General features: G+C 28.7%; 60 protein-coding genes (2 of these 60 cut by a window edge). 15 read left to right on the top strand and 45 right to left on the bottom strand.

The annotated features are described in order from the left end of the window. The 6 genes from mnmA (BT997_RS03680) to lepA all read left to right on the top strand — a co-directional run. Positions 1–1,044, top strand: the 3' portion of a protein-coding gene (gene mnmA, locus BT997_RS03680; protein WP_072680088.1) for a tRNA 2-thiouridine(34) synthase MnmA. It extends 57 nt beyond the left edge of the window; 1,044 of the gene's 1,101 nt are visible here — the last part of the coding sequence; its start codon lies off the left edge, out of view; the stop codon is at positions 1,042–1,044. A 117-nt stretch (positions 1,045–1,161) separates the two neighbouring features. Next, positions 1,162–1,395 carry a 2-amino-4-hydroxy-6-hydroxymethyldihydropteridine diphosphokinase gene (gene folK / locus BT997_RS03675; protein WP_305765106.1) on the top strand — a complete coding sequence of 78 codons (234 nt, stop codon included), beginning with the start codon at positions 1,162–1,164 and terminating at the stop codon, positions 1,393–1,395. 115 nt (positions 1,396–1,510) lie between these two features. Then, positions 1,511–2,545 carry a tRNA 2-thiouridine(34) synthase MnmA gene (gene mnmA, locus BT997_RS03670; protein WP_072680086.1) on the top strand — a complete coding sequence of 345 codons (1,035 nt, stop codon included), beginning with the start codon at positions 1,511–1,513 and terminating at the stop codon, positions 2,543–2,545. A 187-nt stretch (positions 2,546–2,732) separates the two neighbouring features. Beyond that, positions 2,733–3,662: a ribose-phosphate pyrophosphokinase gene (locus BT997_RS03665; protein ID WP_072680085.1), complete on the top strand. Its 930-nt coding sequence runs from the start codon at positions 2,733–2,735 to the stop codon at positions 3,660–3,662. A gap of 73 nt (positions 3,663–3,735) precedes the next feature. After that, on the top strand, positions 3,736–4,761 hold the full coding sequence (locus tag BT997_RS03660; RefSeq protein WP_072680084.1) for an OmpA family protein: 1,026 nt from the start codon (positions 3,736–3,738) through the stop codon (positions 4,759–4,761). 150 nt (positions 4,762–4,911) lie between these two features. Beyond that, the gene (gene lepA, locus BT997_RS03655) at positions 4,912–6,699 is read left to right on the top strand and encodes a translation elongation factor 4 (RefSeq protein WP_072680083.1); all 1,788 of its coding nucleotides are present in this window, start codon (positions 4,912–4,914) and stop codon (positions 6,697–6,699) included. Between the two features lie 119 nt (positions 6,700–6,818). On the opposite strand, the gene BT997_RS03650 is transcribed toward lepA, so the two are convergent. Next, positions 6,819–7,526, bottom strand: a complete 708-nt coding sequence (locus tag BT997_RS03650) for a hypothetical protein (protein WP_072680082.1) — start codon at positions 7,524–7,526, stop codon at positions 6,819–6,821. A gap of 248 nt (positions 7,527–7,774) precedes the next feature. Here BT997_RS03650 and BT997_RS03645 point away from each other — a divergent pair, with 248 nt between their 5' ends. From BT997_RS03645 to hisA, 3 genes are read left to right on the top strand one after another with little or no spacing between them, the layout of a single operon-like run. Next, positions 7,775–8,344, top strand: a complete 570-nt coding sequence (locus BT997_RS03645; protein ID WP_072680081.1) for a phosphoribosyltransferase family protein — start codon at positions 7,775–7,777, stop codon at positions 8,342–8,344. Between the two features lie 38 nt (positions 8,345–8,382). Beyond that, positions 8,383–8,997, top strand: a complete 615-nt coding sequence (gene hisH / locus BT997_RS03640; protein WP_072680080.1) for an imidazole glycerol phosphate synthase subunit HisH — start codon at positions 8,383–8,385, stop codon at positions 8,995–8,997. A gap of 17 nt (positions 8,998–9,014) precedes the next feature. Next, complete coding sequence (gene hisA, locus BT997_RS03635) at positions 9,015–9,731, top strand: 1-(5-phosphoribosyl)-5-[(5-phosphoribosylamino)methylideneamino]imidazole-4-carboxamide isomerase (protein WP_072680079.1); 717 nt, start codon at positions 9,015–9,017, stop codon at positions 9,729–9,731. Between the two features lie 22 nt (positions 9,732–9,753). Here the strand turns inward: hisA and BT997_RS03630 are convergent, their stop codons facing one another. From BT997_RS03630 to BT997_RS03545, 18 genes are all read right to left on the bottom strand, one after another. Continuing rightward, entirely contained in the window at positions 9,754–9,975 is a 222-nt protein-coding gene (locus tag BT997_RS03630; RefSeq protein WP_072680078.1) for a hypothetical protein, read from the bottom strand. Position 9,976: 1 nt separating this feature from the next. After that, positions 9,977–12,937, bottom strand: a complete 2,961-nt coding sequence (locus BT997_RS03625; RefSeq protein WP_072680077.1) for a DNA mismatch repair protein — start codon at positions 12,935–12,937, stop codon at positions 9,977–9,979. A gap of 1 nt (position 12,938) precedes the next feature. Further along, a complete protein-coding gene (locus tag BT997_RS03620; RefSeq protein WP_072680076.1) occupies positions 12,939–13,358 on the bottom strand; it encodes a heme-binding domain-containing protein in 420 nt (139 codons plus the stop codon). A 5-nt stretch (positions 13,359–13,363) separates the two neighbouring features. Then, entirely contained in the window at positions 13,364–13,693 is a 330-nt protein-coding gene (locus tag BT997_RS03615) for a co-chaperone YbbN (protein WP_072680075.1), read from the bottom strand. Continuing rightward, positions 13,668–15,701 (bottom strand): DUF1538 family protein, encoded by a 2,034-nt coding sequence (locus BT997_RS03610; RefSeq protein ID WP_072680074.1) that lies wholly within the window; start codon positions 15,699–15,701, stop codon positions 13,668–13,670. The genes BT997_RS03615 and BT997_RS03610 overlap by 26 nt, the downstream gene beginning before the upstream one ends. 163 nt (positions 15,702–15,864) lie before the next feature. Then, complete coding sequence (locus tag BT997_RS03605) at positions 15,865–17,418, bottom strand: 2-isopropylmalate synthase (RefSeq protein WP_072680073.1); 1,554 nt, start codon at positions 17,416–17,418, stop codon at positions 15,865–15,867. Positions 17,419–17,660: 242 nt separating this feature from the next. Continuing rightward, entirely contained in the window at positions 17,661–18,281 is a 621-nt protein-coding gene (locus tag BT997_RS03600) for a phosphatidylserine decarboxylase (protein ID WP_072680072.1), read from the bottom strand. Positions 18,282–18,283: 2 nt separating this feature from the next. Beyond that, positions 18,284–20,374 (bottom strand): ATP-dependent zinc metalloprotease FtsH, encoded by a 2,091-nt coding sequence (gene ftsH, locus BT997_RS03595; RefSeq protein ID WP_072680071.1) that lies wholly within the window; start codon positions 20,372–20,374, stop codon positions 18,284–18,286. A 16-nt stretch (positions 20,375–20,390) separates the two neighbouring features. Then, positions 20,391–21,197, bottom strand: a complete 807-nt coding sequence (locus BT997_RS03590) for a 50S ribosomal protein L11 methyltransferase (protein ID WP_072680070.1) — start codon at positions 21,195–21,197, stop codon at positions 20,391–20,393. A gap of 43 nt (positions 21,198–21,240) precedes the next feature. Beyond that, positions 21,241–22,173 (bottom strand): tRNA-dihydrouridine synthase, encoded by a 933-nt coding sequence (locus BT997_RS03585; protein ID WP_072680069.1) that lies wholly within the window; start codon positions 22,171–22,173, stop codon positions 21,241–21,243. Continuing rightward, positions 22,173–23,186, bottom strand: coding sequence for a hypothetical protein (locus BT997_RS03580; RefSeq protein ID WP_072680068.1), 1,014 nt, complete (start codon positions 23,184–23,186; stop codon positions 22,173–22,175). Before BT997_RS03580 ends, BT997_RS03585 begins: the two co-directional genes overlap by 1 nt. Before the next feature lie 12 nt (positions 23,187–23,198). Further along, the gene (dksA, locus tag BT997_RS03575) at positions 23,199–23,552 is read right to left on the bottom strand and encodes an RNA polymerase-binding protein DksA (RefSeq protein ID WP_072680067.1); all 354 of its coding nucleotides are present in this window, start codon (positions 23,550–23,552) and stop codon (positions 23,199–23,201) included. A 50-nt stretch (positions 23,553–23,602) separates the two neighbouring features. Further along, a complete protein-coding gene (locus BT997_RS03570) occupies positions 23,603–24,058 on the bottom strand; it encodes a 23S rRNA (pseudouridine(1915)-N(3))-methyltransferase RlmH (RefSeq protein WP_072680066.1) in 456 nt (151 codons plus the stop codon). Then, positions 24,048–24,656: a thiamine phosphate synthase gene (locus BT997_RS03565; protein ID WP_072680065.1), complete on the bottom strand. Its 609-nt coding sequence runs from the start codon at positions 24,654–24,656 to the stop codon at positions 24,048–24,050. Before BT997_RS03565 ends, BT997_RS03570 begins: the two co-directional genes overlap by 11 nt. After that, the gene (accD, locus tag BT997_RS03560) at positions 24,656–25,525 is read right to left on the bottom strand and encodes an acetyl-CoA carboxylase, carboxyltransferase subunit beta (RefSeq protein ID WP_072680064.1); all 870 of its coding nucleotides are present in this window, start codon (positions 25,523–25,525) and stop codon (positions 24,656–24,658) included. The genes BT997_RS03565 and accD overlap by 1 nt, the downstream gene beginning before the upstream one ends. A gap of 23 nt (positions 25,526–25,548) precedes the next feature. Beyond that, positions 25,549–26,757 carry a methionine adenosyltransferase gene (metK, locus tag BT997_RS03555; protein WP_258239414.1) on the bottom strand — a complete coding sequence of 403 codons (1,209 nt, stop codon included), beginning with the start codon at positions 26,755–26,757 and terminating at the stop codon, positions 25,549–25,551. Between the two features lie 95 nt (positions 26,758–26,852). Beyond that, a complete protein-coding gene (gene glmS / locus BT997_RS03550) occupies positions 26,853–28,655 on the bottom strand; it encodes a glutamine--fructose-6-phosphate transaminase (isomerizing) (RefSeq protein WP_072680062.1) in 1,803 nt (600 codons plus the stop codon). A 111-nt stretch (positions 28,656–28,766) separates the two neighbouring features. Next, entirely contained in the window at positions 28,767–29,537 is a 771-nt protein-coding gene (locus BT997_RS03545; protein WP_072680061.1) for an inositol monophosphatase family protein, read from the bottom strand. Between the two features lie 74 nt (positions 29,538–29,611). Between BT997_RS03545 and BT997_RS03540 the strand changes: the two genes are divergently transcribed. After that, positions 29,612–30,193 (top strand): YkgJ family cysteine cluster protein, encoded by a 582-nt coding sequence (locus BT997_RS03540; RefSeq protein ID WP_072680060.1) that lies wholly within the window; start codon positions 29,612–29,614, stop codon positions 30,191–30,193. Positions 30,194–30,277: 84 nt separating this feature from the next. Next, positions 30,278–30,853, top strand: coding sequence for a hypothetical protein (locus BT997_RS03535; RefSeq protein WP_072680059.1), 576 nt, complete (start codon positions 30,278–30,280; stop codon positions 30,851–30,853). A gap of 410 nt (positions 30,854–31,263) precedes the next feature. On the opposite strand, the gene groL is transcribed toward BT997_RS03535, so the two are convergent. The 6 genes from groL to BT997_RS03505 form a co-directional block, all read right to left on the bottom strand. After that, positions 31,264–32,904, bottom strand: a complete 1,641-nt coding sequence (gene groL, locus BT997_RS03530; protein WP_072680058.1) for a chaperonin GroEL — start codon at positions 32,902–32,904, stop codon at positions 31,264–31,266. A gap of 1 nt (position 32,905) precedes the next feature. Beyond that, positions 32,906–33,163 carry a co-chaperone GroES gene (gene groES / locus BT997_RS03525; protein ID WP_072680057.1) on the bottom strand — a complete coding sequence of 86 codons (258 nt, stop codon included), beginning with the start codon at positions 33,161–33,163 and terminating at the stop codon, positions 32,906–32,908. A gap of 130 nt (positions 33,164–33,293) precedes the next feature. Continuing rightward, on the bottom strand, positions 33,294–34,157 hold the full coding sequence (locus BT997_RS03520; protein WP_072680056.1) for a polyprenyl synthetase family protein: 864 nt from the start codon (positions 34,155–34,157) through the stop codon (positions 33,294–33,296). A gap of 3 nt (positions 34,158–34,160) precedes the next feature. Next, positions 34,161–34,481, bottom strand: coding sequence for a YbaB/EbfC family nucleoid-associated protein (locus BT997_RS03515; RefSeq protein WP_072680055.1), 321 nt, complete (start codon positions 34,479–34,481; stop codon positions 34,161–34,163). Continuing rightward, entirely contained in the window at positions 34,474–34,857 is a 384-nt protein-coding gene (gene panD / locus BT997_RS03510) for an aspartate 1-decarboxylase (RefSeq protein ID WP_072680054.1), read from the bottom strand. Before panD ends, BT997_RS03515 begins: the two co-directional genes overlap by 8 nt. Positions 34,858–34,869: 12 nt before the next feature. Next, entirely contained in the window at positions 34,870–35,232 is a 363-nt protein-coding gene (locus BT997_RS03505) for a ferredoxin (RefSeq protein ID WP_072680053.1), read from the bottom strand. Positions 35,233–35,386: 154 nt separating this feature from the next. Between BT997_RS03505 and BT997_RS03500 the strand changes: the two genes are divergently transcribed. Further along, positions 35,387–35,917 carry a peptidylprolyl isomerase gene (locus BT997_RS03500; protein ID WP_072680052.1) on the top strand — a complete coding sequence of 177 codons (531 nt, stop codon included), beginning with the start codon at positions 35,387–35,389 and terminating at the stop codon, positions 35,915–35,917. A gap of 24 nt (positions 35,918–35,941) precedes the next feature. On the opposite strand, the gene BT997_RS03495 is transcribed toward BT997_RS03500, so the two are convergent. The 15 genes from BT997_RS03495 to BT997_RS03425 form a co-directional block, all read right to left on the bottom strand. Continuing rightward, positions 35,942–37,318: a response regulator gene (locus BT997_RS03495; protein WP_072680051.1), complete on the bottom strand. Its 1,377-nt coding sequence runs from the start codon at positions 37,316–37,318 to the stop codon at positions 35,942–35,944. Then, positions 37,318–37,710: a response regulator gene (locus BT997_RS03490; RefSeq protein WP_072680050.1), complete on the bottom strand. Its 393-nt coding sequence runs from the start codon at positions 37,708–37,710 to the stop codon at positions 37,318–37,320. The genes BT997_RS03495 and BT997_RS03490 overlap by 1 nt, the downstream gene beginning before the upstream one ends. 14 nt (positions 37,711–37,724) lie before the next feature. Continuing rightward, positions 37,725–38,222 (bottom strand): chemotaxis protein CheW, encoded by a 498-nt coding sequence (locus BT997_RS03485; protein ID WP_072680049.1) that lies wholly within the window; start codon positions 38,220–38,222, stop codon positions 37,725–37,727. A 10-nt stretch (positions 38,223–38,232) separates the two neighbouring features. Further along, entirely contained in the window at positions 38,233–38,628 is a 396-nt protein-coding gene (locus BT997_RS03480) for a PAS domain-containing protein (protein WP_072680048.1), read from the bottom strand. An 11-nt stretch (positions 38,629–38,639) separates the two neighbouring features. Then, on the bottom strand, positions 38,640–39,221 hold the full coding sequence (locus BT997_RS15765; RefSeq protein WP_375537750.1) for a methyl-accepting chemotaxis protein: 582 nt from the start codon (positions 39,219–39,221) through the stop codon (positions 38,640–38,642). A gap of 706 nt (positions 39,222–39,927) precedes the next feature. After that, a complete protein-coding gene (gene xseA, locus BT997_RS03470; RefSeq protein ID WP_072680047.1) occupies positions 39,928–41,115 on the bottom strand; it encodes an exodeoxyribonuclease VII large subunit in 1,188 nt (395 codons plus the stop codon). 25 nt (positions 41,116–41,140) lie between these two features. After that, positions 41,141–41,851 (bottom strand): bifunctional demethylmenaquinone methyltransferase/2-methoxy-6-polyprenyl-1,4-benzoquinol methylase UbiE, encoded by a 711-nt coding sequence (gene ubiE / locus BT997_RS03465; RefSeq protein WP_072680046.1) that lies wholly within the window; start codon positions 41,849–41,851, stop codon positions 41,141–41,143. 155 nt (positions 41,852–42,006) lie between these two features. Continuing rightward, positions 42,007–42,246: a hypothetical protein gene (locus BT997_RS03460; protein WP_143145150.1), complete on the bottom strand. Its 240-nt coding sequence runs from the start codon at positions 42,244–42,246 to the stop codon at positions 42,007–42,009. Between the two features lie 5 nt (positions 42,247–42,251). After that, entirely contained in the window at positions 42,252–43,043 is a 792-nt protein-coding gene (locus BT997_RS03455; protein ID WP_072680044.1) for an AAA family ATPase, read from the bottom strand. Positions 43,044–43,062: 19 nt separating this feature from the next. Beyond that, positions 43,063–43,692, bottom strand: a complete 630-nt coding sequence (locus BT997_RS03450; protein WP_258239416.1) for a 3-methyladenine DNA glycosylase — start codon at positions 43,690–43,692, stop codon at positions 43,063–43,065. Position 43,693: 1 nt separating this feature from the next. After that, positions 43,694–44,506: a TIGR00282 family metallophosphoesterase gene (locus BT997_RS03445; RefSeq protein WP_072680042.1), complete on the bottom strand. Its 813-nt coding sequence runs from the start codon at positions 44,504–44,506 to the stop codon at positions 43,694–43,696. Positions 44,507–44,827: 321 nt separating this feature from the next. Then, positions 44,828–45,952 (bottom strand): NAD(P)/FAD-dependent oxidoreductase, encoded by a 1,125-nt coding sequence (locus BT997_RS03440; RefSeq protein WP_375537749.1) that lies wholly within the window; start codon positions 45,950–45,952, stop codon positions 44,828–44,830. 8 nt (positions 45,953–45,960) lie between these two features. Then, complete coding sequence (locus tag BT997_RS03435) at positions 45,961–47,202, bottom strand: ArsS family sensor histidine kinase (protein ID WP_072680040.1); 1,242 nt, start codon at positions 47,200–47,202, stop codon at positions 45,961–45,963. Continuing rightward, positions 47,195–47,878 carry a response regulator transcription factor gene (locus BT997_RS03430; protein WP_072680039.1) on the bottom strand — a complete coding sequence of 228 codons (684 nt, stop codon included), beginning with the start codon at positions 47,876–47,878 and terminating at the stop codon, positions 47,195–47,197. The genes BT997_RS03435 and BT997_RS03430 overlap by 8 nt, the downstream gene beginning before the upstream one ends. Beyond that, positions 47,875–48,342 (bottom strand): Spy/CpxP family protein refolding chaperone, encoded by a 468-nt coding sequence (locus BT997_RS03425; RefSeq protein ID WP_072680038.1) that lies wholly within the window; start codon positions 48,340–48,342, stop codon positions 47,875–47,877. Before BT997_RS03425 ends, BT997_RS03430 begins: the two co-directional genes overlap by 4 nt. Positions 48,343–48,529: 187 nt before the next feature. Between BT997_RS03425 and BT997_RS03420 the strand changes: the two genes are divergently transcribed. Then, positions 48,530–49,837 (top strand): FAD-dependent oxidoreductase, encoded by a 1,308-nt coding sequence (locus tag BT997_RS03420; RefSeq protein ID WP_072680037.1) that lies wholly within the window; start codon positions 48,530–48,532, stop codon positions 49,835–49,837. Between the two features lie 36 nt (positions 49,838–49,873). On the opposite strand, the gene BT997_RS03415 is transcribed toward BT997_RS03420, so the two are convergent. Next, positions 49,874–51,925 (bottom strand): thioredoxin domain-containing protein, encoded by a 2,052-nt coding sequence (locus BT997_RS03415; protein ID WP_083568425.1) that lies wholly within the window; start codon positions 51,923–51,925, stop codon positions 49,874–49,876. 4 nt (positions 51,926–51,929) lie between these two features. Continuing rightward, positions 51,930–52,457, bottom strand: coding sequence for a TlpA disulfide reductase family protein (locus BT997_RS03410; RefSeq protein WP_083568423.1), 528 nt, complete (start codon positions 52,455–52,457; stop codon positions 51,930–51,932). A gap of 135 nt (positions 52,458–52,592) precedes the next feature. Between BT997_RS03410 and BT997_RS03405 the strand changes: the two genes are divergently transcribed. Both BT997_RS03405 and BT997_RS03400 read left to right on the top strand, forming a co-directional pair. Continuing rightward, positions 52,593–53,018, top strand: coding sequence for a DUF1566 domain-containing protein (locus tag BT997_RS03405; protein WP_072680035.1), 426 nt, complete (start codon positions 52,593–52,595; stop codon positions 53,016–53,018). An 84-nt stretch (positions 53,019–53,102) separates the two neighbouring features. After that, a complete protein-coding gene (locus BT997_RS03400; RefSeq protein ID WP_072680034.1) occupies positions 53,103–53,963 on the top strand; it encodes a prephenate dehydratase in 861 nt (286 codons plus the stop codon). 18 nt (positions 53,964–53,981) lie between these two features. Here the strand turns inward: BT997_RS03400 and nudC are convergent, their stop codons facing one another. The 3 genes from nudC to mfd all read right to left on the bottom strand — a co-directional run. Beyond that, on the bottom strand, positions 53,982–54,875 hold the full coding sequence (gene nudC, locus BT997_RS03395) for an NAD(+) diphosphatase (protein WP_072680033.1): 894 nt from the start codon (positions 54,873–54,875) through the stop codon (positions 53,982–53,984). Positions 54,876–55,138: 263 nt separating this feature from the next. Next, positions 55,139–55,624, bottom strand: coding sequence for a DUF6622 family protein (locus BT997_RS03390; protein WP_072680032.1), 486 nt, complete (start codon positions 55,622–55,624; stop codon positions 55,139–55,141). A gap of 1 nt (position 55,625) precedes the next feature. Further along, positions 55,626–57,671 carry the 3' portion of a transcription-repair coupling factor gene (gene mfd / locus BT997_RS03385; protein ID WP_072680031.1) on the bottom strand. 942 nt of this gene lie beyond the right edge of the window, so only the last 2,046 of its 2,988 coding nucleotides appear in the window; the start codon falls outside the window, past its right edge; it ends in the stop codon at positions 55,626–55,628.

The raw sequence follows: 57,671 nt of genomic DNA, 5'->3' as shown, positions 1-57,671 counted from the left end.
GCATTACTGTTAAAACAACAAGGATATGAAGTAGTAGGCTTATTCATGCGTAACTGGGAATATGGAATCAAAGGAAGCCAATGTCCTAATCGTATAGAGTTTGAAGATGCAAAAAAAGTAGGCGAACTCTTAGGAATTGAAGTAAAAGGTAAAGACTTTGTTGAAGAATACAGAACAAAAGTATTTGATGTATTTTTAGAAGGTTTAAAAAAAGGGCTTACACCAAATCCAGATATTCTATGTAATAGAGAAATTAAATTCAATGTATTTTTAAATGAAGCAAAAAAAATGGGTGCAGATATGATTGCAACTGGGCATTATGCAAAAATATCTAAATACAATGACCACTATGTACTAGATACTCCAAAAGATAGTTCAAAAGACCAAAGTTACTTCTTACATGCACTATTAAGTGAGCAACTTTCACATGCTATGTTTCCCCTTGGTGATTTGACAAAAATAGAAGTTAGAGAAATTGCAAGAGAACACAATCTTCCTGTTAGTGATAAAAAAGATAGTACTGGTATATGTTTTATTGGAAATCAAAGATTTGATGATTTTATTACACAACATCTAAAAGCAATTCCTGGAGATATGTTAGATGAAAATGGAAAAGTAATAGGAAAACATAAAGGTCTAATTTGTTACACATTAGGTCAGAGAAAAGGTATTGGTCTTGGAGGTATCAAAGAGACTGAATCAGCTGGACACATTCATAAACCATGGTATGCAGCTAAAAAAGATATTGAAAACAACACATTAACAGTAGTACAAGATACTAATCACCCCCTACTTATGAACCAAAATGTAGAAGCTAGTCATATGCACTGGGTACTTGAAGTTGCTCCTAAAGTTGGTGATAAATTGATGGCACAAGTACGTTATCGTCAACAAAAGCAAGCTTGTACTGTGACAGAAACTAAAGATAATAAAGTAATAGTCAAATTTGACAAACCTCAAAGAGCAGTAACTTTAGGACAAAGTCTTGTTTTATATGATGGTGAGTATTGTCTAGGTGGCGGATTTATAAGCAATTACTATTAATTAGCGCCTATGAATTAAAAAATATTGAGGATTGGAAAACCATCCTCAATGCTACTAAATAAAAAATTTTAATTTGATTTACTTATAATTTTAACTCTATTTTTATAACAAAAACCTATTTTAAATGATATAATGCCGCTTTCTAATAATCTTACAACAAACGGATTATTAAATCCTGTAAGATTAGAGATTAGATATGGAAGAAAGCGATCCTTTCAAGATGCGCCTAAAAACCTAGATATAGATATAGTCTTTTTTAATAATAAGAAAATAAATACAAAAGACCTTATTATTCCTCATAAAAATTGGGCAAATAGAGAATCAGTGATTATTCCTTTAAAATATATGTAGAACAACTCGTTGTTTTCTTTAGGATTTTACTACTTTTAATTGGATTTACTCCAATACTAAAAAGTAGTTCTTAAATTTTGGTTTCTTTGAAAAAGGAACTTTTTAAAGGTTAAAAATGAAAAAAAAAGTAATGGTAGGTATGAGTGGAGGAATTGACTCATCAGTTACTGCTTATATGCTACAAAAAGATGGCTTTCAAGTTGAAGGTGTTTACTTAAAACTTCACGATAGAACAGACGGTTATCATGAAACAAATCTTGCTTATATAGAAAAAGTTGCAAAATTTTTAAATATCAAATATCATATTTTAGATAAAACTGATACATTTGGAGAAGAAGTTTACGACTATTTTGTAAATTCATATATTGATGGAACTACTCCAAATCCATGTGTAAAATGTAATAGACAAATAAAGTTTGGAGCTATGCTTGATTTTGCAAAAGAACATGGAGCTGATTTTTTAGCTACTGGACATTATGCAAAAACTGATGGCAAGTTTTTCTATGAAGCAGATGATAAATCAAAAGATCAAAGCTATTTCTTATCACAAGTAAAAAAAGAAGCTTTACCATTTATGATGTTCCCATTAAGTACTTATAAAAAAGAGGATATTGTTAAATTCGCTGCCTCATTAGATGAAGTCTATGTAAAAATCACTGAAAAAAATGAGTCTCAAGAAATATGTTTTGTTGATACTGTATACACAGATGTAATAAAAAAACATGCAAAAATTGACCTTCCTGGAAAAGTTTTAAATGAAGAAGGAAATGTTGTAGGTGAACATAAAGGTTATATGCATTATACAATTGGAAAAAGAAGAGGATTTATTGTTCATGGAGCACATGAACCTCATTTTGTTACTAAAATAAACCCTGAAAATAATACAATCGTTGTAGGTAAAAAAGCTGCATTAGAAATCAATGAAGTTGAAGTTAACAATTTAAATATGTATATAGAAGATAAAGAATTTACATGTACTGTTAAATTAAGATATAGATCTATTTCAACTTCTTGTAAAGTGAGGATTGAAGGAGATAAAGCTTACATTAATTTAGATGAAGCTGCATTTGGAGTAGCAGATGGACAACTTGCAGTATTTTATGATAATGATAAAGTACTAGGTAGTGGTTGGATTCAAGAAACTGAATAGATAGTTTATAAACTGGGGATTCTCCTAGTTTATAAGATTTGATTATAACTTTCAATAAAATATCTTTTTTATATATTTTTTTAAATAACTTTATATAATTTAATTAACTCTAAAATTATCTTAATATCTATTAAGTACTTTTTAGATAAAATCGCTTTAACACAAACAATCACACAAGGAAAACCTAATGTCAAAATTTAAGCTTTTTAGTGGTACCGCAAACCCTGAATTTGCTAAAAATGTTGGAGACTATCTAAACATTGAAGTAGGCACAGCTACAATCAATAAATTTAGTGATGGAGAAATCTCTGTTCAAGTTAAAGAGAGCGTAAGAGGACAAGATGTATTTATTGTTCAACCTACATGTGCTCCAACAAATGACCACCTAATGGAACTACTTATTATGGTAGATGCATTAAAAAGATCAAGTGCAAAATCTATCTCTGCTGTTATTCCATATTATGGATATGCTAGACAAGATAGAAAAGCTGCTCCAAGAGTTCCAATTACTGCAAAGTTAGTTGCTGATATGTTAGAAGCTGCAGGTATTGATAGAATGATTACTATTGATTTACATGCTGCACAAATTCAAGGATTTTTCAATATCCCTGTTGATAACTTATATGGTTCAGTTATGTTTGTAGATTATTTAAAATCTAAAAATCTAAAAAACCCAATCATTGCAAGTCCAGATATTGGCGGAGTTGCACGGGCAAGAAGCTATGCAGATAAACTAGGATATGACTTAGTAATTGTTGATAAAAGAAGAGAAAAAGCAAATGTTGCAGAAGTTATGAATATCATTGGTGACGTTGAAGGTAAAGATGTAATCTTAGTTGATGATATGGTTGATACTGCTGGAACTTTAGTTAAAGCTGCTGAAGTATTAAAGAAAAAAGGTGCGACATCAGTAATGGCCTGCTGTACTCATGGTGTACTATCAGGACCAGCATTTGATAGACTAAATGAGGGAACATTGGATGAATTAATTATCTCAGATACAATTCCAATGCATGGAGAAAGTGATAAAATCACTGTATTAACAGGTTCAAGAATTATTGGTGAAACTATTAGAAGAATTACTAATAATGAATCAGTAAATTCGATTTTTATATAGTAATTTAAGATAAATAAAGATTTAATTTATTTTTAGATAAAATATTGCAAAATAACAAACACAAGGGAAAATTATGAAAAAGATACTATTATCAACTGCACTATGTGCTTCAATGATGTTCGCTGCAAATAGTGAATATAAATATGAAATCACGCCTATGATTGGTGGAGTTTATACGGAAGGTAACTTAGATTTAGAAAGAAACTATGCAGATGCTGGTTTAAGTTTAGGTTTTAACTTAGATGATTCTATGTTTGATCAAGTAGAACTAGGTTTCTTAAGAAGTTTAGAAGATGTTGATTACACAAGAAATGGTACAAATGAAGATACAGGAATTACTAGAGTATTCGCAAACTTAGTAAAAGAGTATGGTTTATCTGATTCTACGTCATTATATGGATTAATCGGGGCTGGTGTTGAAATTTTTGATAACGAAGAGTTTGATAATGAAGATGGTTTATTCGCTAACTACGGTGTTGGTATCAAATATAAAATTTCTGAAGCAGTAGCTTTAAAAGCTGACGTTAGACACTTAGTTGAATTTGATCATGGTGATAACAACTTATTATATACAGTTGGTTTAGCTATTCCATTTGGAAAAAAAGCTGCTCCTGCTCCAATGATGAAAAAAGAACCAATTCCAGTTATTACTCCAGTTGATGTAGTAATGCCAAAAGATTCTGATGGTGATGGTGTTGTTGATGCAAATGACAAATGTCCAAATACTCCAAAAGGTGATATCGTTGATGAAACTGGTTGTTCATTAAAAGTTAACTTAAATATTAATTTTGATACTGACTCTGCAGTAATTAACAACTCTTACTCTTCAAAAATCAAAAAATTTGCAGACTTCATGAAAGCTTTCCCATCAGTTAAAGGTAAAATTGAAGCTCATACAGATTCAGATGGTTCAGATGCATATAACCAAAAATTATCTGAAAGAAGAGCAGCGTCTACTGTTAAAGCATTAGAAGCTTACGGTGTTGAAAAAGCAAGATTAAACTCTGTTGGATATGGAGAATTAAATCCTAAAGCATCAAATGAGACTGCTGAAGGTAAAGCAATGAACAGAAGAGTTGAAGGTTCTATCTCTAGATAGTCTTTATTCTTTTATAGATTTTAGGCAAAAAGCCTAAAATCTATCTTTTTTAAATTTCCTACTTAAAACTTCTCTTAACTTTTTACTTAACACGAAACTTACTTTTTTTTAGATATAATCGCGATAAAATATATTAAATAGGATTATACGTTGCAAGAAAATATTAGAAACTTTTCAATTATTGCTCATATTGACCATGGAAAATCAACACTAGCAGATAGAATTATTCAAGAGTGTGGTTCAGTTGCAGATAGAGATATGTCAGCACAAGTTATGGATACAATGGATATTGAAAAAGAGCGTGGTATTACTATTAAAGCTCAAAGTGTAAGACTTGACTATGTAAAAGATGGCCAGAATTATGTTCTAAATCTTATTGACACTCCAGGTCATGTTGATTTTTCTTATGAAGTGAGTCGTTCTTTAGCCTCATCAGAAGGTGCTTTACTTATTGTAGATTCAACACAAGGTGTTGAAGCACAAACTATTGCAAATGTTTATATAGCAATGGACAATGACTTAGAACTACTTCCTGTTGTAAATAAAATTGATTTGCCTTCTGCTGACCCAGATAGAGTTTTAGAAGAAGTAGAAGAAGCGATTGGACTTGACTGTACAGAAAACAATCTAATTTCTGCGAAAACAGGTCTTGGAGTTAGAGACTTAATTGATTCAATTGTTGATAGAGTTCCAGCACCACAAGGTGATGAAAATGCTCCTACAAAAGCACTAATCTATGATTCTTGGTTTGATAACTACCTTGGAGCTCTTGCACTTGTAAGAGTTTATGAAGGGAGTATCAAAAAAGGTCAAATGATGAAGATGATGAATACAAAAGTTGAACATCCAGTTCTTAACTTAATGTATCCTCATCCATTAAAAAGACAAAATACAAATGAAATCAAAACTGGTGAAATAGGTATTGTTGTATTAGGGCTTAAAACTTTAGATGGTATTGCAGTTGGGGATACAATAACTGATGCAAAAAACCCAACACCTGTTGCTATTGATGGATTTGAGCCTGCTAAACCTTTCGTATTCGCTGGGATTTACCCAATTGAAACTGATAAGTTTGAGGATTTAAGAGAAGCACTTACAAAGTTACAACTAAATGATTCATCTATCTCTTTTGAACCAGAATCTTCTGCGGCACTTGGTTCTGGATTTAGAACAGGATTTTTAGGTATGCTTCATATGGAAGTTATAAAAGAAAGACTTGAAAGAGAATTCAACTTAGATTTAATAGCAACTGCACCAACAGTTATATATGAAGTTCTAAAAAAAGATGGAGAAAGAATCACAATCCAAAATCCATCAGAACTACCAGAGCCAAACTATATAGAGACAATTTTTGAACCATATGTAAAAGCTACAGTTTTAGTTCCTGATGAGTTTTTAGGAAATGTAATCAAGCTTTTAAATGACAAAAGAGCTATCCAAAATAAAATGGACTATATAGGGAAAAGAGTACTTTTAGATTATGATATTCCAATGAATGAAATCGTAATGGACTTCTATGATAAACTAAAATCAACAACAAAAGGTTATGCATCTTTCGATTATGAACCAGTTGGATTTAGACCAGGTGTTTTACAAAAACTTGATATCAAAGTTGCTGGTGATGTTGTTGATGCCTTATCAATTATCGTTCCAGAAAATAAAGCACTTAGTAAAGGTAGAGAATTTATCAAAGCCTTAAAAGAATTAATACCAAGACAACTTTTTGAAGTTGCTATTCAAGCAAGTATTGGTTCAACAATTATTGCGAGAGAAACAGTAAAATCAACAGGTAAAAACGTAACCGCAAAATGTTATGGTGGAGATATTACAAGAAAAAGAAAACTACTAGAAAAACAAAAAGCTGGTAAAAAAAGAATGAAAGCAATTGGAAAGGTGAACGTACCACAAGAAGCATTCATGGCTGTGTTGAAGATTTAATCTTTAGCACATCTTCTGCGTTGAAACTTCAATTTTAAATGCTCATTTACTTCTAGTAAACTCTACTTTAAAATTAAAGCTCCACCTTGAACCTATACTAAATATTAAATCTCAACAAACTAATTATGGTTCTTCTCAACTTTTTTAACAATATTTTTTAATATTTGATTTACATCATCAGTAGTATACTGAGGATTATCAATAAAATATTTACATATGTCTAACACTTTTTTATGTTGTTTAGCATTAGATGATAAAGACCATTTAGCTGTTTCTTCTATAATTAAAATATTTGTAGGCTTTTTACCTTTTATCCCGCCAAAAGATAACGAATCAATTATCTTATATATATGTCGTTCATCACCTGAAGCCATAAAAGCTCCCCAATGAATATCTAAAGTTTTAGCTGATATAACATCCATATCAATAAGATTTATAAACTTAAGTTTTTTTATTCCAAACAATAATTTTTTTTCTTTTTCTGTTTTAACTAACTTTTTAATATGTTCATATTTATCTTTTATATCAGAATAATATAAAGCCATAATGAATATTTTTCTCTCATTTTCTTTTAAATTTACTAAAAAATCTATCCATTTATCAACTTTATTTTTATTTCCTCTAAATATTACAGAAAAGAAACCTCCCATTGGCGCTAAAGATTTTTTTCTTTCTAAAAAGCCTATTGAAGATAATTCTTTAACTACAATTTCAAATTTATTTGGTTCTGGTTGAAGATAATAATAAGTTAACCATTTATCTATATCTGTTTTTTCATTTGCACTAACAAATAATGAAAATATTATAACAATTAAGATTTTTTTCATAAGACAATTCCTTTAAAATATTCAAACTATCAAAATGTAAGTATTTTCAAAGTAGCGTTAAGAAAAATCTATATAAATTCGTAAAAAAATTACAACTGTCTGAGACAAAGGTACGTAGTCGAGTTTTGTAATTTTAGAATTTCTATATATTTTTTAGCTATTTTGGAACCTGCGAACGCTTTTCTTTTGGTACTTTTCTTTACTAAAAAGAAAAGTATAAAGTTCATTACTATATAATAATTCCAATTATGAAATGCTTATCATGTGAACAACTATCATTCAAAATCATTTGCAATAAATGCCGACAAAACTTACTAACACCCTCGTTCCACAAAAGAGAACTAAAAAAAGATTTTTATAACTACTCCTTCTATTCATTCTCAGAAATTGAATACCTAATAACCTCAAAATACTACTTTCATGGAGACAAAGTTTTCAATATACTAGCCAAACTATCATTCAAAAAATTTGCAAAAAACTTTGAATTTGAAGAATTAGTTTATTCAATAGGAATAGATGAACACACAAGACATAAGTTTTCACAAACTGCAATTCTTTCACGTCATCTAAAATCAAAAAATATAAAACCAATCTATAACCAACTCAAAGCCACAAATATAGTAAAATATGCAGGACATGATTTAGAGTATAGACAAAAGAATAAAAGAAAATTCAAAACATCTTTATCAAACAAAAAGATTATCTTAGTAGATGATTTAATTACAACTGGTACTACTATTTTAGAAGCAAAGAAAGCTTTAGAAAAAAAAAACAATGAAGTGCTTTTTTCTTTAACCCTAGCTGATGCTAAATTTTAGTATAATGCCTACTTCTTAAATAACACAAAGGATATTAATTGATTGGAATTATCGATTATAATATGGGAAATCTTGCTTCAGTTTATAATGCTTGTCATCTATTAGATACAAAAGCTTCATTTGTAAAAAACCCTGAAGAACTAAAAAACTTTGATAGAATCATTTTACCAGGAGTTGGTGCATTTGGTGATGCAATGGAACACCTAAATGAAACAGGTATGAAAGAAGCAATCTATAGCTTTGCAAAGACTGGAAAGCCTATGATAGGTATCTGTCTTGGTATGCAACTTTTATTTGAAAGCTCTGAAGAGTTTGGAGAGCATAAAGGTCTTGGACTTGTAGATGGGAAAGTTGTAAAATTTGATAAATCAAAAATGCATGAAGATACAAAAATCCCACATATGGGATGGAATACAATTAAAACACAAGATGATCATACTTTATTTGAAGGATTAAAAGATCCGTACCTTTATTTTGTACACTCTTATCATGCAATAACTGATGAGAAAAATATTATTGGAAAAACTGAATATGGATATGATTTTGTAAGTGCAGTACATAAAGAGAACATTTATGGTTTTCAACCACACCCAGAAAAATCTCATGAAAATGGACTAAAAATACTTAAAAATTTTATGAATTTAAAACACTAAAAAAGGGAAGAGATACTATGGATATTTTACCAGCAATAGACCTGAAAGACGGAAAAGCTGTAAGACTAAGTAAAGGACTTATGGATAGTGCAAAAATCTATTCAGATGAACCATGGCAAGTTGCAAAGAAATTTGAGGAACTTGGGAGTAAATGGCTTCATATAGTTGATTTAAACGGTGCATTTGCAGGTGAACCAGCAAATTTAGAGCAAATCAAAAAGATTAGAGAAAACTGTAATCTTAAAATAGAACTTGGTGGTGGAATTAGGGATGAAGAAACTATCAAAATGTATATTGAACTTGGTGTTGATAGACTTATCTTAGGTTCAATAGCAGTTAAGGACCCTCAGTTTGTAAAAGATATGGCAGCAAAATACCCTATTGCAGTAGGCATTGATGCAATGGATGGCATGGTTGCAGTTGAAGGATGGGCAGAAGTTTCATCTATGAAAGCAACTGATTTAGCAAAAGAGTTTGCAAATGCTGGTGTTGAAGCTATTATTTGTACTGATATCTCAAAAGATGGAATGCTTTGTGGGGTTAATGTAGAATTTACAGAATCAATAGCACTTGCATCTGGAATTGATACAATTGCTTCAGGTGGAGTAAAAGATATCACAGATGTTTTAGAGTGTAAAGACAATGGAAACATTGCAGGTATGATTGTTGGAAAAGCTTTCTACGAAGGTAGACTTGACTTAAAAGAAGCCTTTGATACAGTAGGACATATATAAATCTAAAGACTAGGGTTTTACCCTAGTTATTATTACAAGAACAAAAACCATCATCTTCTAGTTTTTGATTCTCTTTTTCTAATTTTTGTTTATATTTTTGAAAAGCTAGTTCTTTTTTTGATAAACCTTTTTCATGAACAGATTTTAAATGTGGTTTTGTTAAATCTACTTTTTCTTTTTCTAAACTCTGCTTTGCAAATAAAGAGATTGAAAAAACTAATATTATACCAATAATATATTTCATGCTATTTCACCTCATCAGCTGATGTATAATGTAACTCAAGACCTTTAGATGTTGCTACAAATCCATTTACATTTATTGTTCCATCATGAACCATTTTATGATGTTGTTTACATAATGGTATCAAATTATACTTATGGTTTGCATTGATATGTCCTATAAAACCATCTTTATTTGCACGTGCTTGTTCTTTAATATGATGAACATCATCACAAGCTCTTCCACAAATCACACAAGAACTTACAAAAACATCTTTGTTGTATTTTGATGATTTTTTATGAGTAATTCTTTCAACTGCAGAGTAATCATCTGTAAGTTTTTTTCTTATGTCATTTGCCACTTGTAAGAATTCTTTATCCATATGGAGTGATTTTGCATATTCAAGGCCATACATAGATGAACCACTTCCATATTTTAACTTTCTATCAAAAATTAACTTATCTTCTTCATCTTCATACATAACAGATAAATGAAGAGGAATTATATTTTTTAGTTTTTGTATCTCTTTTATTTCTGGTAATTGATGTAAATGTGTTGCAAAAATAAACATTGACTCTAGTTTTGATAGCTTTAAAATAGAACTTGCAACAATACTAACTCCACTCATAGTTTCTGTACTATGTGAGATTTCATCTCCTAAAATAAGAGATTGGTTAGTTGCACGGTTAAAAATATTTTTAAGCTCTAACATCTCAACTGCAAAAGAAGATAAACCTTTTGCAATATTATCAGCCCCAGATATTCTAGTAAATACAGAATCAAAAATAGAAAATCTCATAGACTTAGCAGGGACATAAAAACCTGCTTGTGCTAGTATTACTGCAATTCCTATTGACTTCATAAGTGAAGATTTTCCAGAAGAGTTTATTCCATATAATAAAACACCATGCATTTTATTATTGTACATGTTTATTGGATTTGAGTTTTTAATTATCACATTATTTTTGAACTCTTCATTTGCTAAAGATAGTTCACCTAAAATAATATCATTTGGCACATAAATACCCTGTTCTTCATTCGCTTCAATAATTGGGTGCCGTAAATCAATTACTTCTAAAAAGTTTTCATCTTCTTTTATCTTTACTATTTTTGGACATACATAGTTGTATTTTTTAGCTGTTTTGATATTTGATATAGTTAAATCAACTTCTGCAATAAACTGTACTAAGTCTTCTAAAAGTGTTGCAAATTTCTTTTCAAATTCTGTAAGTTTTTCTTTAAATACAAGTTTATTAAGTTCAATAATTTTTCTTAGGTTATGAACATATTTATCTGAAATAGTATCTGTAAAAGGGCACGAGATTTTTACTGATGTAGTTTGTATTTTTATATTAAAGTCTTTAAATAAAAGAAGTTCATCATCAATAATAATATGCGAATTTAATAACTCTTCTTTAATAAGATTGAATCTATTTTTTGTTAAAGATAGAAAAAAACCTTCTTTATCAAGTCTATTTATACTAACATAGTTTGAATCACTACTATTTATAAAAGAAAAAATATGACTTCTTAAAAGTTCTAGTTTCCCATAAAGTTCTTCGTTTTCTTTATTAAGCTCGTCTATTTGTGTATTTACACCATCGCAAACCATATTACATTCAACATCTTTTAACATATACTTTCCAGATACTGCTAAATTGAACGTTGATTCTATTGAATCTATAAACATTTGAAGTTCAGCTAAAGAACAAGGAGGAGTTATAAACTTGTAGTTTTCCATAAAAGATACAACTTCTTTTATACTTTGTAAAGAGTCATATAAATAATTTAGTTCAAAAGGATGAAGTCTTGTAAGTTTTATTCTTCTTGTAAGTCTTTCTATATCGTAAATATTTGCTAGTTCATTCTCTATAGGTCCATGGTAATCATATAATTCTTTTGAAAGAGCATATCTTCTAAGTAACTCTTTACTATCTTTTACAGGATGAGTAAGTCTCTCTTTTAAAAGTCTTTTACCCATAGCTGTTGATGTATTATTTATAAGTTTTATCAAACTTGGATTATGTGTTGTTTCTATAATATTTAATTGCTCTAAGGCATTATTTCCAAGATAAATGTATTTACTAACATCAAGTTTAACTGGATATGAAAGTTTTTGAACAATATTTGAATCATGACCTATTACAAAATCAATTAAAATAGCTAAAGCCTCTGTACTTAAAGGTACTCTTTCCATATCAAGATGTTCAATAGAAGTTAAAAGAGATTCTATATTAAATACATTTTTAAACAATTCATTTTGATAAGAAATTTTTGGACAAAAGTTTCCTATATGGAAAGTTTTTAAAGCAAGTTCTAGGTAATCTATAACTTCTTTTTGATTTATATTTTTATCTGTAAAAGTTACTACTACTTCATTTGTTTTATGCATATTCATATAATTGAAAACTTCATCAAGTGCATAAAACTTATCTTCACTTGTTCCATGAACTTCATTGTAAAAACATTTTCCAGTTGTAACATCTATTGCCGAATATCCAACTAAATAAATTCCTTTGATTTGGTCAATTACCAAAGATGTAATATTATTTTCATCTTGGTCAATCACAAAATCAAAGTTTGTACCTGGACTTACAACTGTGTCAAGATATCTAGATACTTTTGGAGGTAATCCACGTTGTTTGATTATTACTACTGTATACTTTTGCTCAGATATTATTCTAGCTAAATGTTTTTCAAGTGATATTGCAGGAACACCTGCCATAATTGGATTTTCTTGTGAATTTTCTAAAATTGATTTATTCTTACGCGTAAGTTGAATATTTAGAAGTTCAGCTATTTCTTTTGCTTTTCCAACTTGTTCTTCATCATTATTTACTTCGTAAACTTCAAAAAATGTTCCTATTTCCATAAGAACTACAGTATTTACTCCATACTTTTTTTCAAACAATCTTTGAAGTTTAAAATAAGTAACAGTTAATAAAGTTTTCTTCTGGTCTAGTAACTCTTGAACTTCTTCTCTCAATTTATTTTTTCACTCCAGTCCACTCTCTTATCATTGTTCTTTGTTCTCTTGTTAAATCTGCATCTTCATGAAATCTTACATAACTTTGTAAAGGCATAGCGGCATATACTGTTCTAAATATTCTCTTTAACTTTTTCTTTTTTTGTTCAGGAGTATAACTTTCCCAAATCGAAAAATTGACTCCAGCTCTTGCATTTTTTACATTTGAGCTAATAATCCATGATAAAGGTGCTATATTTGAATACCAAGGCCATTTTGTATTATTTGAATGACAATCATAACATGAAGTTTCAAATACAGATTTAATATGCGCAGGAGCTTTTATCTCTAAGTCTTTAGAAGCCTGTACGTTAGTTTTCTCAGTTTGAATAACTTGCATCGCTATGAATACAAGTAAAAAAATTAATAGTGCTCTTTTCATTTATCTTAATCCATAAATAAATTATACGGCCTTTTTAATTCATCACAAAAATGAGTGATAGAAAGATTTCTTCCTTTTCTAAAAAACTCTTTTGAATCAAAAAAGACTAGTATTGTTGGAATAGAAAATACCGAAAATTTGCTTGCTATCTCTTTATATAAATCTACTTTTACTTCGTATGTTTTCATTTTTGGGAATTTTTGTGGAATTATTTCATCAATCTTAGGTTTTAAGACCTTACAAACGGAACAGTTTTCTCCTGAAAAATAAATCAGTACAGGTTCCCCTGTACTAATAAACTTATCTAATTCATTTTTTGTTGATAATTGGATCATGTACTACAGCTGTTTCTGTAATTTTTTCTTCCGCTTTCTTTTCTTCCTCTTTTATTAACTCTTCAGAATCAATATTTTTATGATCTTTTCTGTTAACAAAGATATCATGTCTACTTAAACTAATACCTTTCATATGAGTTAGAGGGAAAGCAAATGCTATACCTTTTCCTGTAGTAGTAATATGTAAAGAGTGAATTATAGATTTAATAACTGGATTCACTAAACTTTGAGGAAGTAAAAATAATAACATTGCATCATTTGCTTCAAATGAAGTTCTATAATAGTTATCAATTTTACCAAGACCAATACCATCTGCACGAAGAACTGTAACTCCAGGAGCTCCTGCCTTATTAGCTGCTTGTATTGCATCAATCTTTTTATCTTTAGGAACTATAATTACTACGGCACTAAAGTCCATAGGTAAAGAATGTCGTCTATCACTTCCATCAATATTAACTGTAGCTAAATCCATATTTTCTGCATCAATAAGTGCATCTTTTAAAATATTTGCAGCTTCGATCTCTGTATCTGATTTAATTCCAAGTTTTTCAGTAATAATACCATATAGCATTACCGTAATCATTGGAAATAATGAAGCAAAAGCGATAAGACCAAAACCATCAATAAGTGGTGACCTACCTTCAATATTTGTAGCAAGTCCAATACCTAATGCGGCAACTAATGGAACAGTTACAGTAGATGTTGTAACCCCACCCGAATCATAGGCAATAGGAATAATATATTTTGGTGCAATAAAAGTAAGAATAATTACTAAAATATATCCAACAATAATATAGTAATGAATATGTCCACCATCAACAATTCTAAATGCTCCAAGAGCAATACCCATAGCAACACCAAAGGCAACGAAAAGTCTTAAGGCAAAGTCATTAATTTTACCATCAGAAATTTCTTTTGCTTTTTTTGCAATTGCCATTAATGCTGGCTCTGCCATAGTCGTAGAAAAACCAATAGCAAATGCGAATGCATAAATTACAAAAACGGAATCTCTTTTTGTTAATTGATAAGCCATTGTCTCACCAAGTGAGAATAGACCCATTTCAAGACCTAAAATAAAAGCATAAAGACCAATTATTACTAAAGCAAACCCAAAAAATACAGTTTTAATATTTTCTATTTTTTTCTTAATAACACCATATTGAAAAAATAAAATAATCAATAATATTGGTGCAACATCTTTTATTACAGAACCTATTCCTGTAAGTATTGAAGAGAAAGTTATATTAGCAACTGAAGAAACTGAAGCTTCAACAACTACTTCTGTTACTTCTTTTGCTTCAACAAGATTATAAACAGCAATACCGTAAACCTGTACAAAAATCATTGGTGTTAAAGATGCAAAGGCAATTAATCCAAATCCATCAACAACAGGATTTCTTCCTTTAATTGTAGAAGCTAATCCAATACCAAGTGCGGCAACTAAAGGTACTGTTACGGTTGATGTTGTAACTCCACCAAGGTCATAAGCAAGTCCAATAATCTCTTGTGGTGCAAAAAAAGTAACACTTACAACTGCTATATATCCAGCTATGATATAGTAGTGAATTGGGTGTCCTTTATAGATTCTATAAACACCTAAGAAAATTGCGAACCCAACTGAACCTGCAACAACAAGTCTTAATATAGTTGCATCAATTCTTCCACTTGATATGGAAGCTGCTTTATCTGCAATTACAGCAAGAGCTGGTTCTGCAATAGTTGTACCAAAACCAATTAAAAATCCAAAAAATAGTACCCACAACATAGTACCGTGTTTTGCAAAATCTCTTGCAAGCCCTTCCCCTACTGGGAAAATACCAATTTCTAGACCTTGTAAGAAAATAGCAAGTCCAACACCAACAATACCTAAACCAATTGCTGTACTTACCCAACCGTCTGGAACAGCTTGGATAATCGCTAATTGAAAGAATAGGATAACAACGACAATAGGAATCAAATCTCTAAAAGATTCCTTCAAAAGCTTCAAAAAGAAGTTAAATTGAGTCATATTTTATTTCTCCCTCATTCATTACTAACTTTGTAATATTAATATTATTTTATTATTATTAATCAAATTATTTGCTGAAAAATGCTTGTGAAACATAGTGTTTTTGGTTATTTTATAAAGAAGAAGTAAGAAAAGTAGAATATTCCACTTTTCTTACATTTTATTAAACTTGATGTTCAGTTTTTTTAGATAATCTCTCTTTTTGAGAAAGGTAAGAATTTACTGCTCCTAAATATGCTTTTGCAGTTGCAAGCATAGTATCAATGCTTAAACCATGACCAACAAATTCAGGTGAATTTTCATCAAAAGATACTCTTGTCGTAACTTTTGCTAAAGCATCTTTACCTTCAGTTACAGATAAAACTTTATAATCTTTTAATTCTCCTGTATATCCTGTCAATCTATCAATTGTTTTAAAGATTGAGTCCATAGTACCATCACCAATATTTGCATCTTTCATAACTTGGTCTTTGTACTTAATTGAAACAGCTGCCATTGGCATACCATTTGAACAGTCAGAGATTTGTAATCCTACTAACTCATAAGTTTTATCAGAGTTTAACGACTCATCAGTGATTAACATTCTTACATCATCATCTGTAACTTCTTTTTTCTTATCAGCCAAAATTTTAAATCTATCAAATGCAGAATTTAATTCTTCATCAGAAACTTTATCAAAACCTAAATGTACAATTTTATCTCTAAATGCTGCACGTCCTGAGTGTTTACCTAAGATTAATGTAGACTCTTTATATACACCTACATCTTCTGGTTTCATAATTTCATAAGTCTCTTGATGTTTTAATACACCATCTTGGTGAATACCACTTTCATGAGAAAAAGCATTTTTACCAATAATAGCTTTATTTTGTTGTGGTTCAACACCTGTAATTGTTGCAACTAATCTAGAAGTTGGATATAACTCTGGAGTATTAATTCCTGTATATAATTCACCAAATACATCTTTTCTAGTTTTAATTGCCATTACAGCTTCTTCTAAAGCAGAATTTCCTGCTCTTTCACCTAAACCATTCATAGTAACTTCAATTTGTCTAGCACCACTCATAACTGCTGCTAAAGTATTTGCAGTTGATAATCCTAAATCATTATGATTATGTACAGAAATAATAGCTCTATCACCTGCAAAATCAGATAATTCTTTTACCATAGCACCTAATTCATGTGGTAATCTATATCCAACTGTATCTGGTAAGTTAATAGTTGAAGCTCCAGCAGCAATAACTGCATCCATAACTTCTTTCATAAATGGTATTTCTGATCTTCCAGCATCTTCTAAAGAAAACTCTACATCATCTACAAATGTTCTTGCATACTCTACTGCATGAACTGCTCTTTTAATAACTTCGTCTTCACTCATTTTTAATTTATATTTCATATGAATTGGTGAAGTTGCAATAAATGTATGAATTCTATGTAAAGGTGCTTTTGAAACTGCTAATCCTGATTGTTTAATATCATTATCAATCGCTCTACTTAAAGAACAGATTGAAGAGTTTTTAACTTGCTCTGCTATTCTACTTACTGCATCAAAATCACCAGGAGATGCCGCTGCAAAACCTGCTTCAATTACATCTACACCTAATTTTTCTAATTGTAAAGCTACTTTAATCTTTTCTTCTGTGTTCATTGAACAACCTGGACTTTGTTCTCCATCCCTTAAAGTTGTATCAAATACTATAATTCTATTTTTATCCATTGTTTAAACCCCTGTAAAAGTCGTGTATTATATCCTTTTTTTATTGTAAAAAAAGTAAAAACTAATTTGCGTGATTGTTATTTATATTTAATTGTTAAATATTAGAGTGATTTTGAAAGAAGCAGAAGAGTGTTAACACTTTTTATGAAATGGTTATTATAAAAATCAAATATTTTCATTGTACTCTCCTAATTTTTTGTAGTAAAGAATTATAATAGGTTAAATTCTTTTTGTCAAGAAGATTAAATATTTTCTTCTTGTTTTTTTTCTATATCTATTTTATTGGCAATTATACTAACTCCAGATTCAAGTTTATCACCAATTTTAACTGAAAGTTCAAATTCAGGTTTTATAGTGACTATAATTTGTCCTTGTAAAAAAACACCTATTCTTTCACCTTTTAATGAATTATTGTTTTCTTTTATATCAATAGTAGTATTGCACATAGAAGATATTAATTCCATAGTAGAATTTTCGAATTCTATTGTAGCTTTCTCATTTAATACTTTTGCTTTAAAAGTTGATAGAAAAAGATTTAAACCTCTTTTGTAGCTAAGCTTAAATGCTCCATCTTCTAAAGCTCTTAAAATATGCGTATTACATAAACTAACATCTATATATATTAATTTATTTCTATCTTTTACATCTATTGCAGAGACTACACCAGAAATAGGAGATAAAATACCATTTGAATTTGAATTTGTTTTTAAAGCATTGTTTCTATAAATAAAAATAAAAATTAGTACTAAAGCAAAAGATATAAAAGCTAAAAAACTACATTCGGCTAATATAAACACTAACATTGCAATAAATGCAAGAAAAATAGATTTTTGACCCTCTTTTGCAATAATACTATCAAACATTTTTACTCTTTATCTTTTTTTTCTTCTTCAATATTCTCTTCAACATCTTCTAAAGTTGTATCAGAATTTGATTTTTCATTATCATCAGATTCAACAATAGAATCATCTTCTTTATCTGAAGTTTTTTCATCAGAAGTATCTTTTAAAGACTCAGTATGCAAATCTTCATCTTCAAAAACTTCTCCACCATGAGCTTTAATAATCTCTCTAACTCTTTCTCCAGAAATAACTTCAATATCAAGTAACTCAGCAGTCATTTCTTCAATTGCATCGTTATGCTCTCTTAAAGACTCAAGTACAGCATCATATCTTTCATTAAGTAAAGATTTAACATGATCATCTAAATTCTTAGCCATCTCATCTGAGAAATCTTTTGTTGTTTGCCCACCTAAAAATTGATTCTGTCTTTTTTCAAGAACCATTAAACCAGCAACATCACTCATTCCATAAACAGAAGCCATAGATTTGATAATGTCAGTTGCTCTTTCTAAGTCATTTCCTGCACCAGTAGAAATTTCACCAATAAATACTTCTTCTGCAGCACGTCCACCAAGTAAAGTGTCAACTTCAGCGATTAGTTCATGTTTTTGCATTAAATATTTATTTTCTTCTGGTGTATTTAGTGTATAACCAAGTGCTGCAAGTCCCCTTGGAACAATTGAAACCTTATTTACTTTTTTCGCACCTTTTGTAATCTCAGCAATAACCGCATGTCCAGATTCGTGATAAGCAACTATCTTTCTCTCTTTAGGAGAAATTCTTCTTGATTTCTTTTCTAGTCCTGCAATTTGTCTTTCAACTGCTTCTTTAAAATCTTCATATGTTACTTCATCTTTTTTAGCTCGTCCTGCTAAAAGTGCAGCTTCATTAATAATATTTGCTAAATCTGCCCCTGCAAGTCCTGCTGTCATTCTTGCTACTTCAACTAAATCAACATCTTTTCCTAATACCACATTTTTGATATGTACATTAAGAATTTCTTTTCTACCTTCAAAATCTGGTTTATCAACAAGTACTTGTCTATCAAATCTTCCTGGTCTTAATAATGCTGGGTCAAGAACTTCTGGTCTATTTGTTGCAGCCAATACAATAACAGGAGCATGCTCTGTTGAAAATCCATCCATTTCGGCAAGTAATTGATTCAGAGTTTGTTCTCTCTCATCATTACCACCCATTGGACCACCAGATGCTCTAGATTTACCAATTGCATCAATTTCATCAATAAAAATAATAGCAGGAGCAACTTTTTTTGCTTGTTCAAAAAGGTCTCTAACTCTTGAAGCTCCAACACCTACAAACATCTCAATAAAAGCAGAACCTGATACAGATAAAAACTCAACACTAGCTTCACCAGCAACAGCTTTTGCAAGTAAAGTTTTACCAGTTCCTGGAGGTCCTACTAATAAAACACCTTTTGGAATCTGTGCTCCAAGCTTTACATATCTTTCTGGATCTTTTAAGAAATCAACTACTTCTTGTACTTCTTCTTTAGCTTCTTTATTTCCAGCCATATCATCAAAAGTTACATTTGGTTTTTCAGAATTAATCATCTTCTTAGAACTTCCAATTCCAAGAATTCCCCCTGAGCCTCCACCCATAGACTTTGACATTCTTTTAGCTAAGAACATCCATATTGCAAAGAATATGAAAATAGGTAAAACCCATCCAAAAAGAACATCTGCAATTAGATTCTCTTCATTTATTCCACCATAGGTAATTCCATTTTTTTCTAAACTTGGAACTAAAGTATTATCTGGTATTACTCTTCTTGCTGTATAACTTGTTACAGAACCATTTGACCCTTTAGAAATTGCTTTTATTTGAGTATTACCAATTCCTACATGATTTATCTTTCCAGAATCAATTAATTTTTTTAATTCTGAATATGCGATAGTTTGATTTTTAGCTTTACCAAATGCAGCAGATGACGAGTTAGAAGAACCCATTCCTGAATTATTTCCTTCTGGAAACACTGCTTTAAATACAAATATCGTCACTATTGAAAAAATTACAAATACTAAAAGTGGATTATTATTGAAAAAATTATTGTTATTATCTCCACCGTTACTATTTCTATTATTCTTGTCGTTCATAAAATATAACTCCCTTTTATTTTTTAAATACTACAGTTACCCATTCATTCTTATGGATTAATTTTAACTGTTCTAAATCTTGAAATTTTCTTAAAACCTTATCTATATGTTTATCTAATATACCTGATATAACTAGTATACCATCATTGTTTAAGCATTTTTTTAAATCACTTGCAATAAAAACCAATACATCAGCAACAATATTTGCTATAACAACATCATATTTTTCTTTGGCATTATTTGCACTACCTATCCATGAGTTTTCAAATTTTGTATTATTTAACTCATAATTAGATTTTGTATCATTTATACAAACTTCATCTGTATCACAAATATCAACTTTACAACCTAGCTTTGACGCAGCAATTGCAAGTATTCCACTACCAGTTCCAACATCTAAAACTGTATCATCTTTTTTTACATATTCGCTAATTGCTTCTATACAACTTGAAGTAGTTTCATGATGTCCTGAACCAAAAGATAAAGCAGGATCAATAATAATATTTATTTTGTCATCCTTAGACTCATCCCATGATGGTCTAATGAAAAACTTTCCTATTTCAATTGACTTTACAGACTCTTGATACTGTTTAATCCAATCTATATTTTCTTTTTTTGTTAAAACTGTTTCACATTGAACATTTAATGCTTTTGCAAATTCATTTATTCCAAATTCTACATCGCATAAATCATCTTCACTTCTTGCAATAATAGAACCATCGGCTTCTTCTATCGCGTTATTAGTTAAAGTACCTAATAAGTCGAGAAATGTATCATAGTGTTGTTTTGGTTTGATTATTAATTCATAATAATGTTCAGACAAATATATCCCTTAATTAAAGTGCAATATTCTATCTAAAAAGTTTTTAAAAAAAGTTTTCTATCATATCACGCATAACTTTTTCATCAGAAATACGATTAATAATATCTCTAAATTCTGCAGCACCTTTATAGCCTTTAGAATAAGAATGTAGTAATTTTCTAAACATTACAGCACCATGAATTCCATGAAATTTTAATACTTCATCATAGTGTTCTAATATTATTTCTCTTTTTTTATCTTGGTCTATATTTTCTACACCATACTTTAATTGATAAAAAATCCATGGATTTCCAATAGCTGCACGACCTATCATCACTCCATCTGCTTTTGTATATTCTAAAACTTCTCTTGCTTTATCATAACTTTTAATATCACCATTTGCAATTACAGGAATAGAAACAGCTTCTTTCATAAGTCTAATTGCATCATAATCTACGGGAGCTTTATATTTTCCAGCTCTCGTTCTTCCATGTACAGATACAAAATCTACACCACAAGATTCAACTGCTTTTGCAATATCTACAGGTATTTTTTCATTTACACCTATTCTTACTTTTGCAGTAGTATATTGTTTTTTATTGTATTTTTTTACAGTACTTAAAATTTCTTCTAGTTTTTTTAAATCCCCTAAAAGATTTGAACCTGAACCATGAGAAAATACTTTTGGAGCAGGACAACCACAATTTAAGTCTATTCCATCAATACCATCAATATCATTTAGAATTTCTACAGCATCTCTTACGATATCTTTGTTATTTCCAGCAATTTGTACAATATAAGGGTCTTCACTTGGTGATTTTTCAATCATTTTTCGTGTTTTTTCTGATTTATAAACTAAAGCGTTTGAAGATATCATTTCAGATATCGTTAAATCTGCTCCAAATTTTTTAACAACTGCACGAAAAGGTAAATCGGTATATCCAGCAAGTGGAGCCAACACCACTAGGGGTTGGCTAAAATCTATTTTATTCTTCATTAATTATAAGTAATATCATCCACTGAGTAGTGTTTTCCAGCATCTTTTAAATCTAAAAGTGCTCTAAATAATACAAATTCATTTTCAGGGTAACCTGATAATATTTCTTTTGCTTTTTCAATCATTTCAAGTTCTAATAAAACATATAAATATGCATCCATCGCAACTTCATTCTCTTCTGAAATTGTTTCAAAAAGTTGAAGTAATTTATCTGGTGTTAATCCATCTTTATACAGTTTTGCTAAAGTAATATACTCTTCTTTTGAATAATTCAAACTTTTTGTAATTTTTAAAATTTCTTCTTTTGATAAACCAAAATCAGTATTGTCAATATCTTTTAAGAAAAGTTTTAATGCCATTTCTTTATCAAGCTTAACGTTTGAATAAACTTTTTTAATTGTAGTCATACTTTTATTATCTAAAACATTTAAATATGCAACTCTAACTACGTCTTCTGAAAACTGGTCAGATTTTTTTAAAATATCAACTGCATAATCAACTTGTTCATTTATTTTATTAATTAAGTTTTGTTTAGCAAGTTCTGAATTAAGATTTAATTTTAATGGTTTTTCATTTACATACTTACCAGATTTAATATCTTTTATTTGAGAAACAACTTGATTTAAACCTTCATATGAAGAAGTAAATGCAGAATCTTTAACATCCATATTAAATTGATTTAAAATAGAAGCTACATTCTTGTAACCATTCGTTTTAAATTTTTTCTTATCTTCTTTTTGTAAAAGTATTGATTTTATAGTTTCAATAATAGTTGCTTCATCTTTATTAAAGCCTCTACTCTTACAGTAGTTTACAGAACCGTAAAACATTAAATGCAGAACTGAAAAAACAAATAATACAACTGCTGGTGCAAGTACCCAAAATATAATTGGTAAATTTAATGTATATTTCCAAACAGTAATTTCATATTCACCATTTTGAATTGCATATCCACCAACTCCAACGGCAATTAGTAATACTAAAGAAAAACCTATATAAGCTTTAAGTCCCACATTTTATCCTTTTTATTGTTCTACTTCGTAAATTTCTCTACAAGGTGTACAAAACTTTGCAAATGGTTTAGCTCTTAGTCTACCAATTGCAATTGATTCATCACACATCTCACAAATTCCATAAGTACCTTTTTCTATTCTCTTTAAGGCATCTTCAATTTCATTCAACTCTTTTATTTGTTGATTTGCAATAATTCCCTCTTTAAAACTATCACTAGAAACTTCCGCATAATCATACTCATCTTTACACTCAGATTCCTTCAAAGAGTCGATACTGTCTCTACTTCCTTGAATGTTTTTAGTAATTGTTTCTTTTCTTTCAATTAAGATTTCTTTTAATTCTTCAATCTGTTTCGAGTTAGCCACATTATACCTTTTTTTAAAAAATTTCGCTATTATACTTAAAACTATATAAATTATTTATGATAGGGGTGGTTATTTTTTATTGCAAGCCCTCTAAAAATTTGTTCTAAAAGTACAAGAGTGACCACTTTATGTGCCATTGTGAGAGAACTAAGACTAATAATTTTATCGCATTTTTTTAAAAAATCTTTTTCAAAACCATATGCTCCACCAATAAAAAAGTTAACTTCACTGTTATTTGTTACCATTTTAGAGAACTCAAAGCTATCAACACTTTTTCCTAAAACATCCAAAGCAATACAATAACCACTCATGTATGGTTTATAGGCATCAGTGTATGATTGTTTTGCCTCTTTTTCACCAATTGTTTGTGCTTTTGAAATATTTTTATTAAAAATAGAATGAACTTGAACTTTTGCATATTTTGAACACATTTTAATAAATTCTTTAGATAACTTATCAAATTCATCAGAAGACGGTTTTACAATTGCATAAATATTAATCTTCATATAAACCACTCCCTACTACATTAAATGATATATTTTCAATTTTATCTTTTATATTAACTCCACCTATTGCACAAACAGGATGATTTGATATCTTTGCTAAATAAGTGATTTTATCACCTAATAAATTTGGGACATCTTTTGTTGATGTTGATTTATACGCACCAAGACCAATCATATCTATATCTAATTCATTTGCCTCTAGAATCTCAACTTCATTATGAGTTGATAGTCCTAAAAGCTTATTTCCTATTTTTTTTCTTATAAGTTTTATAGCGATTTTTTTATCACTATGAATTGAATCAAAATCTTCTTGTCCTAAATGTAAACCATCTGCATAATTTATTAATTCTATCTTATCATTAATCATAATTGGAATATTAAGATGTTTTTTTAAATATTGTAAATTTTCAATTTGAGTCTCTATAGAGTTAATTTTATCTCTATATTGCAAAATTTTAATATCATATTTTTTTATAATATTTAAAAAATCATATAAAAAAATATCTTTATTTAGGATAGTTTGAAAGTCACATAAAGCATAAAGAAGATTAGAAGCTTCAAGTTTAAAACCTAAAGCCTCTTCAAATCTTGTAGCCATTAGCTAGCGTTAGAAGTTTTTGAGAACATTGTTAATAAATCAGAAAGTGTTTGTTTCATATCATTTCTATTAACAACCATATCAATTGAACCTTTTTCAAGTAAAAATTCAGCTCTTTGGAAACCTTCAGGTAAATCTGCACCAATAGTTTGTTTAATAACTCTTTGCCCTGCAAATCCTACAAGTGCACCAGGTTCAGCCATAATAATATCACCTAAGAAAGCAAATGAAGCAGATACTCCACCCATAGTTGGATCAGTTAATACTGAAATAAAAGGAAGTTTTGCTTTATCCATTCTTTTAAGTGCTGCAGATGTTTTAGCCATTTGCATTAAAGAAAAAGTTGATTCTTGCATTCTAGCACCACCTGAAGCTGAAACAATGATAACACCTTGGTGTTTTTCCATTGCTCTATCAACTGCACGAACAATTTTTTCACCTTCAACAGAACCTAAACTTCCACCCATAAAAGCAAAATCAAATACAACTATCTGAGTACCTATGCCATTGATTGTACACTCACCACTTACAACTGCAGAACTTCTTCCTGTTTTTTTAGTAGCTTCATCAACTCTTTTTTTATAAGATTTTTTATCAACAAATTTAAGAGGATCAATAGGTTTTAAATCAGCATCATATTCAACAAAAGAATCTGCATCTGTTAATATCTCAATTCTTCTTTTTGCCCCTATTCTCATATGAAAGTTACATTTAGGACAAATGTTATTTTGATTTTCAACCTCTTTAAAAAACATTAATGACGCACATTCTGGACATTTTATCCAGTGAGTTGGAGCATCTTTTTTCGAAGGTTGTTCTTTATCATTACTATCAAATGAAATTTTACTAAATAAATTTTTTAAATCCATCATAAATCCTTTTTTAAATTTTACTATATATTCTTAAGTTTTTCTACTTCATCAAGCTTTTCCCAAGGGTAATCACTTTGACCAACTTGACCTCTTGATGCAACATCTGCATAAAGAAATGTTTCACTTGATGGCTTATCTAATCCAAATTTTTCTGTAATCCATCTTGGAGTTAAAGAATATTCATCCATTACTATTTGAGATAATTTATCATCATCAAACTTCGTATATGTTCCCATTGTATCAACAGATACTGATGTTGGTCTTGCAACACCAATTGCATAAGAAATTTGAACAATTGCTTTTCCAGCTAATCCAGCTGCAACAATATTTTTTGCAATCCAACGTGCTGCATATAATCCACTTCTATCAACTTTTGTATAATCTTTAGAAGATTGAGCTCCACCACCAATAGGAGAATATCCTCCAAATGAATCAACAATAAGTTTTCTTCCTGTTAATCCACTATCATGTAATGAAGAGTGACTTACATATCTTCCTGTTGGATTAATATGAATGATAGTTTCATCTTTATTATACATATCAGTTGGTAAACCTGTATCATCAATTAAACCTTGAATCAACTCTCTTACTTCATCTATTGGCATCCCTTCAACAGAAGGTGCACTTACAACTATTGTATGTATTTTTTGTGGTTTACAATTCTCAAAGTTCTCTTTTGTTCCATAATCAACAGTAACTTGAGTTTTAATATCAACTCCAAGTTTATGATTATGATTTAATGCATAATTATATACTTTATCTGAAAGCATTCTTGCATATGTAATAGCAGCAGGCATATAATCAGATGTTTCAGTTGAAGCAAACCCAAACATAATACCTTGATCCCCTGCACCAATTTCTCCAGTTTCTTGATCAACACCTTGAGAAATATCTGGTGATTGCTGATTTAATAAAACTTGTACCTGTACATCATCTGGATGTAAACATTGTTCTTTAGTAAAGGCTGATTTTCCATCATAACCTATTTTAGCTAATGCCTCTTTTACTAAATCTTCATACTCTTTTTGTGATAACTGGCATTTAGATTTTACTTCTCCACCAATTACAACATGTTTTCCTGCTACAAAAACCTCAGAAGCTACTCTACTTTGCTTATCCTCTATAATTAATTTATCAACTATAGAGTCTGCTATAATATCTGCACATTTATCTGGGTGCCCTGGGCTTACTACTTCACTTGTAAATAAGTAATTTGTTTTGTTTTCCATTTTTGTTTTCCTATTTTGTTTTCCATTTTTGTTTTCCATTAAATCGATACTTATTTTTATCTTTAAATTCTAATAAAAAAATAAAAAATTAATATTTATTCAACAGTTACGGACTTAGCCAAGTTTCTCGGCATGTCAACATCATTTCCTAATCGTATTGAAATCTCCATTGATAGAAGTTGTAATACAACTAACATTTCAAAAAACTCTAACATATAATGATCAGTCTTTTGAGTTTTTATAAAATCATCTGCAAGTTCAAAATCAAGAGGTGAAATGGCACAAATAGTACTATCTCTTGCACTTAACTCTTCAACATTAGATTTAATTTTATCATATAATAAATTTTCTGGCATTAACGCAATAGTAAATAATTCTGGATCCGCTAATGCAATTGGACCATGTTTCATCTCACCTGCAGGATATCCTTCTGCATGCAAATATGAAATTTCTTTTAATTTTAAAGCACCTTCAAGGGCTAATGGGAAAAAGACGTCTCGTCCTATAAAGAAAAAACCGTGACCATGAAGATATCTTTTTGATAATCTTTTAGCCTTTTCATGCATTTTATCAGCAACCATTAATGAGCTTGGAACTTCTCTTAATGCATGAATTTCATTTTGTAAAATATTAGTATCTATTACATTTTTTGCTTTTGCAATATATAAAGCAAGCATCCATAAAACAACCGCTTGAGTTGAAAATGCTTTAGTTGAAGCAACACCTTTTTCAATACCAGCACGAGTAAGTATAGTGTAATCTGCTGTTCTTGTCATTGATGAGTTATCAACATTACATACTACAATAGATTTTAAACCCGCTTTTTTTGCCATCTTTAAAGCTTCTAAAGTATCTGCAGTTTCTCCACTTTGAGATATTACAATAAACAATGTATCTTTTGTAAGCAATGGCTCTTTATATCTAAATTCACTTGCTATTTCTACATTACATTTAATTTTTGATAATCTTTCAAAGAGATAAGCTGAAGTAAGTCCTGCATGATAAGAGGTACCACAAGCACAAATTTTAATCTCTTTTATCCCATCAAAAACAGAAGCATCAATTTCATCAAATAAAATCTCATCATCATTTAAACGTCCAAGCATACAATCACTTACAACATCACTTTGCTCATAAATTTCTTTTTCCATAAAAAATCTAAAACCATCTTTTTGAGCAAATTGTTTAGAAGTAGGAAGTGTTGACCAAGAATAGTCATCACTAAAGAATTCAATTCCAGCAGTTGAAGCAACTCCTCCAACTCCATCTTCTAAATATACAACATCATTTGCAAGCCCAATTAATGGAGCATCCGAAGATGAAAACAAAACTTCTTTTTCTTCTTTCCCACGTGCAATTATTAAAGGACTTCCATGTTTAAAAAAGAATATTTTAGAAGGATCAGCTTTTGAAATTAAAAGAATTGAAAAAGCACCTTCAAGTCTTTGAATAGTGTTTTTAAAAGCTTCTGTACTATTTTCTAATTTATTTTCGTAGTTTTCAAAAAGATGAACAATAACTTCAGTATCTGTTTGAGAAACAAAATTATGTCCATCTGCAATTAATTCTTCTTTTAACTCTTTGTAGTTTTCAATAATACCATTGTGTACGACATATGAATATTCACCTAAGTGAGGATGTGCATTTAGTTCAGTTGGCTTACCATGTGTAGCCCATCTAGTATGTCCAATACCAATATGATATTCACCAAGTGTAGATTTAGAAATTTTTTCTTTTAAATTTTCTAGTTTTCCTAAAGCTTTGAATACATCAATTTTTTCATCATTTAATAAAGCAATTCCTGCAGAATCATAACCTCTATATTCTAACTCTTTTAAACCATCTAATAAAAAGTTTGTTGTATCTTGATTTCCAATATATCCAACTATTCCACACATACTAAAGAAGCCTTTTAATTAATTTTAAAGTCAGATATATTATCTAAAAGATACTAAAAAATTACTTTTATAATATTCTTATATATAAGCCACTTTAGAAATATAATTTTCTTAATTTAAATTTTCAATTAAAGCATTATGAATCTTAGTATTTGAAGCAACTATATATTTATTTTCAAATAAAACATATTTATTTCCATCTAAATTAGTAATTTTACCACCTGCTTCTTTCAAAATAATTATACCTGCACTTACATCCCAAGCTTTAAGATTCATTTCATAATAGCCTTCATACATACCCTTTGCTACATAACATAAATCTAAAGCTGCAGAACCAAGTCTTCTAATATCTTGACACTTAGGCAAAATTACTTTTATCTTTTTTATCACATCATTTAAATCAACTTCACAAGTACCCGAAGTATATGGAAAACCAGTAGATATTAATGCCTTTTGAAAATCATCTTCAGCAGACACTTCAATTTTTTCACCATTTAAAAAAGCTCCATTTCCTACTTTTGCAGTATACAATTCATCTAAAATTGGATTGTACACTATTCCTATATAGGGTTCTTTATTTTTATATACACCAACAGAAATACAAGTATGTGGTAATTTATTTACAAAATTTGTTGTACCATCAATAGGATCTACTATAATCGAATTATTGAATTCAATATTTGAATTATCTGATTCTTCTGCTATTACATTAAAATCTTGAAACTCTTTTAGAAATTTTTCTTTTAGAAAATTCTCAATACCTACATCATATTTTGTAACCAAATCTTTTTTTGCTTTAAAACTAACATCTTTATTTGAAAAATATCCCTCTTTTAATATTTCACCAGCTTCTTTTATTATCTCTATTAATTTTTTTTCCATTTTAATTCCAAATATTTTTTACAAATTTTAACAAAACTTAGTTACACTACGATTAATATCAATATAGGAAGACAATGAAAGAGTTTATTTCTACAAATAATCATCATTTTACTTTTGGAAATTGTTCTAATTGTGAAGCTAAATGTTGCGATGGAAGACATGGAACTATTTTTTCTCAAATTATTTTAAATGAATTTGAAAAAGTTTATAAAAATTTTCCTATTCTTTTTATATTTGGTGAATTAGGATTTATAAAACCTATAATACTTCTTACAACGGGAAATGATTTTTGTCCATATTTAAAAGACTTTAAGTGTACTATTTATCAAGATAGACCGACTGTTTGTAGAACTTATCCTTTAAGCCCTAATCTTGATAATAATATTTATATTGATACTCTTTGTCCAGAAATAAACAAATCTGAACTTACAATTATAAAAAATAATACTATAAATGAAAACTTTGATAATAGTGTATTTTATGAATATCAAGATAAATATATTGAGACCCATTTCCAATTTGAAAAACTTGAAAAAAAAGATTTTGAAAAAATACGTACTATCAATAAAGTTGATTTTTTTAAATATGTAGGAACAAGTAAATCAAAATACTTAGAAATGCACAAGAGTTCTTTGAAAAACTTATCTATTTTTTAATCTTGTCAGACCAATTGTAACTATAAAATATCATTTTTATATACTGTTTAGTTATATGTTATATTTATTTAGAGATAATACTAAATGGAAATTTTAGTATACGATTTAGAATCTTATGAAAATGATATTTATGATATTGTCTCAAAACATTTAGATATTAAATTTATAAAAGTATTTAATAAAGATGACTTTTTTTTTAATTATGATGAAAAAAATGAATCTATAATTATAATAGATGTTACAGATGATTGTGGTGAAGAAATTTTTAACTTAATTACAGATAGTAATCCAAAACAAAGAATTTTAGTTATTAGTAGATCATTATCGTACAATCATACTTTTACTTGTCAACAATGTGATAATACTTTTAATAGAAAACTATTATTAAAACCATTAAATGTAGGTCAACTAGTAGCTTATATAAAAAACTTTGATAACTTAACTTGTAAATACTCTTCTAATTCAAATAATATAATAGAAATTATGGAAGATGTATTAAAACAGTTTTTACATTATTCTTATAATAAAGAAAAAAAAATGATTGTAAAAAAAGACACTACAAGTAAAAATATAAAAGAGCTTTTAAAGATTACTGAACTTTTAAAAACACATAATATTAGATTTAATATTGAAGGGGAAAATATAAAATTATATTTTTAATTCTGTAATTAATCTTTTCTTTAGGTAAAAAGGTGTTATACTTCTTATAACACAAACAATATGGAGGTGTAGATGACAAAGGATTTTCATTTTTAGTATTGTTAAACACTAATATAAAATAAATTTACTACAGAGTAAATTAGTAAATATGTGTTTTATTTATAACATATATATAATAGAAAAGGGAAGAGGTTTGTAATCTCTTCCCTTTTTTTGTGGTTTTAAATATTTTAACGCTTACTTTCGGACACGGTAGTACTTTGTAGATCACCTTAATTTGCACGAACTAAAAAAGTTAAACTCTTCATATTTTTATGCCTTGTCTTCGGACTTGTGGCTTCGCTACGCTACGACCACTTCGTCTGCGTAAGCTAAAAGAGTGAAACTCTTCACTCTTTTTTAACGCTTTCTTACATTCCCATTCCAGGCATTCCACCCATTCCACCCATATCAGGCATAGCTGGAGCAGCTGGTGCATCAGCTTTGATATCAGTAACAGTAGCTTCAGTTGTTAATAATAATGAAGCAACAGAAACTGCATTTTGCATTGCGATTCTTTCTACTTTTGCAGGATCCACAATACCAGCTTCAAACATATCAACATATTCACCACTTGCAGCATTAAATCCTAAATTTTCATTATCTGATTTTTCAACTTCATTTGCAACAACACCAGCATCAAAACCAGCATTGATTGCAATTTGTTTTAAAGGTGCTTTAATAGCTCTTAATACAATATCTGCACCAATTTGCTCATCACCATCTAATTCTAAAGATACTTTAGCAGCAGCTCTAATTAATGCAGCTCCACCACCAATAACAATACCTTCTTCAACAGCAGCTCTTGTAGCAGATAAAGCATCATCAACTCTATCTTTTTTCTCTTTCATTTCAGTTTCAGTTGCAGCACCAACTTTAATAACTGCAACACCACCAGAAAGTTTTGCAAGTCTTTCTTGTAGTTTTTCTCTATCATAATCAGAAGTTGTATTTTCAATCTCTGCTTTAATTTGATTTACTCTACCTTTAACAGAATCTGCCGTTCCAGTTCCATCAACAATAGTTGTATTATCTTTATCAATTACAACTCTAGCAGCAGTACCAAGAACTTCAATACCAGAAGTTTCAAGTTTCATTCCCATCTCTTCAGAAATAACTGTACCGTTTGTTAAAATTGCAATATCTTCTAACATTGCTTTTCTTCTATCACCAAAACCTGGAGCTTTAACTGCAGCAATATTTAAAGAACCTCTTAATCTATTTACAACTAAAGTAGCTAATGCTTCCCCATCAACATCTTCTGCAATAATTAATAAAGGTCTTCCGGCTTGGTTTACAGCTTCTAAGATTGGTAACATTTCTTTTAAATTAGAAACTTTTTTCTCACATAAAAGAATAAATGGATTTTCCATTTCCGTAACCATTTTTTCAGTATTTGTAACAAAATATGGAGATAAGTAACCTCTATCAAATTGCATACCTTCAACAACATCTAGCTCATCTGAAATACCTTTTGCTTCTTCAACAGTAATAACACCATCTTTTCCAACTTTATCCATAGCTTCTGCAATCATTGCACCAATAGCAGTATCAGAATTTGCAGAAATAGTAGCAACTTGCTCAATCTCTTTTTTATCTGCAACTACTTTTGAAGCAGCTTTAAGTTCAACTAAAATTGCTTCACAAGCTTTATCCATACCTCTTTTAAGAGTGATAGGGTTTGCTCCAGCAGTTACATTTCTAAGACCTTCTTTGAAAACTGATTGAGCTAAAACTGTAGCAGTAGTTGTTCCATCTCCTGCTTCATCAGCAGTTTTAGAAGCAACTTCTTTTACAAGTTGTGCCCCCATATTTTCCAATGTATCTTCTAACTCAATCTCACGTGCTACAGAAACACCATCTTTTGTGATAGTAGGAGCTCCAAATGCTTTTTGTAATAATACATTTCTACCTCTTGGTCCCATTGTAACTTTTACTGCATCTGCTAATTTTTCAACACCTGCAAATAAAGAATTTCTTGCAGCATCACTAAATAATACTTCTTTTGCCATCTTACATAACTCCTATAATATTTTCTAAATCTAATACTAAATAATCTTCACCTTGCAATGTTAGCTCAGTTCCTCTAAATTGTTCAAAAACAACTGTATCACCTTCTTTTAGTTCAGTAACTTCCGACCCAACTGCTTTAACTATAGCAGTGTTTGGTTTTTCTTTTGCAGAATCTACAAGGATAATTCCACTTGCAGTTTTTTCTTCTACTTCTGTTCTTTCTACTAGAACTCTTTTTCCTAATGGTTTAAAATTCATTATGTCTCTCCTATAATTTTTTATAATAATTGTTAATTTAGCACTCTATTTTTTTGAGTGCCAAATTTTATTAAATTTTAGATTAATTGTCAAGTAATTTGAGTATATTTGACTAAAGTTGTATATTTGATTAATTTTTATGTCTATATAAATATTTTAAAAGTAATTCAGTTAATGATATTTTTAAATTTTCATCAAATGCATTTAGGCTATTTTCACATTTTAATGCTAATTCATCAGCTGATTTAATTGCACCATTAAGACCTAAAAGATTTACAAAAGAATTCTTCGATTCATCATTTTGAGTTGTTTTACCAGCTTCTTCTGTAGTTTGTGTTTCATCTATAATATCATCTTGAATCTGGAAAAGTAATCCAATATCAATTCCAAAATTAAAAAGTTTTTCTTGTATATTTAAATCATATTCTGAAATTATTGCACCCATTTTCAAAGATGCTGCAATCAATTTTGCTGTTTTATGAATATGTAAAAATTCTAACTGATTAAGTTCAAGTTTTTGATTCTCAAAGAAACAATCAATTGCTTGACCAATTATCATTCCATCAATTCCACCATTTATACTTAAAACTTTTATTAGTTCTACTTTAATATCATTATGTAATGGTGCTTGAACAATCTGATTAAATGCTTCTGTGTTTAAAGCATCACCCACTAAAATTGCTGTTACTTCATCATATTTTTTATGTAAAGTTTCAAAACCCCGTCTAAGATCTGCATTGTCCATTGAAGGTAAATCATCATGTACTAAAGAGTATGTATGTAACATTTCTAAACCAAGAGCTACAGGATATGCATTTGGTACTAATAAAGATTTATTTGATTTTACAACAGATAATAAAAGCATAGGTCTAAATCTTTTACCACCAGCTTTTAACATATCGCCTAAGGCATCTTCAAAATAAGGGTGAAAAGTTTTTGATTGTGGAAGATTATTTAAAAGATAATCTTCAAATGAAGTTAAAAGTTCTCTCATTCTTTATTTTTGTCCGAATGAACCTAGTCCACCCATCATATTCATAGCCATCATTTTTTTATTTTCATCAGATTGTTTAATCACATCATTCATTGCAGATATTAATAAAATTTGTAAAGAGTCTTTATCTTCTAATAAAGAATCATCAATTTGTAAATCAATTACTTCTGAGTTTCCATTGATTGAAATTTCAATCATTCCTCCACCAGCTTTTGATGTAAAAACTTGTTCTGCATTTTTTTCTTTTGCTTTATCAGCCATTTCTTGGACTTGACCCATTACATCATTCATATTGATTTTACTTAAGTCAATTCCCTCAAACATGATCACTTCCTACTAATTCATTTGTAATCATCTCAATATTGTTTTCATCATCAACAATTACAACTGTTGGTAAATAATTTTCCAACTCTTCCTCAGAATAAGATGCATAAGATATTACGATAATCTTATCACCAATTTCTACTTTTCTAGCAGCTGCCCCATTTAAGCACATATCTTTACTTCCTGCTTTTCCTTTAATTACATACGTAGCAAATCGTTCACCATTGTTTACATTTACAATTTCTACTTTTTGTCCAACCCTTATTTTTGAAGCAGTCATTAACTCTTCATCAATTGTAATTGAACCGATATAATTAAGATTTGCATCTGTTACAGTTGCTCTATGAATCTTACTATATAGCATATCAAATGTCATATATAACGTCCTCTACTGCGCTAAATTAACAGGCTCTCCCCAAAATTGCTCAGGAATTAAAAATTCTTGTACAGGGTTTCCGCCTATAATGTGTTCTTCTACAATTCTATCAATTTTTTCCTTAGATAATTGACAGTACATATGATGTCCTGGTTCTATTAACATAACAGGTCCCATTTGACATCTCCCTAAACAGGATGTTCGTATAACTTGAACTGGTCCCATTAAACCTTTTTGCATCATTCCTTGAGCTAAGTGATTAAATAAATCTCTTGATTGTTCAGTAACACATGACGGTTTAGGCATACCAGGAGGTGAGCTTTGCTCACATTTAAAAATATAAAAAGTTGGTTGCGGTATAGCTGGCATTTCCATTGAATTTTCCCTTTATTATCTAATACTAAAGATAATTTTTGTTTGAATTTTAACAAATATTTATTAAACTTCACTAAAAATAGTTTTTTAATAAGTTTTTAAAACCATACATAATATACTATTTTCCAAAAATTTTATATAAAAAAGGTGAATTATGAAAAAGATATTGTTTATTTTGTTTTCTTTTGTGTTACTTTTAGAAGCAGCAAACCCTACTGCTGTTGTAAAAACAACACAAGGTACTGTAGAAATTGAATTAAGACCAGATTTAGCTCCAAAAGCTGTTGAGAATTTCGTAACACATTCAAAAAATGGTTATTATAATGGGTTGATTTTTCACAGAATTATAAAAAACTTTATGATTCAAGGTGGAGATCCAACAGGAACAGGAAGAGGTGGTGAATCTATTTGGGGGAAACCGTTTAAAGATGAGTTTGCACCAAATGCAGTATTTGATAAACCAGGTATTTTAGCTATGGCAAATGCTGGACCAAATACAAATGGTAGTCAATTTTTTATTACAACTGTACCTACATATTGGCTAAATGGAAGACATTCAATTTTTGGTTTTGTTACAAAAGGAATGGATATTGTTAAAAAGTTAGAGAATGTTCCTACATCAGGACAATCAAGAGGAAATAAACCTTTAAGAGACCAAAAAATTATTTCAATAGAAATAAAATAAAACTATAAGTATTTTTGGAAGAAGTTATCTTCCTCCAAAAAGCTTACTCATCATACTTTTATCGCCATGTTCAATGATTTTTTTCTCTAATTTTTCAATTTTCTTAGCTTCATTTTTTGCTTTTTCTTTCCAATAATTAAGCTTTTGAGATATTGCTTCTGCATTTTCTACACCATCAAGTTTTTCTGTTATTGAAGCTAATTCTTGTTCTAAATCATCAATTTCAACTTCATAGTTTACTTTTATTTGTTTACACACTTTTTCGTGTTCTTCTTTTATATTTTCTAATCGAGAATTTAATCTTTTTACTTCTATTCTTAAATCTGCATTTTCTTTAGATAATTTCTTTGAATTTGAATATTTATCATTCATATAATCTGAGTCTTTTTTATATTGTTTTAACTCTGTTCTTAATCTTTTATTTTCTATTGTATATTTTTCAGCAGTATAAATATATTTATCTTTATCTACTTTTATATTTTGTACTTGTTTTTTTGCATTTAATACTTCATCTTTTAAAGAAGTAATTATATTTTGTAGCTCTGCAGTATTTTCTTTACTTTTTATAAAGATTTCACCTTTGTCTTTTATAAGTGAAGATTGAACTTCTCTTCTTTTATTTACTTCTTTAGTTTCATCTTTTTGAATCATTAAACAACCAGTAACTTCTCCTGCATCATTTAATGTACTTATTGTATTAGTATTAGCAATATAATAACTTCCATCTTTTGTAATATTTTTAAATTGTCCACTAAATTGCTTATTATTTAATACACTATTATATAGTTTTTTATAAACTTTTGGATCGGTATCTTTATGCTTTAAAACTATTAATTCTTTTCCTATTAACTCTTTTTTATCAAAACCAGTTATTTCACAAAAAAGATCATTTACAAATGAAATTTTCATGTTTTTGTTTGTACGTACTACTATATTATTACTATATAAAATATCTTTATATTTTTTTAGTTCTTTATTTTGTTGATTTAATAAAAAGTCATGATAAAGGATTGTTGCTAAATCTGCTAAAACTGTCATCAGTTTTCTAATATCAATTGGTTTAATGATATATTCAAAAACCTTTAGTTTTATAGCACCACTTAGAAATTCATTATCTGAATAAGCTGTAGCAAAAATAACGGGAACATCTTTATCAAATACTCTAATTTTTTCAAGCATTTCAATACCAGTCAAGTTAGGCATATTAATATCTGCAATAATTACATCAATATCATTTTGTTTTTCTTTATATAATTCTAGTCCAGCTTTCCCGTCATCTGCTGTATAAACATTTTCGAAAAAATTTGAAAGTAAATTCGAGAGTTCATTTCTAACACTTGCATCATCTTCAACATATAATACTTTTAATCTTTTTAATAATTTTTTATCAACTGTAGCCATTATTTCTCTATATCTAAGCTTGTTAACAATTCTATAAACTTTATAAAATCAAAAGGCTTTAATAAGTATTCTACAACACCTAAATCTTTTGCTTTATTTAAGTAATCTAGCTCTGTATGTGCAGACATTATTATAATAGGTAATTTAATACCTCTTTTTTGTATTTCTTTAATCATATCAAGACCATTCATTATAGGCATATTAATATCTGTAATAATTACATCAATATCACTATTTTCATCAATAAGTTTCAAAGCTTCTTGACCATTACATGCTGTCAAAAAATTAGCATCTAATTTTGTTAAAGTATCTGTAATAATCTCTATTAAATCTTCTTCATCTTCTACAAAAAGAAGCTTTAGAGCTTTTAGCTTTTCTATTTTCTCTTGCATATGACTTCTTAGTTTTAATTTTTTAACTCGTCTTTATGAACAACCGATTCTATATCCATTATAACTAACATTTGATTATTTGCAAGTCTTACAAAACCTTTTAAATATTTTGCTGGAATTGCAGAACCCATATCTGAAACAGGTGCTAATGTTGATGTATCTAATCTTTGAACATCATCTACTTTATCAACAACTATTCCAATCATTCTTTTATCTTCAGTAATTACCGCAATAACTGCTGTATTATCATTATATATTGCTTCACCTGTATTAAATTTAATTCTAATATCTAATATAGGTACAACTTCACCTCTTAAATTAATTAAGCCTTTTACCCATTTTGTTGTATTAGGTAAGGTAGTAATTATTTCAGGATAAGTAAGAATTTCTCTAATTTTTGGCAATTCAATTGCGTATTTCATCTTACCTAATTCAAATGTCATAAACTCACTTGTATTAGCATAATCAATTATCTCTTCATCAGTATGGTTATTAATATTGTTAGTTTCCATTTATTTACCTTTATTCTTTATTCCATTGAGCATAAAGCTTTTCTGCTTCTTCTATATTTTCTTGAGAGGGTTTTCTTCTACAAGAAAGATAACCTTTAGAACCATCACAACTTTCAAAAGGATAAACTGTTGCATAAACCCAATAATATCCACCAGACTTAGTTGCATTTTTAACATACCCTGTCCAAATTTCACCAGCTTGTACTGTATCCCAAAGTGATTTAAATGCTTTACTTGGCATATCAGGGTGTCTTACCATGTTATGTGGTTGTCCCATTAGTTCATCTAAACTATACTCTGCGATTTTACAAAAATCTTCGTTTGCAAAAGAAATTATACCTTTTTCATTTGTTTCACTAACTAAGAATGCGTACTCATCTAAAACTGTTTCTTGTCCTGCTGCCATCTCTTACTCCCTTAGTTAAATTTTTTGCTTTGTGCATCTGCAACTAAATCATTAGACATTACAGATACTTCATTTGCGATTGATTTTACTTGATTAGCTTCAGAAGCATTTTCTTGAGTGACTCTATCAAGCATTGTCATTGCATCGTTGATTTGTTCAATTCCCGTCATCTGTTCTTTAGAAGCAGCACTAACATCATCAATAATATGAATAGTTTCACCAATATGAGTATTTAATTCTTCATACCCTTTTATCATTTCATCAGAAATTTTCTTACCTTGATCTGCTTTTGTATTTGCGTCTTCTACTAAGTCTTTAATCTCTTTTGCAGCTTCAGCTGACCTTGCTGCTAGATTTCTTACTTCTTGTGCAACAACAGCAAAACCTTTTCCTGCTTCACCAGCAGTTGCAGCCTCAACTGCGGCATTAAGTGAAAGAATATTTGTTTGAAATGCAATTTGATCAATCACATTAATAGCTTCATTAATCGCCGTTACTTTTTCATTTATTTCATCCATAGAAGTAGCTGTTTTTGATGCAAGGTCTTGTCCTGTATCAACTGAAGTAGTAACTGTTTGACCTAAAGTCGACATTTTTGAAGCATTTTCTGCATTATTTCTAGTAATTGAAGTAATCTCTTCAAGTGCAGCGGCAGTTTCTTCTAAAGAAGCTGCTTGCTCATTTGCTTTTGCAGCAAGATTATTCATTGAATCAGTCATTGTGCTTGAATTTTGTTCTAGTGTTTGTCCATTTTCTAAATTGTTTTTGGCAGAAGTACTTAGTGTTTGTCCTAAAATATTCACACTCTCCATAACTAGAAGTAATTGCTCTTTTAGGTAAGGTTGGATTTCTATTTGCTCTCTAAAATCATCATTTGCATAGTTTTCAAGAGTTTTAACTAATGATCCCATACTTCCTTCTAAACTATCCAACATTTTATTTACAGTAGTTTTTAATGTTCTAACCATTGGATTAGTTGTAGTTGATTTAATTCTACATTTAAAAATACCTTGTTCAATTTTATCAGCAGTTAGTACTATTTCACCAATTACTTTCATATCATTTTTAATTTGAACATCGGTCTGTTTAATTTGTTCATTCCATTTTTTAAACATCATATCTACTTTTTTATTACCAGTAGACTCCACATAGTCGAATTTATTCTTTTTATAACTCATATATTCAACCATTTGTACAAAATAATTATCAATCATTTTAAGTTCTCTGTCAGAAATTCCACCAAACATCACAAGCCTTTTTCTAGATTTTATATATTTTATCGAGTATAAACTTAAATTATTATTGTTTTTTGATATTATTTATTATGCAAGAAACTATTGTTTTTGGGCTTTGAAGTGTTATATTATCATTAATTTCCACTTCTTCTAAGTCAATTATTTTATTATTTAAAGAAATTTGAGCATATCCACTTTTTTCTTTTTTATTAGGATTATTTGATTCAAAAGAATCTTTTAAAATATTTATTCTATTTTGATTTGTATTAATTATCTGATTGAAATAATTTTTATAACTCTGTTTTAAAATATTTATTTGCTCATTTATAAAATTAAATTTTGAATCTATTGAGTTTTGTTCAAAGAGTTTAAATATATTCTTTAAATCACTATCTTTATGTATTAGTATATTTTTAAGCCTATTTTGGAAATCTATATTTAGAGTATCAAGATACTGTCTGTGTTCATTTATATCAGGAAGGGCTATTTCTATAGCATTTGATGGAGTAGCAGCACGTACATCTGCAACAAAATCAGAAATTAAAAAATCCACTTCATGTCCAACTGCAGAGATTATTGGTTTTTGTGATTCAAAAATTGCTGTTGCTACAATTTCTTCATTGAAAGCCCAAAGATCTTCAATACTTCCCCCACCTCTAGCTACTATAATCAAATCTACATTTAATGTATTTACATATTTTACTGAATTTACTATATCAAACTTTGCATCTTCTCCTTGAACTAAAGTTGGAACAATAAGTAGTTCAACTAAAGGCCAACGATGATTTGCAACTTTTTTCATATCTTCAATTGCAGCTCCAGTAGGTGAAGTTACAAGAGCTATTTTTTTAGGATATTTTGGAAGAAGTTTTTTATACTCAGAATTAAAATATCCTTTTTCTTGAAGTTTCTTCTTTAACTGCTCGTAGGCTAAAGCTAAAGCCCCTTGACCTGAAGGCTCAATTTTATTACATAAAAGTTGATAATTTCCTCTTGGCGTATAAACTGTAATAGTCCCAGTTATAACTATCTTTTGTCCAACTTCTAGTTGAAATTTTAGATATTTTGCATTTCCTCTAAACATAACACAAGATATAGTAGAATTCTTGTCTTTAATTGAAAAATAAATATGTCCAGAATTATGATAAGTTAAATTTGAAACTTCACCTTCAACATAAACGTTTATAAATGTAGTTTCAAGTAAAGATTTTATTTGAGTATTTAAAGTTGAAACAGAAATTGCAGAATTCAAAAAAGTCCTTTACGTAGCTAGAGAATTAAACTTTTCTAGCTATGATTAAAGTAGATATTTTCATTGAAAAAGCTTGTGTATGAATTGGCTCAAGACCTGCTTGTCTTAACTCTTTACAAAGATTATCAGTAGTTAAAAATTCATCAATTGAATTTGGTAAATAAGTGTATGCTTCTTTATTTTTTGAAATTAATCCACCTAAAGTTGGTAATACTTTATTCATATAAAAATCAGTTACATGATCTAAAGGATTAGTTTTTTCATTTTTTGTAAACTCTGAAATTACAACTAAACCATCTTTTTTAAGTACTCTTGCAAATTCATCAAAAGCTTCTTGTCTTTGTACTACATTTCTAATTCCATATGAAATAGAGATGATATCTGCACTATCATTGTCAAGCGGCATTTGTGCTGCACCTGCTTCTACAAATTCTACATCAGGTAGCTTCTTTTTTGCAACATCCATCATACCAACACTTGGATCTACTCCAATGACATTTTTTAAATTAATACCATTTGATGTAGCAATTTTTTGCCAGAATTCAATCATATCACCTGTTCCACAAGCAACATCAACAATTCTATCTAATTCATTTTTACCATAAAAGTTGTATGCTAAATTACAAGCTTTATTTCTCCAAGATTTATCAATTCCCATACTAAGAACTCTATTTGCTATATCATAAGTTCCTGCAATATCATTGAACATTGATACAATTTTTTCTTGTTTACCCATATATTCTCTTCCTTAAAAAATGTCCCATTCTTGAAAGGACCTTATATTTTATATCTACTTTTTAACTGCGGATATAAAATCCACTTAAAAGTAGCCTGTTCTTAAACTCTCTTTGAGAAAATCCTAAAGTGCTTTAAGAATAAAGCTTTTTCTTTTTATAATAAATACTTACCAACAAAAAGACCACCAATAAAACCTATATTTAACATGATTATTAAATATAAATATTTTATTTTGCTCTCTTTTTCGGGTAATTGTTTTAATACTTTTTTTTGTTCTATTAGTGAATCATCTAAATTTCTTCTTGCATAATCAATATTATCAAACGAATTACGTAAACTAAGGTCAGCTAGTTCAAGTCTTTCTACAATATCTTTTGCTTCTTTAAAAGTCATATCACTCATTTTTTAATATCTAGCCATTGGTCTAAGTCATAAAATATTTTATTTAAAGTACCTAAAACATAATCTTTTGCTTCTGTTTGAATTCTTCTAAAAAACAGAAACTTCCTAGCACTTTCTAAATCACCAAGTTCTTTTGCTTTCATAGCTTTTTTAGCAAAATCAGTGTTGTTATATGCCATTTCCCAAACAGTACTTCCAAGATATCTACTCATTGTGATAACTTTATCATTTTTCACGGCAAAATATTTTGGGTCTTTTACAAAATCACAAAGTACAGAATTACTATCTAAATATTTATGTCCAAAAAAGTTAATAAATTGTTCTTCTATATATTCTGGTTCCATAGAAATAGCACGATTTAGAGCAAATAAAATGTTTTCTTCTGGATTTTGTTCTATTTTTTTGATTTTTTTCATAGTTGCTATTGCATTTTTTCCATCAAGTTCACCATCACCTAAAGGGATAATCCACTTAACATTTCCAAATGAACCAACTTTTTTTATCTCTTCAAGAACTAAAGATGAAGTTTTATTTCCACCAACATCAACAATTATTTCATGGTTATCATCCATTAAAATAAGTTCATCAAGTTCCGTAAGTCTATTAGTTCCTAGCATTCTCTTATCACAAATTTCAGTTCTTGTAAAAGATTGACTATCATTGTTTTCATCATCAATTTCAATGTAAGTTACTTTTTTACCATGTTTTTTAAATAGGTATGGAGCAATTACTTGCATTGCAACAGTTGATTTACCAACACCACCTTTTGTTTGTGGAATAATTATCATTTCTTAACCCTCATGATACTCATAGTTTATTACTCTTCATAAATTCGATAATCTTACCGTGGAATCTACAATAAAGTTTGTTTAAAGATATTTCAAACCCATAAAGTTTAGATATTTTATCGAAGTTTTCATTAATTCCATATTCACACCAAGCTTGTAAATCTTCATAGTTCTCAAACTCAAATCCAAAGTGTTTTACTAACCTTTGTGTATATTTATCAACTACCATAAACTCTTGATGGCAAGCATAACACAAAATTGCATCAGCAGTTTCAAGTCCAATACCTTTTTGTTCTAACAACCACTCTTTTGATACATTTTCACAAAAGTTTTCAAAAGTTATAAATTCATCAATTATATTTTTTGCTAACTGTTTTAATCTTACTGCTTTTTGATTTTTAAACCCACTAGGAGTAATTGCTAAAATCAAAACTTCTAAGTCAATATCTATTAATTTTTGAAAAGATAATAAATCAAGTTTTCGTAAGTTTTCTAAAGATTTTTCAACATTTGTCCATTTTGTATTTTGAGTTAATATTGCACCAATTAAAATTTCAAAATCACTTGCACTTGACCACCAAAACTCAGGATGACCTTCAAGTAGATTTTGATTTTTTAAAAATTCTAAAAGCTCATAGCTATTAGAAATATTAGTCGGCAATTGCATCTGTTTTTATAAGTTCTTGTTTATTACAAAGTTTTTTTAATTTAAAACTATTTACTGCTCGACCTTCTTCAATATCTGTAACCATTATTTGAAGAATAGATTTACATGCATTTGGAACTTCAAAATGTCCACCTAATCCAGTAGTAGCTTTAGCAATTGGAACTTTTTTATCCATTCCAATTACATTATCTCTACAACCAGTAAGTCCAATATCAGTTAAATATGAAGTTCCATCCATAATTTGTAAATCATCTGTTCCAACATGGGTATGAGTACCACAAATAGAACTTACTTCACCTTTTAACATCATAAAAATAACTCTTTTTTCACTTGTTGCTTCTGCATGAAAATCAATAAATATATTTTTAATATCTTGTTCTTTTAATTCATCTACAAGTTTTCTAGCCCAGTTAAAAGGGTTTTCAACTGTTGGCATTGCAAACTGTCCCATTAAATTTATTACAGCTAATTTTTCAGAACCAACTTCAAATATTTTTAATCCAGAACCTGGAATTCCAGCAGGATAATTATCTGGTCTTAATACATTTTCCGTTTCTAAAAGTGCAAACATCTCTCTTTTTTTATCAAAAGAGTGATTTCCACCTGTTATTACATCTATTCCTGCTTTTAAAAGTTCATCACAATTTTTTGTTGTCAGTCCAAAACCATGACTTGCATTTTCACCATTTGCAATTACAAAATCAATGTTATATTCTACTCTAATTTTAGATAGGTTTTCTTTTATGATTTTTCGGCCAGGACGACCAACAATATCTCCAATAAATGCGATTCTCAACTATGTTCCTTAAAAAATGTCCCATTTTTTAAGGGACCAATATATTTTATGTCTACTTTTTATCAGAGGATATAAAATCCTCTTAAAAGTAGCAAAACTCTAAAGAGAGTAACGAGTTACTCTTGTTATAAATCGAATTGTATCTAGTGTATGATTAGGGTTTACTTTCTTTTCTCTCTTTTTTAGTCTTCAAAATATTTCTTAACATAAGTAAAGCAAAGAAAATTGCAATTATCAAATTTATGATTGCGATACTTATATCTCCTGCTTCATAAAAATTGTAAGCAAGAGCAAAACAAATAACAGAGATAATTAAACACACTAAGCTAAGCCTTTTGCACAAACAAAACCTTGTGCAAAATAGAGCTGAAAATTGTATCCACCTAATTCACCAGTTATATCTAGACACTCACCTAAAAAATATAAATCTTTCTGTTTTAAACTTTCAAAAGTTTCTTGATTTATTTCGTCTGAATTTATTCCACCACTTGTGACTTCTGCTTTTGTATATCCAAAAGTTCCTGCAGGAGAAAACTCATAATTTTTTAAAACTTTTAATTTCTCTTTTTCTTCATTTAATAAAGAACTAACAGGTTTATCTTCTAAGCAGATTGAATTTAAAAACTCTATCATAAATCTTTTAGGAAGAGGGAAAGCTGTACTTATCTTTTTATTTCCTTTTAAAAAGTTTTCAAATTTTTTCTTTGGAATAAAATCAATACTCATTTTTCCTTTTTGCCAATAAAGAGAAGAGTTTAAAATAACAGGGCCAGAGCAACCTTTATGTGCAAAGAGTAATGATCCTTCAAAAGTTTTATCTCCTACTTTAGTTTCAACCATACAAGATAAACCACTTAAATTTTTAAACCAAAATTGGTCTTTTTGTACTGTAAAACCTACAAGTGCAGGTTTTGTTTTTTCTATTGTATGTCCAAATTTAGAAGCAATATCATAAGCTATAGATGAAGCTCCTAATGATACATAAGATAATCCACCACTTGCTACTACAACTTTTTTTGCTTCTATTGTTTGTTTATCTGTTTTTATTTTGAAGAAATTTTTATATTCTATATCTAATACTTTTGTATTTAAAAACTTTTTTGTATGAGTAGTAAGCTTTTCAAACATAGATATTACTTCTTTGGAACTATTACAAAAATACGTTCCTTTTACAATCTTAGGATTTACTTTTGGATAAACCCCATTTTCATTTAAAAAATTTAATAAATCTTTATTTGAAAAACCTTCTAGAGTATTTTTTGTAAATTCTTGATTTCCTAAATAGTTTTTTTCACTTACTTTTTCGTTTGTGATATTGCACTTTGCTCCACCAGAAACTTTTATTTTTTCACCAATTTTAGAGTTTGATTCAATTATACAAATTTTTTTATTTTTAACTCGTGATGCGAACATCAAACCACTGGCCCCTGCTCCTATAACAGCAATATCGTAGATTATTCTTCATCCTTTTTACATCTGAATATATTTATACCATTTTTGTATTCATATGATAAAGAGTAATTATTTGCTTTTAAAATGTTATGAATAATATATAATCCTAAGCCAAAAGAATTTTCTATTTTTTCTTCATTTGCAAAAAATGGCTCATAATATCTTTCTAAATCATATTTTAATTCTTTACCTCTATTTTCAAATATAATATCTTGATTTTCTGTTTTTATTTCAACTTTTTTATCAGGAGAATATTTAATTGCATTATCAATAAGATTTTTAACTGCAATTGAAAATAGTTTGAAATTTACTTCCAGTTTTTTATTTTCAAAATGACCTACTACCTCATCTTCTTCTACCATCAAAATATCTTTTGCATTATCTAAGATATCATCTAAAAAATAATAGTTTTTTTCAATATTTTTACTTGAAGAGATAAGCTCTTCAATAGAAGCAAATTCATTAATCAATGATTCTAAACGAATAAATACTTCTTTTAATTTTTCATCATTTTCTTCATTTCTTTCGATTTCTGTTAAAAATTTTCCCTTTGTAATAGGAGTTTTAAGCTCATGCATAATATTTCGAATAAATACATTTCTAGCTTCTTTAATATCTTTTAATTTTTTTGCAGTCTTTTTAAACTCCATACCAAGCATTGATACTTCATCTTTACTATTACTATCACAACATTCAAAATCAAAATTCTCATCACCTAAATTACTTACTTTATCTTTAAGAACTTTAAGAGGCATAAGTTTTTTTATAGTTACAATAAACGATAGAATTAAGGTAATTAATATAATTGCAAAGACTAAAACAATATAAATCTTAGAATTTTTTGTAATTTCATTTTTATCTTCAACTAAAAAAGTTTTACCTCTATTTTTAATATATATAAATTGTCTATCATTTACTTGTAAAACTCTTAGTAATGAATCTTTAAATCTTCTTTCTACAATAACTTTTGTTTTTGGGTTATAAGTAATTCCATCAATTGGACCTTTTCTAGTAAATAATTCATAATTTAAAGCTGTGAAATTTTCTTTGAACTTTTTATTAACACCACCTTTTCTAAAGTGTTGTCTATAAATCATTTTAGCAACAGGTGTATATTTTTCTAAAAGATGATGTTCCATCTTTTTTTGACTTCCAAACATCATTATTCCAAAACTAATTATTACTAAGATAATTGATATTATAAAACTTACTGTTATTGTGAAAAATATTGATTGTCTATTCATTTGTAAATTTATACCCCATTCCTCTTATTGTATGAAGATAACTAGGTTCTTTTGGATTATCTTCAATCTTATGTCTTATTCTATTAATTATAACAGCTAATGAACCTGAATTTTCATAATCAGAATTCAGTAAATCAGAGTTTTCAAATATATCTTCTCTACTTATTACAAAACCTTCTCTTTTTAACATCAAAGATAAGACTTCATACTCAGCAGCTGTTAACTTAATATACTTTCCATTTTTTGTTATCTCTTTTTTATCACCATTTAGTTTAAAAAGAGATTCTTTTTCATTTTTTTCTTCTATTCCATTATGGTTAAATCTTCTTAAAATAGTTTTAATTCTTACTTCTAATTCTCTTGGGTCATATGGTTTAGGTAAGTAATCATCAGCTCCAAGTTGTAAAGCTGTGACTTTGTCTGTTATATCACTTCTTGCACTTGAAATAATAATTGGAATATCAAAATCTTTTACAATAGCCTTACACACATCAAGACCATCCATTCCAGGGAGAGTTAAATCTAATATGATTAAATCATACTTATAAAGTTTTAAACTACTAAGAGCCAAAAAAGGCTCTTCGTAGTTTGTTACTTCTATATTATATTGCTTTAAATATTGAGTTAGAACATCTGCTAATTCTAAATCATCTTCTACCATCGCAATCTTAATCAAAAATTCATCCTTTTTTCCATCATAGCCATTCTTTTTTCTTTTTTAAGTTCCATTAAAACTTTGAATTGCTCTTTTTGTTTTGGTGTTAGAATCTTATAAACTCTATCAATCATTTCTGCTTTAGATTCTATCATATTCTCTCTTTTTTGTTTCATTATTTCAATAAATTTTGCTTTATTAAAACCATCTTTTGTAAATGCTACATCAGGAGTAATTTTATTTTTCATCATATCTTTCTTGATAGTTTGAATTTGTTTAGTTTGTTCTGGTGTCAAGTTTAGCTTTTTTAATAAAGCCATTGGTCCATGTTGTCCCTTTTTATACCCTTTTTGCATCATCATTTTTTTTGCTCCTTGCATATTGCAATTTGCACCTTGTTTCATTCCTTGATTATTATAAGCTGCATAAGCTCCTGTTACTAATAATCCTGTTAATCCGATTCCTACTAATACTTTTGTTTTCATTTTCAATCCTTTTTTATTTGTTACAGTGAAATTATGACATGAGGCTTTTAATCATTTTTAAATCTTTTCTTAACGCTATATTAATGAGTAAAAAAGATTGACATAACAAAAACTTATTATTAATATAAATTTTATTTAACTTGAAAAGATTTTTTTGCTACAATAGTAAAAAAATAAAAGGTTTATTATGATTAGACGTGACTTTTTTAAACTCTCTATTTTAACAGCAGCATCTCTTACCTCTGTAAAAGCAGTTTCAAATGCAAAAACAAATAGTAAATCAACTAAAACAAAAATTGCAATTTGTGGTGGAGGGTTTGCAGGACTTTCTTGTGCAAAACAATTAAAAACATTAAATCCAAATTTAGATGTAACAGTTATAGAAAAAAGAGTAAACTTTTCATCTTGTCCATTTTCAAATGCATGGTTAGGTGAAGTTAGAAATATTTCATATGAAGATTTGAATTATGATTATAACAGCGCTATTGAAAAATATAAATACAATTTTATAAATGCAACTATTAGCGATATTGATAAAGATAAAAAAATCATTACTACAGAGCAAGGAACTATTGAATATGAATATCTAATTATGGCAGTAGGTATTGATTATAACTATAAAAAACTATTTAGACGAGATATAAAAAAAGCAAAAGAGTGTGAAGTTAAAGCTCCTCCTGGATTAAAACCTGGAAGTGAACACCTTAAACTAAAACGTATGATTAAAAACTTTAAAGGTGGAAATTTTGTAATATCTATTCCATCACAAGCTTATAAATGTCCCCCTGCACCATATGAAAGAGCTTGTATGATTGCAACATATTTTAAGAAAAATAAAATAGATGGAAAAGTAATTATAATTGACCCTAGAGTTAAGCCTGCTGCAAAGCCTGAAAGATTTACTCAAACCTTTAATGAAATTCATAAAGATATTATTGAATATAAATCAAATACAAAATTCAAAGATGTAGACTTTGATAAAAAAGAGATTTATATTGAAAGTTTCAATAAAAAAACTTTAGTATTTGAGAAAATTACTTTACCTTTTGAAGAAGCATCTATTATTCCGCCAAATACCGCAAATAAATTAATAAAAAAAGCAGGTCTAGAAACCTATGTAAATGGTTGGGCAAAACTTAGACAACCAACTTTTAGATCAATTTCACATGAAGATGTTTATATTATTGGTGATTCACAAGGAGAGTATCCTTATCCCAAGTCTGCGCAAATGGCTAACTCATGTGCTTATTTAGTTGCAGAAGAATTAGTAAATAGAATTAAAGGAGAAGGATATAAATACAAAACATATCTACCTGGAAATGTTTGTTACTCAATGGTATCAGAAAATAAAGCTGTATCAATTAGTCACTTATATAAATTTACAGATAAGGTTCATGTAACATCTATTACTTCTGATATTGATACTTTCACAGCTGACGCTGCCGAAGGTTGGTATTTTGGTCTAATTGAAGATATATTAGGAATCGAAAGCTAAAAAACTAAATTATAAAAAATAGAGTTTAAATAAACTCTATTTTTCTATATTCTTTTTTATTTCTTTTATTATTTCAGTAAAATCTTCACTATAAGAAAAACATATTCCAATTTTACAAGCTAAATATTTTTTTTGATTATCAAGCTTTTTTAATAAAAAAGGATAATTTATATACTCTTTATTTGATAACATCTCTTTTGTAGCTTTTAAAGATATATAACCTTTTTGATATGCTAGGTAAGTTCTTAATAACCATACAGAACTACTTGGTCTTGAAGATAAAACATAAGAGTTATTATCTAAAGATTTTTTAGCTAAATTTTGAAGTTCTAAATCATCAGTTAATAAAGCTATTTTTAGAATATTATCTATCATTAAAGATAATGAACTTTTATATGCACTATCATAAACATCTGCATGGGACTTAAACTCACCATCACTCATAAGCCAATTCTTCTGTTTATAAAACTTATTAATTGCCTCTTTGTTAAATTTCGAAGCTAAAGCTAAATATTTTTTATCTAAAGAAAAATCATAAGCTTTTAAAAGTGCAGAAATTAAAAATGAATAGTCTTCAAATAGAGCTTTTACTTTTGGTTTTTTATGTACTAATCTTTGATGGTATAAAATATCTTTTACATAAAGTTTTTTTAGAACTTCATCTAAAAGTTTGATTGCATTTTCACTATTTTTTTTATCTATTTTCCCTGCTTCAAATAAAGCAGAAATATACATAGCATTCCATGATGTTAAAATTTTATTGTCTATAAAAGGATAAGGCTTAAAAGAACGTAACTCTGTCAAATCTTTTTTTATTTTTTCTAAGTTTTTGAGAAATGTATCTTTTGATAAATATGGATTATTTAATCCATTTTCAAAATTACCTTCAAAAGTTATATTAAAATATTCAATAATCTCTTCTATTTCATTTGAAGAATAATTTTTTTTCTTTAAAAAATCTGCTACCTCATCATATGAAAATACAAAATAAGCACCCTCTTCTTTTTCATTTCCTACTAAACTATCTGCATCACTTGCACTATATAAAAGATTTTGATCTTCAAATCTTTTTTTAGTAAAAGAGATTATTCCATCTACAACATTTTTATAAAACTCATCTTTTGTAATAATATACGCTTTGGAATATGAGCTAAGAAGTTCTGCATTTGTATATAACATCTTTTCAAAATGAGGTATCATCCATTTTTCATCTACACTATATCTATAAAATCCGCCTTCTATTTGGTCATTTATCCCGCCATTTGCCATGGCTTTTAACATTTTAGTAGCTAATTCTAAAGCCTTTTCATCTTTAAAAACTTTATATATATCAAGTAGTGTTTCAGTTGTTGATGCATGGGGGAATTTTGGACGTTCACCTATTCCATGGTTTTCATGGTCAAAAGAATTATCAATTTCTTTTACAAACTGATTTACCAAAGAGATGTTTAAATCTTTTTTTTCATAAGAGGAGCTTCTATTCTCTTCTAATATTCTTTCAATATTATTTGAAATTTCATATATTCTCTTTTTATCATTTTCAAAACCAGATTGAATATCACGAAGAAGTTCTTTTATTCCAGTTCTTCCATAATTTTTTTCTACAGGGATATAAGTAGCTGCAAAAAATGCTTTTCTTTGGGGAGTTAAAATAATAGTTAAAGGCCATCCTCCTGCTCTTCTATTTACAAGATTATGAACATTTTGAAAATATTTATCAACATGGGGCATCTCTTCTCTATCTACTTTTATCGAGATATAGTTTTTATTTAAAAGCTTTGCAACTTCTTCATTTTCAAAAGACTCTTCTTCCATAACATGACACCAATGACAAGTACTATATCCAATAGAGAGAAAAATCATTTTATTTTCTTCTTTTGCTTTTTTAAAAGCCTTTTTGTTCCATGCCATCCAATTTACTGGATTGTGTGCATGTTGTTGTAAGTAAGGAGAATCTTCTTTTATCAGTTCATTTGTATATTTTTCTTTTGCATTTGTTATTGTACTCATAATGACAAAGAGTAGTAGAACTTTTAGAATCCTCATATAAAAAGATTGATTAATTTTATTTTTAAAAAAACTATTCATAAAATCAACTCTCTTCTTTTAAGCCATCAATCATCATTTTTAATTCATCCACTGTTAAATGAAAATTATTAAATCTTACAATTCCTTTTTTATCTACAATAATAGTCCAAGGGGTTCCACCTGTTTTATAATTTATCATTAGTTGTGATCTTTTATTGTTTAATCCACTATGTCCAACTGGCATGGTTAAAGCGTAATCTTTTATTATCTTTTTTGCTGCATCTATAGTATTTGTAGAAAAACCTTCAAAAACTGTTTGAACTGCTACAAAAGCTACATCTTTGTCATTTTCATAATATTTTGATAAAGTTTTTAATGTGGGAAACCCATGGGAATGACACCCTGGACACCATGATTGAAAACCATAAAGATATAAAACTTTTCCTTTGAAATCACCTATATCTAAAGAGCCTTTCCCATTTGTTTGAATCCACTTATCAACTCCAAAACTTGGTGCTTTTTGTCCTTCAATACCTCTTGCATTTAAACTCAATGTCAAAAAAAGAGTTAAGATTATATATTTTAATTTCATAGTTTTATCCTAAGTTATCATTTTTTAAATTTTAGATAATTAGTGTTTAGTGATTGTTAAATACATGATAATAATCAATTTTTTAAGAAAAAAAACTGATATAATAAAATCAAATTTTTATTATAAGGGTATTTAATGAAACTAATCACAACTCTAATTTTCACAGTTTTTCTTACTTTTGCAAATGCAGAATTAATAAATGAAAGTGAAAACATTATTAAAGATACAAAAACAAACTTCCTATGGCAGGATGATGAAGCAGTAAAAACTGAAAAAATGAGTTTTCATGATGCTTCAAAATATTGTAAAAACCTTACAGTTGATAATATAACAGGATGGGAACTACCTGGATTTTTAGAATTGTTTTCAATAGTTAATCCAAAAGTATATAATCCAACACTATCAGAAAAATTCAAAAATTTTGTAAATGACAACTACTGGAGTGGGAAAAAGTTTGGACATGGAACTAGTACTGAAGCAATTGTTATAAACTTTAAATCAGGAGCATTTAACAGAGAGCTTATGGTTGATAAGTTTTATGTAAGATGTTATAAAAAATAAAACAAAATTAACTTAATTAGAATTAAGCACTAAAGTTTTAACCTTGCATATTGTAAAATACGCAAATTTTAACTAAGGTTACAAATGAATAAAAAAACTATAGCATACCAAGGTGTGAGAGGTGCTTACTCCCATTTAGCATGCAATAATGTATTTCCAGATTCTGATTCAATTGCTTGTGAAACTTTCCAAGAAGCAATGTCTTTAGTGGAAAAAGATGAAGCTCACCTTGCTATGATACCAGTTGAAAACTCTACAGCAGGTAGAGTTGAAGAGATATATAGACTTATTCCTAAGATGGAATTAAATATTTTAGATGAACATTTTGAACCAGTTAAGCATTGTCTTTTAGGATTAAAAGATTCATCAATTTCAGATATAAAATATGTTTCATCTCATCCCCAAGCGCTTGCACAATGTCATGTAAATATAACAAATAGAAATATTGAAGCAGTAGCAAAATTTGACACAGCAGGTGCAGCACAAGAGTTAACTTCAATGAGAGACAAAGCTCATGGTGCAATTGCATCAAGCTTGTCAGCCGAATTATATGATTTAAATATTCTAGATAATGATTTTGGAGACCACCATGGAAATACAACTAGATTTCTTATTCTTTCAAAAGATATATTAACACCTGAATATGAAGAAAATGAATCATATATTACATCACTTGTTTTTGAAGTAAGAGATATTCCATCATCTTTATATAAAGCTTTAGGTGGTTTCGCTACAAATGGAGTTAACTTAATAAAGCTAGAAAGTTATTCCCTTCCAGGAAGTATGAAAGCAACTCAATTTCATATAGATATTGATGGGCATACTAGTGAAAAAAAATTACAACTTGCACTAGAAGAGTTAAAGTTTTTTGCTAAAAATATGAAACAACTAGGGGTATATAAAAGAAACTCTTATAGAGATATTATGAAAACTTTTAATGATTAAAAGTTTTCATTTTTAATTTTACTCTTCTATCCAAACCTCTAATAAATTTCTTGCTATAGCAATTTTATTTGGAATAGAAAAAATAGAATCTTCTTTACCATTTAAAACTGCTCGAACCTCATCTTTATGAACCCAAAAAGCATCTGCTATTTCATTTTTGTCAAGTGTCAGATCTTGAGATTTAGCTTTCATTCTCATTCCAACCATCAAAGTTGAAGGGAAAGGCCAAGGTTGAGAGAATAAATACTCTACATCATAAGCTTCTATTCCAGCTTCCTCAAAAAGTTCCCTTTTTGCTGCACCTTCAAAAGTTTCACCAGACTCAACATAACCAGCAAGACAAGAATATCTTCCTTCTTTAAAGTTTACACCTCTTCCAAGTAAACAATACTCACCAAAGGTTACTAACATAATAACAGCAGAATCAACTCTTGGGAAATGCTCTTTTTTACATTTAATACAATCCCTTCTCCAACCTGCATTTACTACAACAGTACTATCTCCACAAAAAGAACAATATTGATGAGACTCATGCCAATTTAGAACTGATGCACCTTGGGCTAATATTCCAAACTTCTCTTCATCTATATAATCAAAATTTACAAAATCTCGTAAAGATATTTTTGATAAACTATCTTTTAAATTAGCTTTCAATGTTGCAGAGAAATATATAATATCCTCATATTCTCCCAAAAGAATTATACTTTCGTATGAAATATTGTATTCATCAATCATATTTTTTGAAAATAAGCATATTTTATTTTCTTCATCTACAATAATATCATTTCCATCAAATAATAGAAACTTTGCATTCTTTGATTCTTTTAGTTTTTCAACTTCAAAATCCTTAGTTCGTATTTGGTCGAGTCTATTTAAGGGGTTTTGACTAAAATATGGATATAAAGTTTTCATATTTTTCCTTTTATATATATACTATTTTATATGATAATAGATTAGATGTTTATTTTAATTTTGAAGTAATAAAATAGTAAAAAGATAAATTTTTTTTAAAAGGGTGTAAAAGCACACTTTTTCTACACTTTACTTTATTATACTTTCAATTCGTAAGTAAACGAATACAAATTTTTAGAGATTTGTAGTTGTTAGTATTTTTAGACTCCTCCCTAAAGGTAAAAGAACATCCCATCTTTTACCTTTTCCCTAATTTTTTAAAATTAATTCAACATTTTTCTTAATACAAAAATTCGTCCAAAAAACATACCACTAAAAAACCCATATAAAAAAGAGACTATAGAAACAAAATAAATACTATTTATAAAAATCAACTCACGTGCAGTAACTACTCCTACAAAATATTTTGTAAAAAATATACACATAATTAAAAAAAGAGGAACAAAGCTTCCTTTTATAAAAAATAAATTCTCTTCTTCTATATATCTACTATCTAATGGCAATTTTAATAAATTATTTAAATATACACCAAATAATAAACTAAGCAAATAAAAACTAATACTTAAAAAATCTATTCCAAATACAGAAACAACTCCTATAAATGATAAGAAAAGCATAGCTATAGGTAAAATGAATAATCGTTTTAAAGAAATTTTCTTATCTTTAGTTTGCTGAAAACCAAGAAATAGTAAAAAGAAGAAAAGTATAAAAACCCAAATAGGAGTATTAGTTATAATATTAAATAACAAATCATTTCCTCAAATACTTTAAAGTTGTTGAAATAATATCATCATCATCTTTTGATGGACTTTTTATAGTCTCTTTTGTATCATCAGATTTAGTAAAAGTAACATTCATTTCATAAGAACTTATAGTTTTTATTCCTTTTGCTATAGCTAAAATTTTTATCATAATAAGCTCTAAAAACTGTTTTGTAGGAATATCTGGTTTTCCAAATCTATCTTCCATCTCTTCTTCTATTACATACACTTCTTGTTTATCATGAGATTTTGAAAGTCTTCTATAAAGTTCTAGTCTTACTCTATCTTCAACAATATAATCACTTGAAATAAAGGCTGAAATAGCAAGTTTAATATCAACTGTTTTACTCTCTTCTTTCTCTTCTCCACTTAAAGATGCAAGGGCATCTTCTAACATCTTAAGATATAGACCATAACCTATTTGTTTAATATGTCCACTTTGAGCTTCACCAATAATATTTCCACCACCCCTGATTTCTAAATCTTGGTGAGCAAGTGCAGTTCCACTTCCTAAGTATGAATTTGATTCTAAAGCTACAAGTCTTTTAATAGCATCTGAAGTTATCTGTTTTTTATCTTCTACTACGTAATAACAGAATCCTTCTTTATCACTTCTTCCTACTCTACCTCTAAGTTGATGTAAATCAGCAATACCAAATCTATCAGCACCATCAATTATAATAGAGTTTGCATTTGGTAGATGAAGTCCTGATTCGACAATTGATGTTGCAAGTAAAATATCAAACTCTTTATTATCAAATCTTTCAATAATCTTTTCAGCCTCAGCTGGTTTTATTTTAGAGTGTATTATCTCTATTTTGATATTTGGAACTATCTCTTCTATATCATATTTTTTAGCTTCAATTGAAGCAATATTATTATGTACATAAAAAAGCTGTCCACCTCTTCTTTTTTCTCTTAGAACAACTTCTTTGATTAGTTTATCACTATACTCTTTTACATAAGTTCTTACACCAAGTCTTTCACTTGGAGGAGTTAATAAAGAACTCATACCTTTTAGTTTTGAAAGAGCAAGGTTTAATGTTCTTGGAATTGGTGTTGCAGACATAGAGAAAATATGTACATCATCTCTAAGTTCTTTTAGTTTTTCTTTTTGTTTTACACCAAATTTATGTTCTTCATCTATAACAACAAGAGCTAAATCTTTTGTTTTCACAGATAATAAAGAGTGTGTTCCAATTACAAGTTGTAAGTCGCCATTCTCAAGCTCTTTTTTAATTTGATTTTTTTCTTTAGTAGATGTTTTTCCATCAAGTTTTGCAACCCTTATTCCATACTCTTCAAATCTCTTTTGCATACCATGATAGTGTTGAGAAGCTAAAAGAGTAGTAGGACATACAAATAATGCTTGAAAGCCATCTAAAACAGTTGCTAAAAGCGCATTCATAGCAACTTCAGTTTTTCCAAATCCAACATCACCAGATAGAAGTCTATCCATAACCCGCCCAGAGCTTAAATCTTCAAATATCTCTCTTACACTTCGAGATTGATCTTTTGTATAATCAAATCCTGCATTTAATTTAAAATCTGTCAAAACTTTCTTATCTGTATTTATTTTGATTCCATTTACAAGTTCTCTTGCCGCTGCTAGCTTAATAATATCATTTGCAATAGCAAATAATCTATCTTTTACTTTCTCTTTAAGTTTTGCAAATGAACCTTTACCAAGCTTATCCACAACAGCATATGAACTTCCATCTGCTACATATCTATCTATTAAATCAATATTTTCAACAGGAAGTAAAAGTTTATCATCTCCAGCATACAGAACAACTACAAAATCTCTTTTTGCACCCATTACAACAACTGGTTCTATTCCTTTATATTGACCAATACCATGTTTTTCATGTACTACAAAATCTCCACCTTGCAACTCATCAATAACAAGTCGTATCTTCTTTTTTCTTTTCTTTTTTATCTCTTTATTTAAAGAAATTATTACTTCATCGTTACTAACTAGATTTAAAATATATGGTTCAAATACATAATTGATATTTTTATTACTAAGCTCTAA

Source organism: Arcobacter sp. LA11, assembly GCF_001895145.1.
Classification (GTDB): domain Bacteria; phylum Campylobacterota; class Campylobacteria; order Campylobacterales; family Arcobacteraceae; genus Halarcobacter.
This window is presented reverse-complemented; position numbering and strand designations above follow the sequence as displayed.

Coding starts and splice junctions, on each gene's coding strand:
- mnmA (WP_072680086.1), top strand. CDS start 1,511: ATGAAAAAAAAAGTAATGGTAGGTATGAGTGGAGGAATTGACTCATCA.
- BT997_RS03665 (WP_072680085.1), top strand. CDS start 2,733: ATGTCAAAATTTAAGCTTTTTAGTGGTACCGCAAACCCTGAATTTGCT.
- BT997_RS03660 (WP_072680084.1), top strand. CDS start 3,736: ATGAAAAAGATACTATTATCAACTGCACTATGTGCTTCAATGATGTTC.
- BT997_RS03650 (WP_072680082.1), bottom strand. CDS start 7,526: ATGAAAAAAATCTTAATTGTTATAATATTTTCATTATTTGTTAGTGCA.
- BT997_RS03645 (WP_072680081.1), top strand. CDS start 7,775: ATGAAATGCTTATCATGTGAACAACTATCATTCAAAATCATTTGCAAT.
- hisA (WP_072680079.1), top strand. CDS start 9,015: ATGGATATTTTACCAGCAATAGACCTGAAAGACGGAAAAGCTGTAAGA.
- BT997_RS03630 (WP_072680078.1), bottom strand. CDS start 9,975: ATGAAATATATTATTGGTATAATATTAGTTTTTTCAATCTCTTTATTT.
- BT997_RS03620 (WP_072680076.1), bottom strand. CDS start 13,358: ATGAAAAGAGCACTATTAATTTTTTTACTTGTATTCATAGCGATGCAA.
- BT997_RS03615 (WP_072680075.1), bottom strand. CDS start 13,693: ATGATCCAATTATCAACAAAAAATGAATTAGATAAGTTTATTAGTACA.
- BT997_RS03610 (WP_072680074.1), bottom strand. CDS start 15,701: ATGACTCAATTTAACTTCTTTTTGAAGCTTTTGAAGGAATCTTTTAGA.
- BT997_RS03605 (WP_072680073.1), bottom strand. CDS start 17,418: ATGGATAAAAATAGAATTATAGTATTTGATACAACTTTAAGGGATGGA.
- BT997_RS03600 (WP_072680072.1), bottom strand. CDS start 18,281: ATGTTTGATAGTATTATTGCAAAAGAGGGTCAAAAATCTATTTTTCTT.
- ftsH (WP_072680071.1), bottom strand. CDS start 20,374: ATGAACGACAAGAATAATAGAAATAGTAACGGTGGAGATAATAACAAT.
- BT997_RS03585 (WP_072680069.1), bottom strand. CDS start 22,173: ATGAAGAATAAAATAGATTTTAGCCAACCCCTAGTGGTGTTGGCTCCA.
- BT997_RS03570 (WP_072680066.1), bottom strand. CDS start 24,058: ATGAAGATTAATATTTATGCAATTGTAAAACCGTCTTCTGATGAATTT.
- BT997_RS03565 (WP_072680065.1), bottom strand. CDS start 24,656: ATGGCTACAAGATTTGAAGAGGCTTTAGGTTTTAAACTTGAAGCTTCT.
- accD (WP_072680064.1), bottom strand. CDS start 25,525: ATGGATTTAAAAAATTTATTTAGTAAAATTTCATTTGATAGTAATGAT.
- metK (WP_258239414.1), bottom strand. CDS start 26,757: ATGGAAAACAAAACAAATTACTTATTTACAAGTGAAGTAGTAAGCCCA.
- glmS (WP_072680062.1), bottom strand. CDS start 28,655: ATGTGTGGAATAGTTGGATATATTGGAAATCAAGATACAACAAACTTT.
- BT997_RS03545 (WP_072680061.1), bottom strand. CDS start 29,537: ATGGAAAAAAAATTAATAGAGATAATAAAAGAAGCTGGTGAAATATTA.
- BT997_RS03540 (WP_072680060.1), top strand. CDS start 29,612: ATGAAAGAGTTTATTTCTACAAATAATCATCATTTTACTTTTGGAAAT.
- BT997_RS03535 (WP_072680059.1), top strand. CDS start 30,278: ATGGAAATTTTAGTATACGATTTAGAATCTTATGAAAATGATATTTAT.
- groL (WP_072680058.1), bottom strand. CDS start 32,904: ATGGCAAAAGAAGTATTATTTAGTGATGCTGCAAGAAATTCTTTATTT.
- groES (WP_072680057.1), bottom strand. CDS start 33,163: ATGAATTTTAAACCATTAGGAAAAAGAGTTCTAGTAGAAAGAACAGAA.
- BT997_RS03520 (WP_072680056.1), bottom strand. CDS start 34,157: ATGAGAGAACTTTTAACTTCATTTGAAGATTATCTTTTAAATAATCTT.
- BT997_RS03515 (WP_072680055.1), bottom strand. CDS start 34,481: ATGTTTGAGGGAATTGACTTAAGTAAAATCAATATGAATGATGTAATG.
- panD (WP_072680054.1), bottom strand. CDS start 34,857: ATGACATTTGATATGCTATATAGTAAGATTCATAGAGCAACTGTAACA.
- BT997_RS03505 (WP_072680053.1), bottom strand. CDS start 35,232: ATGGAAATGCCAGCTATACCGCAACCAACTTTTTATATTTTTAAATGT.
- BT997_RS03500 (WP_072680052.1), top strand. CDS start 35,387: ATGAAAAAGATATTGTTTATTTTGTTTTCTTTTGTGTTACTTTTAGAA.
- BT997_RS03495 (WP_072680051.1), bottom strand. CDS start 37,318: ATGGCTACAGTTGATAAAAAATTATTAAAAAGATTAAAAGTATTATAT.
- BT997_RS03490 (WP_072680050.1), bottom strand. CDS start 37,710: ATGCAAGAGAAAATAGAAAAGCTAAAAGCTCTAAAGCTTCTTTTTGTA.
- BT997_RS03485 (WP_072680049.1), bottom strand. CDS start 38,222: ATGGAAACTAACAATATTAATAACCATACTGATGAAGAGATAATTGAT.
- BT997_RS03480 (WP_072680048.1), bottom strand. CDS start 38,628: ATGGCAGCAGGACAAGAAACAGTTTTAGATGAGTACGCATTCTTAGTT.
- BT997_RS15765 (WP_375537750.1), bottom strand. CDS start 39,221: ATGTCGACTTTAGGTCAAACAGTTACTACTTCAGTTGATACAGGACAA.
- ubiE (WP_072680046.1), bottom strand. CDS start 41,851: ATGGGTAAACAAGAAAAAATTGTATCAATGTTCAATGATATTGCAGGA.
- BT997_RS03460 (WP_143145150.1), bottom strand. CDS start 42,246: ATGACTTTTAAAGAAGCAAAAGATATTGTAGAAAGACTTGAACTAGCT.
- BT997_RS03455 (WP_072680044.1), bottom strand. CDS start 43,043: ATGATAATTATTCCACAAACAAAAGGTGGTGTTGGTAAATCAACTGTT.
- BT997_RS03435 (WP_072680040.1), bottom strand. CDS start 47,202: ATGAATAGACAATCAATATTTTTCACAATAACAGTAAGTTTTATAATA.
- BT997_RS03425 (WP_072680038.1), bottom strand. CDS start 48,342: ATGAAAACAAAAGTATTAGTAGGAATCGGATTAACAGGATTATTAGTA.
- BT997_RS03420 (WP_072680037.1), top strand. CDS start 48,530: ATGATTAGACGTGACTTTTTTAAACTCTCTATTTTAACAGCAGCATCT.
- BT997_RS03415 (WP_083568425.1), bottom strand. CDS start 51,925: ATGAATAGTTTTTTTAAAAATAAAATTAATCAATCTTTTTATATGAGG.
- BT997_RS03410 (WP_083568423.1), bottom strand. CDS start 52,457: ATGAAATTAAAATATATAATCTTAACTCTTTTTTTGACATTGAGTTTA.
- BT997_RS03405 (WP_072680035.1), top strand. CDS start 52,593: ATGAAACTAATCACAACTCTAATTTTCACAGTTTTTCTTACTTTTGCA.
- BT997_RS03400 (WP_072680034.1), top strand. CDS start 53,103: ATGAATAAAAAAACTATAGCATACCAAGGTGTGAGAGGTGCTTACTCC.
- nudC (WP_072680033.1), bottom strand. CDS start 54,875: ATGAAAACTTTATATCCATATTTTAGTCAAAACCCCTTAAATAGACTC.